The sequence below is a fragment of the Halalkalibacter wakoensis JCM 9140 genome (genome assembly GCF_000513095.1).
Classification (GTDB): domain Bacteria; phylum Bacillota; class Bacilli; order Bacillales; family Bacillaceae_D; genus Halalkalibacter; species Halalkalibacter wakoensis.
On sequence record NZ_BAUT01000021.1, the window covers coordinates 1 to 57,671 of the forward strand.

The 57,671-nt window shown below is 38.1% G+C and carries 47 protein-coding genes and 3 pseudogenes (1 of these 50 running past the window's edge); 45 read left to right on the forward strand and 5 right to left on the reverse strand.

All coding sequences use genetic code 11. The annotated features are described in order from the left end of the window. Positions 1–194: 194 nt before the first annotated feature. Positions 195–323 (reverse strand): hypothetical protein, encoded by a 129-nt coding sequence (locus JCM9140_RS24880; protein WP_268870558.1) that lies wholly within the window; start codon positions 321–323, stop codon positions 195–197. 136 nt (positions 324–459) lie between these two features. Here JCM9140_RS24880 and JCM9140_RS24885 point away from each other — a divergent pair, with 136 nt between their 5' ends. Then, on the forward strand, positions 460–594 hold the full coding sequence (locus JCM9140_RS24885) for a hypothetical protein (RefSeq protein ID WP_268870559.1): 135 nt from the start codon (positions 460–462) through the stop codon (positions 592–594). 823 nt (positions 595–1,417) lie between these two features. Next, on the forward strand, positions 1,418–2,719 hold the full coding sequence (locus JCM9140_RS10150; RefSeq protein WP_052002177.1) for a C40 family peptidase: 1,302 nt from the start codon (positions 1,418–1,420) through the stop codon (positions 2,717–2,719). A 76-nt stretch (positions 2,720–2,795) separates the two neighbouring features. On the opposite strand, the gene JCM9140_RS22475 is transcribed toward JCM9140_RS10150, so the two are convergent. Together JCM9140_RS22475 and JCM9140_RS10160 are read right to left on the reverse strand one after the other, a co-directional pair. Continuing rightward, positions 2,796–4,787, reverse strand: coding sequence for a S8 family peptidase (locus JCM9140_RS22475; protein ID WP_052002178.1), 1,992 nt, complete (start codon positions 4,785–4,787; stop codon positions 2,796–2,798). A gap of 168 nt (positions 4,788–4,955) precedes the next feature. Continuing rightward, positions 4,956–5,972, reverse strand: coding sequence for a C40 family peptidase (locus JCM9140_RS10160; RefSeq protein ID WP_156314844.1), 1,017 nt, complete (start codon positions 5,970–5,972; stop codon positions 4,956–4,958). Between the two features lie 326 nt (positions 5,973–6,298). Here JCM9140_RS10160 and JCM9140_RS10165 point away from each other — a divergent pair, with 326 nt between their 5' ends. The 31 genes and pseudogenes from JCM9140_RS10165 to JCM9140_RS10295 all read left to right on the forward strand — a co-directional run bounded on the left by JCM9140_RS10165 (position 6,299) and on the right by JCM9140_RS10295 (position 41,620). After that, entirely contained in the window at positions 6,299–6,718 is a 420-nt protein-coding gene (locus JCM9140_RS10165; RefSeq protein WP_034745638.1) for a DUF6612 family protein, read from the forward strand. Continuing rightward, entirely contained in the window at positions 6,718–7,104 is a 387-nt protein-coding gene (locus tag JCM9140_RS10170; RefSeq protein WP_034745640.1) for a DUF6612 family protein, read from the forward strand. The genes JCM9140_RS10165 and JCM9140_RS10170 overlap by 1 nt, the downstream gene beginning before the upstream one ends. A 674-nt stretch (positions 7,105–7,778) precedes the next feature. Next, on the forward strand, positions 7,779–11,231 hold the full coding sequence (locus JCM9140_RS22480; RefSeq protein ID WP_052002179.1) for an S-layer homology domain-containing protein: 3,453 nt from the start codon (positions 7,779–7,781) through the stop codon (positions 11,229–11,231). A gap of 937 nt (positions 11,232–12,168) precedes the next feature. Continuing rightward, on the forward strand, positions 12,169–12,681 hold the full coding sequence (locus JCM9140_RS10180) for a tetratricopeptide repeat protein (RefSeq protein WP_034745643.1): 513 nt from the start codon (positions 12,169–12,171) through the stop codon (positions 12,679–12,681). Further along, complete coding sequence (locus tag JCM9140_RS10185; protein ID WP_034745646.1) at positions 12,681–14,270, forward strand: O-antigen ligase family protein; 1,590 nt, start codon at positions 12,681–12,683, stop codon at positions 14,268–14,270. Before JCM9140_RS10180 ends, JCM9140_RS10185 begins: the two co-directional genes overlap by 1 nt. Before the next feature lie 23 nt (positions 14,271–14,293). Further along, complete coding sequence (locus tag JCM9140_RS10190; RefSeq protein WP_034745650.1) at positions 14,294–15,070, forward strand: ABC transporter permease; 777 nt, start codon at positions 14,294–14,296, stop codon at positions 15,068–15,070. 14 nt (positions 15,071–15,084) lie between these two features. Beyond that, entirely contained in the window at positions 15,085–16,314 is a 1,230-nt protein-coding gene (locus JCM9140_RS10195) for an ABC transporter ATP-binding protein (RefSeq protein WP_439644287.1), read from the forward strand. A gap of 13 nt (positions 16,315–16,327) precedes the next feature. After that, positions 16,328–16,576 (forward strand): P-loop NTPase family protein, encoded by a 249-nt coding sequence (locus JCM9140_RS25400; protein WP_439644288.1) that lies wholly within the window; start codon positions 16,328–16,330, stop codon positions 16,574–16,576. Positions 16,577–16,604: 28 nt separating this feature from the next. Next, positions 16,605–19,151: a glycosyltransferase gene (locus JCM9140_RS10200; RefSeq protein WP_052002180.1), complete on the forward strand. Its 2,547-nt coding sequence runs from the start codon at positions 16,605–16,607 to the stop codon at positions 19,149–19,151. A gap of 19 nt (positions 19,152–19,170) precedes the next feature. Next, the gene (locus tag JCM9140_RS10205) at positions 19,171–19,512 is read left to right on the forward strand and encodes a hypothetical protein (protein ID WP_034745653.1); all 342 of its coding nucleotides are present in this window, start codon (positions 19,171–19,173) and stop codon (positions 19,510–19,512) included. Between the two features lie 22 nt (positions 19,513–19,534). Next, the gene (locus JCM9140_RS24890; RefSeq protein ID WP_268870560.1) at positions 19,535–19,666 is read left to right on the forward strand and encodes a hypothetical protein; all 132 of its coding nucleotides are present in this window, start codon (positions 19,535–19,537) and stop codon (positions 19,664–19,666) included. Between the two features lie 242 nt (positions 19,667–19,908). Further along, positions 19,909–20,292 carry a hypothetical protein gene (locus tag JCM9140_RS22490; protein ID WP_052002182.1) on the forward strand — a complete coding sequence of 128 codons (384 nt, stop codon included), beginning with the start codon at positions 19,909–19,911 and terminating at the stop codon, positions 20,290–20,292. A gap of 28 nt (positions 20,293–20,320) precedes the next feature. Continuing rightward, a complete protein-coding gene (locus JCM9140_RS10210) occupies positions 20,321–22,231 on the forward strand; it encodes a glycosyltransferase (RefSeq protein WP_052002183.1) in 1,911 nt (636 codons plus the stop codon). Between the two features lie 142 nt (positions 22,232–22,373). Beyond that, positions 22,374–23,405, forward strand: a complete 1,032-nt coding sequence (locus tag JCM9140_RS10215) for an ATP-grasp fold amidoligase family protein (RefSeq protein ID WP_162232192.1) — start codon at positions 22,374–22,376, stop codon at positions 23,403–23,405. Positions 23,406–23,572: 167 nt separating this feature from the next. Then, a pseudogene (locus JCM9140_RS10220) lies at positions 23,573–24,931 on the forward strand (transposase). 99 nt (positions 24,932–25,030) lie between these two features. Next, positions 25,031–26,173 carry a glycosyltransferase gene (locus JCM9140_RS10225; protein WP_034745656.1) on the forward strand — a complete coding sequence of 381 codons (1,143 nt, stop codon included), beginning with the start codon at positions 25,031–25,033 and terminating at the stop codon, positions 26,171–26,173. An 11-nt stretch (positions 26,174–26,184) separates the two neighbouring features. Then, the gene (locus JCM9140_RS10230) at positions 26,185–27,096 is read left to right on the forward strand and encodes a glycosyltransferase family 2 protein (RefSeq protein ID WP_034745659.1); all 912 of its coding nucleotides are present in this window, start codon (positions 26,185–26,187) and stop codon (positions 27,094–27,096) included. 12 nt (positions 27,097–27,108) lie between these two features. Then, positions 27,109–27,972 (forward strand): glucose-1-phosphate thymidylyltransferase RfbA, encoded by an 864-nt coding sequence (gene rfbA, locus JCM9140_RS10235; protein ID WP_034745662.1) that lies wholly within the window; start codon positions 27,109–27,111, stop codon positions 27,970–27,972. Between the two features lie 34 nt (positions 27,973–28,006). After that, positions 28,007–28,573 (forward strand): dTDP-4-dehydrorhamnose 3,5-epimerase, encoded by a 567-nt coding sequence (gene rfbC, locus JCM9140_RS10240; RefSeq protein ID WP_034745666.1) that lies wholly within the window; start codon positions 28,007–28,009, stop codon positions 28,571–28,573. Next, entirely contained in the window at positions 28,570–29,577 is a 1,008-nt protein-coding gene (gene rfbB, locus JCM9140_RS10245; protein ID WP_034745669.1) for a dTDP-glucose 4,6-dehydratase, read from the forward strand. The genes rfbC and rfbB overlap by 4 nt, the downstream gene beginning before the upstream one ends. A 9-nt stretch (positions 29,578–29,586) precedes the next feature. Next, positions 29,587–30,426 (forward strand): dTDP-4-dehydrorhamnose reductase, encoded by an 840-nt coding sequence (rfbD, locus tag JCM9140_RS10250; protein WP_034745672.1) that lies wholly within the window; start codon positions 29,587–29,589, stop codon positions 30,424–30,426. Positions 30,427–30,531: 105 nt separating this feature from the next. Next, entirely contained in the window at positions 30,532–31,482 is a 951-nt protein-coding gene (locus JCM9140_RS10255) for a glycosyltransferase family 2 protein (protein ID WP_034745675.1), read from the forward strand. Positions 31,483–31,502: 20 nt separating this feature from the next. Continuing rightward, positions 31,503–32,369: a glycosyltransferase family 2 protein gene (locus JCM9140_RS10260; protein WP_034745678.1), complete on the forward strand. Its 867-nt coding sequence runs from the start codon at positions 31,503–31,505 to the stop codon at positions 32,367–32,369. 4 nt (positions 32,370–32,373) lie between these two features. Next, complete coding sequence (locus JCM9140_RS10265; protein WP_034745681.1) at positions 32,374–33,774, forward strand: undecaprenyl-phosphate glucose phosphotransferase; 1,401 nt, start codon at positions 32,374–32,376, stop codon at positions 33,772–33,774. Between the two features lie 250 nt (positions 33,775–34,024). After that, a complete protein-coding gene (locus tag JCM9140_RS10270; protein ID WP_034745684.1) occupies positions 34,025–35,686 on the forward strand; it encodes an S-layer homology domain-containing protein in 1,662 nt (553 codons plus the stop codon). Positions 35,687–35,701: 15 nt separating this feature from the next. Next, the gene (locus tag JCM9140_RS23695) at positions 35,702–35,845 is read left to right on the forward strand and encodes a hypothetical protein (RefSeq protein ID WP_156314845.1); all 144 of its coding nucleotides are present in this window, start codon (positions 35,702–35,704) and stop codon (positions 35,843–35,845) included. A 17-nt stretch (positions 35,846–35,862) separates the two neighbouring features. Continuing rightward, positions 35,863–37,905 (forward strand): hypothetical protein, encoded by a 2,043-nt coding sequence (locus JCM9140_RS10275; protein WP_034745686.1) that lies wholly within the window; start codon positions 35,863–35,865, stop codon positions 37,903–37,905. Next, a complete protein-coding gene (locus tag JCM9140_RS10280; protein WP_034745689.1) occupies positions 37,902–38,858 on the forward strand; it encodes a hypothetical protein in 957 nt (318 codons plus the stop codon). Before JCM9140_RS10275 ends, JCM9140_RS10280 begins: the two co-directional genes overlap by 4 nt. Positions 38,859–39,230: 372 nt before the next feature. After that, positions 39,231–39,842 carry an SLAP domain-containing protein gene (locus JCM9140_RS10285; RefSeq protein WP_034745692.1) on the forward strand — a complete coding sequence of 204 codons (612 nt, stop codon included), beginning with the start codon at positions 39,231–39,233 and terminating at the stop codon, positions 39,840–39,842. 27 nt (positions 39,843–39,869) lie between these two features. Further along, positions 39,870–40,241 carry a hypothetical protein gene (locus tag JCM9140_RS10290; protein WP_034745695.1) on the forward strand — a complete coding sequence of 124 codons (372 nt, stop codon included), beginning with the start codon at positions 39,870–39,872 and terminating at the stop codon, positions 40,239–40,241. Between the two features lie 245 nt (positions 40,242–40,486). Beyond that, a complete protein-coding gene (locus JCM9140_RS10295) occupies positions 40,487–41,620 on the forward strand; it encodes a TolC family protein (RefSeq protein WP_034745698.1) in 1,134 nt (377 codons plus the stop codon). A 171-nt stretch (positions 41,621–41,791) separates the two neighbouring features. Here the strand turns inward: JCM9140_RS10295 and JCM9140_RS10300 are convergent, their stop codons facing one another. Further along, the gene (locus JCM9140_RS10300; protein ID WP_034745701.1) at positions 41,792–42,700 is read right to left on the reverse strand and encodes an accessory Sec system S-layer assembly protein; all 909 of its coding nucleotides are present in this window, start codon (positions 42,698–42,700) and stop codon (positions 41,792–41,794) included. Between the two features lie 235 nt (positions 42,701–42,935). Between JCM9140_RS10300 and JCM9140_RS10305 the strand changes: the two genes are divergently transcribed. From JCM9140_RS10305 to JCM9140_RS22500, 6 genes and pseudogenes are all read left to right on the forward strand, one after another. Then, positions 42,936–43,391, forward strand: a complete 456-nt coding sequence (locus tag JCM9140_RS10305) for a hypothetical protein (RefSeq protein WP_034745703.1) — start codon at positions 42,936–42,938, stop codon at positions 43,389–43,391. Between the two features lie 14 nt (positions 43,392–43,405). Further along, positions 43,406–44,509 carry an S-layer homology domain-containing protein gene (locus JCM9140_RS22495; protein ID WP_052002185.1) on the forward strand — a complete coding sequence of 368 codons (1,104 nt, stop codon included), beginning with the start codon at positions 43,406–43,408 and terminating at the stop codon, positions 44,507–44,509. 386 nt (positions 44,510–44,895) lie between these two features. Further along, positions 44,896–45,714: an HlyD family secretion protein gene (locus JCM9140_RS10315; RefSeq protein ID WP_034745705.1), complete on the forward strand. Its 819-nt coding sequence runs from the start codon at positions 44,896–44,898 to the stop codon at positions 45,712–45,714. 8 nt (positions 45,715–45,722) lie between these two features. Further along, positions 45,723–46,283, forward strand: a complete 561-nt coding sequence (locus JCM9140_RS10320; RefSeq protein ID WP_034745708.1) for an efflux RND transporter periplasmic adaptor subunit — start codon at positions 45,723–45,725, stop codon at positions 46,281–46,283. 49 nt (positions 46,284–46,332) lie between these two features. Beyond that, positions 46,333–49,405, forward strand: a pseudogene (locus JCM9140_RS10325) (efflux RND transporter permease subunit). Continuing rightward, on the forward strand, positions 49,389–49,967 hold the full coding sequence (locus JCM9140_RS22500; protein WP_052002186.1) for a TetR/AcrR family transcriptional regulator: 579 nt from the start codon (positions 49,389–49,391) through the stop codon (positions 49,965–49,967). Before JCM9140_RS10325 ends, JCM9140_RS22500 begins: the two are co-directional and overlap by 17 nt. Before the next feature lie 258 nt (positions 49,968–50,225). Here the strand turns inward: JCM9140_RS22500 and JCM9140_RS10335 are convergent, their stop codons facing one another. Next, positions 50,226–50,420, reverse strand: coding sequence for a hypothetical protein (locus JCM9140_RS10335; RefSeq protein ID WP_034745711.1), 195 nt, complete (start codon positions 50,418–50,420; stop codon positions 50,226–50,228). A 363-nt stretch (positions 50,421–50,783) separates the two neighbouring features. Here JCM9140_RS10335 and JCM9140_RS10340 point away from each other — a divergent pair, with 363 nt between their 5' ends. From JCM9140_RS10340 to JCM9140_RS10365, 6 genes and pseudogenes are all read left to right on the forward strand, one after another. Continuing rightward, positions 50,784–51,464 carry a zinc metallopeptidase gene (locus tag JCM9140_RS10340; protein ID WP_034745746.1) on the forward strand — a complete coding sequence of 227 codons (681 nt, stop codon included), beginning with the start codon at positions 50,784–50,786 and terminating at the stop codon, positions 51,462–51,464. Positions 51,465–51,548: 84 nt separating this feature from the next. Continuing rightward, positions 51,549–52,286 (forward strand): GTP pyrophosphokinase, encoded by a 738-nt coding sequence (locus tag JCM9140_RS10345; RefSeq protein ID WP_034745714.1) that lies wholly within the window; start codon positions 51,549–51,551, stop codon positions 52,284–52,286. Between the two features lie 188 nt (positions 52,287–52,474). Further along, positions 52,475–52,861 (forward strand): hypothetical protein, encoded by a 387-nt coding sequence (locus JCM9140_RS10350; protein WP_034745716.1) that lies wholly within the window; start codon positions 52,475–52,477, stop codon positions 52,859–52,861. Positions 52,862–52,988: 127 nt separating this feature from the next. Beyond that, entirely contained in the window at positions 52,989–54,074 is a 1,086-nt protein-coding gene (locus JCM9140_RS10355; RefSeq protein ID WP_034745719.1) for an AI-2E family transporter, read from the forward strand. Positions 54,075–54,353: 279 nt separating this feature from the next. Then, positions 54,354–57,490 (forward strand): annotated as a pseudogene (locus JCM9140_RS10360) (efflux RND transporter permease subunit). 118 nt (positions 57,491–57,608) lie between these two features. Further along, on the forward strand, positions 57,609–57,671 hold part of the coding region annotated (locus tag JCM9140_RS10365; RefSeq protein ID WP_034745722.1) for a response regulator transcription factor (this coding region is incomplete at its 3' end). 141 nt of the annotated region lie beyond the right edge of the window; 63 of 204 annotated nt are visible.

The following is a 57,671-nucleotide window of genomic DNA, read 5'->3' on the forward strand; positions in this document are numbered from 1 at the left end:
TGAGCCGCCTTTATTGTCCGCACCAGGGTCAGGGGAAACCAGGTTCCTCGACCAACGTTTGGAAACAACGAAAAACAAAGAAAAGCATAGAAGACTAGCCAGAATTACCAATCTATACTTAACTAAAGTGAATGAAAAATCGATCCCATATATAAAGGGATCGATTTTTGTTTGACTTTTATATAAAAAAACAATTAATTACGAAGTTTCTTTAACTGGCTATTAAATAGTTTAAAGTAGTAGCAACCTTCATCATCTTTTAATAATTTAAATCCTACCAAGGCTAACGGCGTCCAGATCGTCCTCATTTTAATTAAGGGCATGTCACTCACTCCTAGAATAAAGGTTAATTTGATATATCGTTCGAGTCTAGCAAGATGTAAATACATAGGTATATTTCCACTTTAGTTATAGTGTTAATTTTACTAGATTCATTTGGAAATTAAAAGGTAAATGATCTTGCAATCTACGACAGTAAGCGACATAAGTGGGTTAGGGGGACAGGTTCGATCGATTCCAAATGATGCGGTGCTCTACATTATTTGCAACCGTGAAACGTATGAACAGGTAAAGCTGACGACTGCTGCAAGATAAATAAGAAGAAAGGTCCTCATCAAAAAGCATGAGGACCTTTTTGCTGTGTGAAACCATTCATTTTCTCCTCCAAAGTAATCAAATTAAACGTTCTAGTAGACATTTCTAACCAAAAAGCTTCCTCTCTTCCTGAGTTAACAGAGTTTATTGTCGAGTTTCATTGATTTATTGTCCGATGAGCCGAATTTATTGTCCGCTACCTACACTTTATTGTCCGATGACCCACATTTATTGTCCGCGCCACAATTCCATTCAAAAACCACACAAAAAAATCATCAACCAAAGCACGTAACAAACCAAATGACGTAAAAACCCTCGCCAAAAAAGCAGGACCTAACTGCAGAACCCGCTTCTCACTATGTCAGCCGAACCTACATGACAAAGGTAGCAAGTAGCTCAGCAGCTAGTTGTGCAGCACTCACTGACCGTAACTGAGATCTTACAAAAAAAGATATCAACAGCTTATCCACGGAATTCTGTGGATAACTCATTTTTCCCGCAAACCCCGTATTCTAACTCATTTCGTCCATTCCTTTATTTGGAGACTCAACTTATGAAAAGATAGAATGATAGACCTCTTTTCAAAAAACACAAGAAGAAACGAAAGAAGCTGCAAACAAACCAATAGCACTACTCCAAAAACGAAGCAAAAAACCTATAAAGCACAAGACCCCACTTCACTGCATAAAAGTAGGGTCTGACCCCTTTATTAGTAAAGTACATAGAAAAAATGCAGGGCGCGTAAAATTATTCTTTGCAATTGCATTAGTGGAAGGTAATATTAGGTAAGAGGGAAATTACTAGGCTAAGGAGGTTTGTACACATGGTGCAGGTAACGGCGGTACGAAAATTCGTTCTGTCATCAACGTTTGCGACTGGGCTTTTTTTAATGAGCCCGCAAATAGCGGATGCAGCTCTTGGAGATCAAACCCTTCGAATAGGGACAAATCATCCAGATGTAAAGGAATTGCAAGAGGCGTTAAAGAAAAAAGGCTATTTTACGCACCATCAGTCAACTGGCTTTTACGGTTCTATTACAGAAGAAGCGGTAAGGAAATTTCAAAAAGCAAACAACTTAAAAGTCGATGGGATTGCAGGCCCGAAAACATTATCAGTACTTCTAGCGGAAATGGAAGGACAAGCCCAGCAGCACAATCAACAGTCTCGTTCAACGTCGAATAACGAAAAGCAAATGACGAGCCTACAAACATATCTCCGTTTTGGATCGGACGGTCAACAAGTTGAGCAATTACAAATTGCCTTAAAAGAACAAGGGTATTATAACTACAAAATTACAGGTCAATTTGGCAGAATCACAGAATCAGCTGTAAGAAACTATCAAAAAGCGAACAATCTCGTAGTAGATGGAGTTGTTGGACCAAAAACTTTAGCATCGTTGCTAGGTGAACACCCGGTACAGCAAATCACGTACGAGACGAACCTGCCGAAGATCGAACAACCGAATCAACAAATCAAAAGTGAATGGACCGTAACGAAGACCGTACTAAAAATAGGTAGCAGTGGAAGTGCCGTGACGGAACTGCAGATAGCTCTGCGTGCATTCGGTCTATTTGATCGACAACCAACGGGTTACTTTGGAGAGGAAACCGCACAAGCTGTACGAAACTTTCAACGTTTACATAATTTGACGGCTGATGGCATAGCAGGGCCAAAAACAATGAGCAAGCTAGCAGAACTAAAATCAACGCCAAAAGCCTCACCGAATGAAGCAGAAAAGAAAACACCAGCACTTGAGAATCAAGCAGCATTTGTTACGAATTTGATCGCAGAAGCAGCGAATCACATCGGTGCACCTTATGTATGGAGTGGAACGACTCCGAATGGGTTTGATTGCAGTGGTTTTATTTATTATACGTTCGGACAGCAAGGCTTATCGATTCCGCGCTCTGTGAAAGATCAATGGAATATAGGGAAGTCCGTTTCAAAGCCAGCTGTTGGTGATATCGTATTCTTTGAAACGATCTCACCAGGTCCATCACATAATGGCATATATATTGGCAACGATCAATTTGTTCATAGCGGCACCTCCACGGGTGTAGTTGTTGCCAGTATGAACAACGCTTATTGGAGTGAACGCTACTTAGGCGCAAAACGCTTATACTAGTTTGATAAAGCAACCTAAAAAAAATCACGGAAACCAATTGGCTTTCCGTGATTTTTTCTATAGATAGATGAAGACACTATTCTCGCAAGTCCTCATTCAGGACGCGGGATAAGATGACTGAAAACTGTGCTCTTGTTAACGTTTGACTAGGTTGATAGAAGCGGCCATCATAACCAGTCACAATGCCCAGTTTGGCTAACTGATTAATTTCCCTGTAACCAGTTGTAGAAGTAGTGACATCTTCAAAGATGATCGCAGAATCGGTGCCAAGAGCGAATGCTTTTCCTAAAATAGCGGCCATTTGAGCCCTCGTAATCGGAGCATTTGGCTTAAACGTTCCATCCGGAAAACCACTAATGATACCTAACTCAACAGCATAGGCAATATCTCCAGAAGCAAAATACTCTTTATTCACATCTGAAAAATTCGTCTCCGCTTGTGTCGTATCCCATTTTAAAGCTCGGGCGATCATGGCGACCGCTTGCCCACGGCGAACGGGTGCGGAAGGTTTAAAGGAACCATCGTCATACCCACTGACAATACGTTGACTCGCTAAATACGAAATGTGTGGTCCAGCCCAAAACGATTCATCTACATCCGAAAAATGAATCCATTCTACTGGTAGGGGCTCGGGCTCGGGTTGTGGTTCAGGTTCTGGTATCGATGGTTCTGGAACAGGCTCAGGTTTAACTTCTTTTTTCGGTATATGAACAGAGAGGGGTGAACTCTTTTTTGATTCAGTTCCATCTTTGCTAACGGCCGTTACATTGTATACATAATCACCTGGTGTCAAAGTTTCTTCAAAGTGAAGATCATGAACGGTTGTAATCCATTGAGCATTTCGATAAACCTGATAAGCATCAACTCGATCTGCCTGCTGATGTGACCATTGCAACGAGTATAGAGCAGAGTCGTCGCTATTTGTTGAAACGATGCTACCTCTTAACGAACGAGGTGCCGATAATTCAACCTTTGTTGGAGGCTGGATTAACCCGTATCCATACCGTTCATCACGAGAGCTTGTTAATGGATATGCGTCACGTTGAGCTAGTTTACGAATCTCTTTCGCGTTCAGATGAGGATAAGCTTCACGATATAAAGCGAATACCCCTGCAACAAAAGGTGTCGCCATCGATGTCCCGCTTAATGACGCAAAACGATTATTTAAATGCGTACTGTTAATCGATACGCCAGGGGCGCTAAACTCAATTTCCGGGCCAGTTGCCGAAAAAGAAGTGATTCGGTTTCGGTTATCTACCGCTGATACAGCAACGACACTCCCATACTTAGCCGGATACTCTACCGGCATCGGTGTTGCTGTGTTTTGGGACTTGTTTCCTGCAGCAGCAACCACGATAATATCCTGTTCATAGGCATAATCAACAACTGATTTTAAGGCAGAAGAAGGGGTGGATGTACCAAGACTTAAATTAATAATATCCATGTTTTCTTTAATCGCCCATTCAATTCCGCGAATCGTATCGTTTAGCCTTCCATTACCTGAAGAATCAAGTGTTTTGACCGAGTAAAGATCAACGTTATGTGCAACCCCTAGATGGTTGGTACTCGCTTGATTGGCGGCGATAATGCCGGCGCTATGTGTTCCGTGACCATTGTCATCGAAGTAGGAGGTTGTATAATTAACCATTGAAACCCCACCTTGAATCGTGAGTGCAGGATGTGGAGCAATCCCGCTATCTACAACCGCTACTTTGACCCCTTTACCAGAATAACCAAGGTCCCAGCTTGAAGGAATAGATAAATGGGATATTCCCCAGTTTGCATAAGTCGAACTTTCGACAATCAGTTCTTGATTCTCCTCGATGGAGAGGACTGTAGGCCATGAACGGATTGTTTCAATCGAACGGTCATCGGTTACAATCACAACTCCAGGGAAGAATGAGAACTCTTCCAAAATTTCAATTGATTCAAGAGATTCTAGTTTCTCATAATCAATGTCGTCTTGAAAAAGAAGGATGTATTCATCAGAACTAGCGAATACATTGGATACTTGTAAAAAGAACAAAAAGACGAATACGACGAAAAAACGTTTCATAAATAGGGTCATCGAGTCACCAGCTTTCGTAAGCTATAAATAGAGTAGGTGTTTCATATAATTATAGAAGATTAGGAACCAGATTGAAATAGAAAAGACAAAGAAAAAACGGTTTAAAAAGAGAGAAAAAGGGAATAAAAAAAGCAATAAGGACATTCTCCCTATTGCTTTTACAAACGTTTAATTACTTAAAGCACGATCAAAGAATACGGAAAGTTGAGCACGTGTCGTCGTTTCACCAGGACGGAATGTACCGTCTTTGTAACCTGAAGTGATGCCACTTTCAGCTAAGCTTTGAATCGCTTGATAGGAATGACGTGAATCGGATACATCTTTGAAATCTGTCTGTGCTGTTGCATCCGGAAGCTCAAAAGCCTTCTTAAAAACTAGTGCGATATGTTCTCTTGTAAATGGATCATTTGGACGGAAGTTTCCTTTGGAATCACCCGAGAAAAATCCTGCTTGCGCGACCGCTTGGATGGCATCATAAGCATGGAATGATGAACTTACATCGTGAAAGTCAACAGATTCTCCATTTGCTTCAAGATTCAATGCTCTTGTTAAGATAATCGCTACTTGTGCACGTGTAATTTGTTCATTTGGTTTGAAAAGGCTGCCTTCATACCCTGTAATAATGGTTTGTTCGCCTAAGCGTCTTATGGAATTCACTGCCCAAAAATCAGAACTAACATCATGATATTGACCAGCAGGAAGCTCCTTTAACGATACTTGCTGCACTTCGATCTCTTCTAGTACTCGTCTTGCTCCTATGTATCGACTGCCCCAATAGTGAGGATCATTAATATTAGAGATGGAAATTCCATTTGATGAAGATGCATGGATAAACTGATTGCTTCCTATATAGATACCTGAGTGAGAAGGGTTTGCTCCGGTTGTATTAAAAAATACAAGGTCTCCCACTTCTAAATCTGACTTACTAACAGATGTGCCAGCACGGTACTGAGAAGCAGAAGTTCTAGGTAAATCTATCCCGACACCATTAAATACATACCGAATAAATCCAGAACAATCAAATCCGCTTGGGGTTGTACCGCCAAAGCGATAAGGTGTACCAAGTTGGCCCTTTGCAATTGACACAATATCATCACGAACGGATGATGCTTTCACTTGGTCGCGTGGCGCAATCGTTGCTAATAGCAAGATAGTTAACACGACACACATGGTCCTCTTCGACAAGCCTAACACTCCAATCTTTCGACAATTCTATCTAGTAAACTACTGATTTATTTTCCTAGGACTAAGTCTAGCATAAGAATCTACCAATTTTTATTACATTTGTGTAACAGAATGACAACATTTTATGACAGATAATCGAAAAATCCCCTTCATATATTGTCGATTAGGTAGAATTTGTAAAAATAGAAAGCTAACTGAAATTAAAAAATGAGGGAATTTGGAGTAGTGCTACCGTAATTGAAAAATCAAACTTGTGTTCAGGCTAGCTGATTTGTACAATAAGAATGATACAAATACAATGAGAAGAAACGCTAGGAGAAGATAGAATGAAACAAATACTCATTCCCCTGTTTATTGTTACCCTGTTTGTACTCTCAGGATGTGGGGACCAGCTTAAAGCCGAGCAAGTGTATGATGAAGCTATAATGGCAACAGAACAATTAGAAAGTGTATCGTTTCAACGGAATCAAACGCTAACGGCACAACAAGAGTCGTTTCGTTCAGCAATGGAAGGTGAAATAGCATATAATCCGTTACAAGCGTATGCGGAAATTCAAATGACCCTTTTAAACTTAACAGAATCATTGAATATGGAAGTGTATGTAACGAATGATGAGTGGAGGGTTAGACCAAATAACCCTGGTGCAACGTGGCAAGTGCGTGACAGAGAGGGATTTACGGATCAATCTTTGAGAAACCAACAACGTTGTTGGAAGCTTTCCTACCATATAATAATGAATTTTTAATGAAGGAATCAGAAATCCTCTATTATGATCCAGAGAATGAAGAAGTGTTATTAGATGAGGAAGCTGAGACGATCTCAGTTTATGAAGTATCATTTAGAGGGTCAGATGAACAGTACCGTCCATTGGTTCTTCAGCATATCGAACAAATGGGACTAGCGGATCACCCGAATCTAAACATGGATGATGTAATGGAGAGCATTGAAATTGAACGAATTGACATGACGATTTTTGTTGATGTCGAAACATTTGATGTTCACCGCTTCCAAACACGCTTCCGTTATACGGTTGAAATCCTCGATGAGTTCCGTGTCATTGATGAATCGCTTTTGCTTCGTTTTCAAAATCATAACGAACCTGTTTCTATAGAAGAGAAGATAGAAGGTTAGTTTAAAAAATACATCGTTAAGAGGTTGGGACCTAACTAAAGGGTTAAATGGATAATGGGCATGCTGAACTTTAGCGGAGGATCGTTCCGGAGCGATTGCTATGCAGCGACAATCTTCACACACCATTGCCAGTTTATAAAACCACTTTTGTCCAAGCCTCTTTTTTTTGTTCTTTTTTAGATTATTAATTGGAATAACTGCCGATGACAAACATACGATGAGAGAGTGGGCTGAGGACGTATGTACAATAGACTTTGCAAAAACATTTACATAGCAACAAAGATAACTACCATTAATTGCTAGTGTAAAAACCAGAAAAACTTTCGTGAATCTATTTGCAAATGAAGAATTATTGTGTAGAATGACGTTAGATGTTGAATCTGATGTCACTCCAACCGCACCACTTGTAGATTCTAGTAAATTTATGTTATAATAAGTAGAATCATTGACAACAAGGAATCTAGCAAGTATAATCATCTTGCAGATTACAGTTGGAATGACTGCAATTTACTAGTTCAAACAGGCGGACTAGGGTATTGGTTTTGAAATAAGATCTGCATCAAAGTTTAAGTACACCGTTGTTTGACCAGTCAGTCCTATAACGTCTTAGTAATTAGTAAAACAGTTTAACTGTACATTCAAAATGTACATAATCTAAGGAGGAAAAAGAAAACATGAGTTATCAACCTAAGTCTTACCGCAAATTCTTAGCAACAACTTTATCAGCTGCTGTAGTAACAACAGGTTTCGCTGGTGTAGGTCCAATCGCTGCTTCTGCTGCGACAAATTTTTCAGATGTATCTGAACAACGTGAAAGCTACGAAGCTATTCAAGCTTTAGTAGATCTTGGTGTAATCACTGGTTATCCAGATGGAACATTCAAGCCAAGAGCTGAGCTTACTCGTCAACAAGCGGCAGTAATGTTCGCTCGTGCGTTCGATCTTGATACAAACAACGTAACAAACCCAGGTTTCAGCGACATCCCAACAACACACCGTTATTACAACGAAATCGCTGCTGCTGTTGAAGCTGGATTCTTCAACGCTGGTGGAACGTTCAACGCTGGCGGAAACTTCACACGTGCACAAGCTGCTACAGTTATCACACGTGCTTGGGGATTAGAAGGTACTGCACAGTACACATTCTCTGACAACGCTGGTTCACACGCTAATGCTGTTGCATTAATGGCTTCTGAAGGCCTAATCAATGGTTACTCAGATGGAACATTCCGTCCAAACAACGCATTAAACCGTGAGAACTTCGCACAATTAATGCACCGTACGATTGAAAAGCATGGTCTTGATAGAACTCCTAGCGAGCCAGCTCCAGATGTACCAGCAGTTTTCAATCTTAATGCTTCTGTTAACTCAGACAAAACAGCTGTCATCTCTGGTCGTGCGAATGTTGTTGAAGAAGTACAAGTGACAGTTCTAAACTCAAGCGATGAAGCTGTAGTTGAAGAAACAGTTTCAGTTGATAATCGTTCGTTTGAACTTGTTACAGAAGTTTTAAGTAATGGTAATTACCGTGTAGTTGTTGAAGCTGAAGGAGTAGAAACTCAAGAAACTTCCTTCTCAGTTTCTGATGTAACTGCTGCACCGGGGTCAGTAACAGCAGTTAACCAACCTACAGCAGGAAATCTAGCGATTGGTTCACCTATGAACGAAGTATTTAAGTTCTCGGTAACTGCGGGAAGCGATGACATCACGTTGCGTTCAACGCAATTACGTCAATTAGGTACAGCGCATAATCGTGATCATATCGACGAAGTTCATCTATTGGATGAAAACGGAAATGTTGTTGCATCAGGAACAATCAACGCAGACAACCAAGTTCGTTTAAGTCGTTCTGTAAGAATTCCAGCTAACACAACTCGTGAGTTTACAGTAGCTGTTGACTTGAACAATGATTCAACTGCCGCAACTGCTACAGTTCAATTTGGAATTGAATCAGTTAATGCATTCTCAGCTAATGCTCAGTTGAACGGTTCATTCCCACTTGTGGGTAATAGTTTTTCTATGATTCAAAGTAACATTGGTCAACTTAATGTTCGTGGAAGTAGCATCGTAGTTAATGCCGATGTAGGTGATACTCAAGAAGAACTTGGACAATTCACTGTTCAACCATCTCAAGAAGGTGTTACACTTGAGCAGGTTCTATTAAATGCACATGGTGGAATTGATCCAACTGACTTTGAAAACTTAACACTTTACAGAAACAATGGCGCTGATGCAATTGATGTTGATGCTATTGTTAGCTCTGATGATGTTTCGTTTGATTTACGCGGAAAAGATATTCGCATTGCACGTTCAAATGCTGAAACGTTCGTATTGAAAGGTGACCCTATCGATACGCAGTCTGAAGGTTATTTTGAAATTGAAGAAACTTATGATGTTCGTGCAAAAGGTATTAATAGTGGATATAATGTACGAATCGGTTTAGAAAAAGCTAATGTTGATGGACGCAGTACGGTTGCCTTATCTGCACCTTTCGAAATTGGTTCAGGCGATTCTCGTTTAACGATTAGCACGAACTCTCCACAACAAGGTTCTACTATTGTTGCCACTTCAAGTTCTGAAGGTGTTGTGCGTGAGTACAATCTAGTAGCTCCAGGAGAAGATATTACTGTAACAGATGCTTCAGCGATCATTAATACAAGAGGTCAATCTGTTGGAGATCTAGTTTCTGCAGTAGAGCTTTATGATCCAGAAAGAAATGTTGTATTAGCTTCTGAAACAATTAGCAGATCTGAATCAGGAGACGAAGTTGAAGTTAGTTTTGACAATGTTAACTGGTTCGTTGATCGTGGAACTTCAAATAGAGTTCAACTACGTATTCGTAGTGCTGGAAATGAAACTCTTGATAATGCAGAAATCGATGTACGTTTAAATTCTGTAGAGTATGATTTAGAAGATACACGTACTCGTGGTCAATCAATGCTTAGCTCAGTACTTCCTTCATCTCCACAATATAAGAAATTAACTGCTGGTGGATCATGGAACTTTACACAATTACCGAGTGGAAACCGTATTTTTGGTTATTCAGTATCTGATACTTTACGTCAAGCACCTATCGGTGGTTTCCGTGTTGAAGCATTAGATGAGAATTTAAGAGTTGATGATATCATTGTTTCTGCTGCTCCAGATTCTGATTTACTAGATTCAGAGGCATTTGGTGGTAGATTAGATAACCTAATCGCAGCTCCAAACTTATACGTAGCTGGAGAAGATACTCCAGTAGCTACGGGTAGCTTTATTAACAACGGTACTAAAATTGAGTTTGAATTCAACAATAATTACGTTGTTGAGACTGGTTTAGAGAATCGTAAACAATTCGTGATTAAAGCTGACATTTTAAGTGCAGATGTACCAGAAGCTGATTTAAATGATACGTTTAAATTACAAGTGGAAAATATTGATTCTCGTGGTCAAAACTCTAACATTAGAGTTAATGTACCTGAGTCTCAAAGATTCACTAACACAGTTGCAGGTGACTTAGGTGGTTTCAACTATCGTCCAACTTCTGTAACAGCTAATTTAATTTCAACAGAAGATCGTGTTGCTTCTAACACTGCTAACCAACGTATGTTTACTTTTTCTCTAGAAAATATGGCTACTGTTAGAGATGCAGATAAGAGTGTATTCGTTAAACAAGTACCTATGGTCAATCAATTTGATTGGAATTCTGATGTAACTACAGATGATGTTGCACAATTTGCTATTCGTGATGATAAGAATGAAAGATTAAACCCTGTAGGTGCGTCTAGCTCTACATTTAGAGCTCACACTACAAATCTAGCAAATGATAGTTTTGTATTTAAAGCATTAAATGGTAATGCTGGTAATTACACTGACGCAGATGGTTACTTACATGTTACTTCAGGTTCTTCTGGTAGAACAGAAACGGAAGAATTTACTGTAGTAGGTAACTTTAGCTATGCTAGAGGAACTGGTGATGATCGAGTTGCTCCATTTGATGGATCAACAATTCGCTTTGATTTTGATCGTAGTAATGCTACTAATTTTGAAATTAAGTATGGTCCAAATACAGCTAACCTTTCTGATGTTACAATCACACCATATATTAGAGGATACCAAGGTCCTGAAATTAGTGTACCTATCCGTTAATAGTTATTTTTACAAAAAACCAACCACTCAGTGGTTGGTTTTTTTGACATTTATCAAATGGTTGAGGTTCAAGATATTTCTGAAGTTGTTCTAAACATAAAGTAGCTCCTAAATGATATATTAGCAAAGGTATTTAAGGAGATGTGGAACTCTGAAGAAGCTCGAGGCAAAGCTGGTGTCTACAAACCAATCATATAGAAGACAACGTAGAAGATAAAACTCTAAGTGAATTTAAAACCAATAGCTACTACAGGAATATGTATTTGTTAAATTAAAACCGGTCTTTGTCTATATAGTTGGAGTATTTAGCTCCTTTAAAGATTTTAAAAAATGTCATTAATCCCCGAGTCAGTCTAGGCTACCGTGCTACGCTTACTAACCTAGCGATTTGAATCGAAACGAAAAATGACGTTTTCGATTAACATTATTAGGTCATGAGAATAGTAAGGTTTTCTTCATGCTTTTACTCCTCATCTCACGTGGATAGAGCGCAACTTGTCACTTTTGTTGTGAAATTTTTCGCGCTTCGTACCTAACCCTTTGGATGCGTTGTCTTTGTTCCTTGTGATATCGTGTTCTATTTCCTTTAATGTCTGACAGCCTTCTTGTTTTTTACTTAATTATCTAAAATCTCCTACGACATTTATCCTAACAGAGAGGGAATTGTAGAAAGAAAAACTGACTAGTTTTTCTTTGAAAGTAGGTTTTAGTTAAAAAGCGATAAAGAGGAATGGGGTGTGAGTCTCTTTTCTTTGCCTAATTTCCCTTGACGATCAACTAAAGGAGTTTAGAAGGCCTTAATTAAAGTGGCTGCACTTACCACTTTTGAGTTCGACCAAATTCAAATACCAAATAAAAACAAAATTCTACAGCTTACTACATAACTAAATTTATAGTAAAATGTTAATAGACTTAATTATACTTAAGGAGTTAACGTATGAACATTCATTCAAGCAAGTTTAGAACTGTCACTTTTACGGTTCTTTTTATTTTGGCTGTTATCATCTGTGTTATTACTTATTATATAGCAAATAATCAGAATCAACTTTTTGAAGAAGATTTTCATGAGTTTCATTACGCAATGCAGTTGTCCAACCAAGGAGGCTTTGAGGAAGCAGAAGAAATCTTTTTAGATTTAATTGGTCGAAAACCTGCTAGTCCAACTCTAGAATGGAATACAGGACTAAATTACGCCATGAAAGGTGATTTGGATACAGCACTGCTTCATTATGAAGAAGCTATGAAAATAAGGCCATTCCTCAGGAAGGAACCTTTCTTTATGATTCAATTTGGGGAACTTTTATTACGTAATGACCAACTAGAGCAAGCACAAGTTTATTTAGAAGAAACATTAACGCTAGATTTGCCAGAAGATTATCGGCTGGTGACGATGTCTCTCCTAGAGGAAATAGAGTCTGACAATAATAATGCAAATGAGGATGAAAGTTGATGAATTATAACATTCATACAGTCAGTAACGAAAAGGAAGGTTTAAATGAGATAGCTAGGATAAATAAAGTAATTATTGTTTTATTCGGTTTTTTATTTGTATTCCTGCCTCTAATTACAAGAGTACAAGTTGCCGAATTTATCAGTCCGTTAATCTCATTCCATTCATCATTAAATAGTGGTTCATATGGGGAGTTGTTTACGTATTATAAGTTTCTTTTTTTTCTTATAGTTACGTTTGTTATTTTATTACTTTTCTTGTACTCGTTGTTCATTACAAAGGCTGTAATAAAACCTAGTAATTTAAATATTTTTATATCTATTTTTGTTTTCTCGCTTCTTATTTCACTAATATTTGCACCATATAAAGAGGTTGCCTTATTTGGTATGTATAATCGTCACGATGGAACGATTACTTACTTAGGTTATATGGCACTTCTATTTGTTGCAGCTAATCTTTCATACAAGGCAAAACATATTCATTTGATAGTTTTATGTCTAATTCCGCCTATTTTTGTTAATGCAATAATGGGGTTAGTTACCTTTTACGGGATTGATCTTGGTTCTTATAGCTGGGTACAAAATTTGATTGTCCCCACTAGTCTAAGAGAAGTAGGCGATATTGAAGGTAGCGGATTAAGTACAACATTAAATCACGGCAACTATGCGAGTGGATTTGCAGGAATGGTCGTTGTATTAGCAACTATTTTTGCAATGATGACGAAAAATAAGTGGATGAAAGTCGTCTATAGTCTATTAGCTATATTTGCATTTTCGATGATTTTTACGTCTTTATCAAGGAGTGGCTTCGTTGCTGTTACCGTCTCTCTTCCGATTATTGCCTTTGTCATTTGGAAGTCAAAGCAGAAATTGGAGGCTGTTATTCCTTTTGTTTCAATTGTCATTTTAAGTACGGCTTTATTTATTCCATTAGTCAATCATAATGCAGAAGTTTGGGATCGGACAGTTGGCTTTTTTGTTGGTACCAATCCTTTTGTTAGTGAAGAGGCGTCAGAAAGCTCTATGAATCCAACTGATTTACTGACCAATATAGGTGGGTCTCTTGTTCCAAGTGTTCAAGCTGATGAGCCTAACGAAAACAATCCTTTTGAACTTGAGCCGCTACCTGAAAGAGGAGTAGGTGCTGGAGCGGGACGTTTGTTTATTTGGGATCGAACGTTTGATTTAATAAAAGAGCGACCATTATTCGGTTATGGAATGGATACGTTAGCTCTATTCTTCCCACAAAATGATCCAGAAATCTACGCAAACATCGAGAATTATCATTTGGTCGTTGATAAGCCTCATAATATGTATATTGGGATTGGTTATGGTGCTGGAATCATTGCACTTATTAGCTTTTTAGCTCTGGTAGGGATACACGTATATCGAAACATTGTTTATTTTATGAAAGGCAAACTCGTGACTGAAGAGGAATTTTTATTAGTTGCCTTGTTTGGAGGTTTGTTCGCTTATTTGGTGCAAGCTGTGTTTAATGATACGATTATAGGGTCTGCTCCAATCTTCTTTGTGTTGTTTGGGGTGAGTGTTGCGTTGTTAAGAGAAGTAAAAAATCATCAGAGTGCGTAACATAGGATGGTGGAGATGAATAGATGCAATCATATTTAAAAGAAATTTTGAAAAGGAAGGATCTTTTAATTTATCTTGTTAAATCAGGACTTAAATCAGAGCATAGAAATAGCTATCTTGGCTATTTCTGGTGGCTTTTAGATCCACTTCTCGGTGTTCTCATCTATTACTTTTTAGTAGCTGTTTTATTAGATCGTGGTGGAGAAAATTATGGTGTTTTCTTGGTCATTGGTTTAGTAGCTTGGCGTTGGTCAAGTACGACAATCAGTAAGTCGGCTAGAGCTATCACCAGCAGGTCTTCCATTATTAATCAAGTTTATTTACCTAAGGCAATCTTTCCGATGACAAAGTCTTTAACGGAATTAATTAATTTCTCGTTTGGCTTGGTTGTTATTGCAATATTTTTAGTTGCCTTTGGTGTTATGCCTGGATGGCAAGTGATTTATCTTCCTTTAATTATGCTTGTCCAATTGTTGTTTTTACAAGCAATTAGTTTATTCGTAGCTTATGTTTGTGTGTTCATTCGAGATATCGATAATATTCTTACACACGTTATTCGAATTTTGTTTTACGCATCTCCTGTTATATGGGAGGGAGGACGTTTGCCTGAACAATATCAGTGGATTGTTGATATAAATCCGTTTGCTCATCTTTTAAATGCATATCGGGATATATTAATGTATCAAACAAGTCCTCAATTATCGGGATTACTTATTCTTGGGTTTATATCGTTACTAGCAATTTTGGGGTTACTTATCTTTTACAATAGAAATGAACACAAAATTATAAAAGCATTATAAAAGAGGTTTTCTTTATGCATATAGAAGATAAAAATTCAATTGTTGTAGCAAAAAATGTTGGTGTTTCCTTCACTCCCGATAATCGTTCTGACGACTTTAAATCACATGTATTCAATAAGTTTAAAAGGAAAAATGAGAATGAGGTAAAAGGACAATTCTGGCCTTTAAAAAGTATTGATTTTACTGGTTATGAAGGTGAAGTGTTGGGAATCATCGGATCAAACGGATCTGGAAAAACTACATTGTGCAAACTCATCTCGGGGATATTGCATCCTGATGAGGGTGAGATACAGGTGGATGGGACAGTATCTGCTCTCTTTTCATTAGGGATTGGATTCAATAAAGAGTTAACTGGTCGTGAAAATGTATATATGAGTGGAATGATGCTAGGGATTGATAAAGTTAAAATTAGTCAGTTCATTGACGAGATACACGAATTTTCGGGGATTGGTTCTTTCATGGAACAACCTATTAAATATTACTCAAGTGGTATGAAAGCTAGGCTTGGTTTTAGTGTCGCAGCTTTCTTGGAGCCTGAAGTGTTAGTTCTTGACGAAGCTTTAAATACGGGAGATATCGAGTTTAATGAGAAAGCTGCAAGTAAAATGAAGGAATTAGTTAAGAAAGCCAAAATGGTGATTTTAGTTACTCATAGTATTAAATATGCTGTAGCCAATTGTGACAGACTTATTTGGTTAGAAAAAGGGGTTATTAAAGCGAATGGCAATCCAGAAGAGGTTGCCCAACAGTATTTAGCTTCTGTGCCTAAGAAGAAACAAAAGCCAAAAAAGAAATTAGATATCAAAAAAACAGAGTTAAAATCAACTGATAAAGTTGCTATTAAGGCTGAAAATCTGAGTGTCACTTATAATTTGAATGGAAAGACCTTTTCGGCTTTGAAGAATGTTAATTTTGAAATAAAAGAAGGAGAAGTCGTTGGGATTATAGGTCATAATGGTGCTGGAAAAAGTACACTTTGTAAATTGATGACTAATATTTTAACTCCTGATAAAGGAGTGCTAACTATAAATGGTGAAACCACTGCATTACTGGGGTTTGGGACTGGTTTTGATGGGCAGTTATCTGGGAGAGATAATATTTATTTGAACGGAATGTTGCTTGGAATTCCTAAGAAAGAAATTGAGGAACATTATGATAGTATTGTTGAATTCTCTGGATTAAGAAAGTCTATTAATAAACCTGTGAAGAACTATTCGAGTGGTATGAAATCCCGTTTAGTTTAGTACAGCAGCTACATTGCAACCTGATATATTTATTATTGATGAGGCTCTTTCGGCTGGAGATATTGATTTTAGGCAAAAAGCCAGTGAGAGAATTCAGGAAATGATTGAAAGTGCGAAAGTGGTTATTATTGTTTCGCATAGTATGGGGTTTGTGGAGAAGGTTTGCTCAAGGGTATTGTGGCTCGATAATGGTGAATTATATATGGATTGTTTGCCAAAAGAAACTGTTAAAAAGTACAAACAGAAAATTAGTGCTCAGTAAAAGTGGAAATTAAAGGTGGTAACGATGTATGGCTAAAAAGTATAGGTTTGGTATTATTGGAAATTTTCGAGTTCTGAAATTGATAAATAGAAGTTTGAAGTTCCTAAAAAAAAAATGTCCACCTAGTATAAAACAATTTATTAAAGGAGCTCTTAGTCAAAAGCAAATAGATTTTGTTCAACGATTACTAAATTCGAAGAAAGGTTCCTATTATTACATTGAGGGAATCCGGAAAAAATTGTTGAATTTAGGTTTCAGTAAACGTGCTAAAGAGGATTTAGAATTGATTGTAAAAGAAGAATCTAATATAAAAATGAAGTCTATTGCCTCTTGGGAATTACTGCTTTGGCACGCTAATCAATATAATAAGGACTCTGCAAGAGAAAGTTTAAAGTTATTAGCAGAAGTCGTAAAAGACGAAAAAGATTCAATAAAACTAAGACAAGCAGTAATAATGGAAGCAGAAAATTTAGAAATAACAGGGGATATAGGTAATGCTAAAAAGGCGATTATTAATGCTTTGGATGTAGATAGTGATTCAGATTTGTTTTTAGCTTTGAGCAATCTTGAATCAACAGTAGATAAAAAAATTAGTTTAATTAATAAAGCCCTTCCAAATATTAAAAATAAGGTGAGTTTTTCTGAAAAAAAAAATTCGACTTTATATGATTGTCTTTTTTCAGATTATGAAAAGCAACTCGTACAGACTGAGACTAATATAAATACAAAAGTAACTGTTATTATCCCAGTATTTAACGCGGAAAAGGTAATTAAAACTGCACTTGACTCCGTATTGACTCAGACATGGACTAACTTAGAAGTGTTGGTTGTTGATGACTGTAGTAGTGATAAAACTGTCGATATTGTTGAAATGTATGAAGAGAATGACGATAGAGTAAAGTTAATTAAAGCCGGAGTAAACCAAGGCCCATATGTTGCAAGAAATATGGCATTAAAAGAAGCTACCGGAGAATTTGTAACTTGTCATGATGCAGATGATTGGTCTCATTCAGAGAAGATTGAACGGCAAGTTGTACACTTGCAGAAGAATAGAAGTGTAATAGGGAATTTATCTGAACAAGCCCGGGCAACGGAAGATTTGAAGTTTTACCGTAGGGGCAAGCTAGGTTCATATATTTTTAGTAATATGTCTTCCTTTATGTTTAGGCGTAAAAAGGTTATGGAGGCTGTAGGTTTCTGGGATTCTGTTCGGTTTGGTGCTGACTCTGAATTTATTAGGAGGACAAAAGTAATCTTTGGTGAAGACTCTGTAGCCTATCTTTCAACTGGACCACTTTCTTTTCAAAGACAGACAACTTCCTCTCTAACAGGAAGCTCTGCTTTTGGTTATCACGGTTTTTTCATGGGAGCTAGAAAGGAATACTTTGAAGCTTTTAGTGAGTACCACTCGTTAGGGAAAGAACTCCGCTATGATTTCCCAATGGTTAAGAGGCCTTTTGCAGTACCAGAACCTATGTGGCCTAAAAGAGATCCAAAACAGTTAGGAACACGATATTTCGATATAATTATTGTTTCAGATTTTCGATTGGATGGAGGCTCTAATATATCTAACTTAGAGGAAATCAAAGCACACAGAAACATGGGTTTAAAGACTGGCTTAATACAAATGTCGAGGTATGATTATAATCCACGAAAGAAAACCAACCCTAAAATACGCCAATTAATAGATGGAAATATGGTACAGATGATTGTTTTTGGCGAAAACGTTACATGTGATTTATTAATTGTTAGGTATCCGCCAATTCTGCAAGAATGGCAAGATTATATTCCAAAAGTTGATGCGAAGAATATACGTGTGATTATTAACCAAACACCAAGAAGTGATTATGGACCAGATGGTGTTCAACGTTTTGACATCAGACAGAGTCATGAGAATTTAAGAAAGTATTTTTTGAAAGAGGCAATTTGGCATCCAATTGGTCCATTAGTTCGGGAAGCCTTATATAATTACCATAGTAAGGATTTGTCGGTTATTAAGCTAGCAACTGAAGACTGGACCAATATTATAGATGTGAATGAGTGGAGAGTGGAAAAAAAATTTTCACAAGGTGGGAAACCTAAAATTGGGAGAGTATCTAGAGATAACAGTATGAAGTGGCCAGATAATGTTGAGCAATTACTATCTATTTACCCTGATTCAAAAGAGTTTGATGTATATATACTTGGTGGAGCTAACACGCCAAGAAGTATACTAGGGAGGTTGCCTAGTAATTGGAAGGTTTATGAATTTGGAGAGATAGAACCTAAAGAATTTTTGTCTCGAATAGATGTATTTGTTTATTATACACATCAGGATTGGGTTGAGTCTTTTGGTCGTGTAATTATTGAAGCAATGGCGGTGGGTGTCCCTGTAATTTTACCATATGAATATCAGAGTTTATTTAAAGGTGCTGCAATCTATGCAGAGCCACACGAAGTGAAAGAAAAGATTCAACAGTTATTAGTAGATAAGACCTTTTATGATAACCAAGTTAATTTTGCGTGGAAATTTGTTGAAGAGAATTTCGGGTATACGAACCATGAGTTTAGGATAAGCAAATTTTTAAGCAAATAAAAAGGATGAGTTTGAAAATATGGATATTTCTTTAATAAAACAAAAGGATGCAGATGAGGTTGCAGATTTGTCAGAATCTATTCGAGAAAGGTATTTAAAAGACCAAATCATTTTAACTGAAGAAAAATTAATATACTTTAAAAATGAACTGAATATTAAAATGAAAAGAAATTATGACTATAGAATGGAATTGGAAGAGTTAAAGCGAGAAAGTCAGAAGTTAGGTATTGAGGTGAAAAAAGTTGAGAAAGAAAGAGCCTATGCTAAAAAAAAATTCAAGGAAATTAGTGAGAGTCGTTCTTGGCGATTTACCTTCTTTGTTCGGAAAATGTTAGACTTTTCAAAAAAACCTAACATGTAATAAATTGAAGGAGCTTTGTAATATGAAAAATGTCTTAGAAAAGAAAGATTTACTATTATCTGAAAAAGTCAAGTTAACAAATCAAGTTTATAGAGTGCAGGAACAGTTGAATATTGAAGAAGAAAATCGAAAGATTCTTAAAAAAACAAATTAGTGATTTAGAAGTAGAATTACTAAATATGCGCGGGCAGATAAAAGTTCTACAAGCTGAAAAAAATAAGTATAGAAATAGCTTTCGAACTATTGAACACAGTAGAATTTGGCAATACAGTAAAAGCATTCGGGATATTAGCTTAGTGATAAAACGAGTACTAGGTATAAAAAATCATTCACCTCGTAGAAATGAGTATAAAAAATCATCAGTTTCTTTAAAACAGTCAAATATTGAAATATCGGATGAAAAAAAAAGTAAAAAATGCTAAGGGAAAAGTAAAACAAATTAAACGTAAATTGCTTAATTTAGGTTTTGAAGAACGGGCTTATAAAGATTTGATAGAGATGTTAAGTGATACCAAAGATGTTCACTTAAAGAAATTTGCTGCTTGGGAATTAGCGTTATGGCATGGGAATAAATATACAAAGGAAGATGCAAAAAAATGTTTAGAGTTCTTGTCGGTAGTTATAAAAGAAGAGACTGATAGTAGCACCATCCGAAAAGCGAAAATTTTAGTAGCAGAATGCCAAGAGATATTAGGGCAGAATATTATAGCTAAAAAAGAACTAGAAAGATTATTAACTGAAGAAACTCATCCTGATCTATTGATTGGGAAAGGCAAATAATGAGTCAAATTATATAGATAAAATTAGGATGATAAATGAGGTTTATAAATTTTACAAGCTATTAGAACTTGATATTGCCAATATGAATAAAGAACTTTCTTTAGAAAACATTAAAATTATTAAAGATGAAGGAAAAGTCGAAACTGAACATTACGCTAAAGTAACAGTCATTATGCCGATTTATAATTCAGAAAACTATATTGAAACAGCCATAAGGTCTGTCTTATCCCAGAGTTGGCATAACTTAGAGGTTATTATTGTGGATGATTGTAGTACTGATAATACATTTAAGGTAGTAGAAAGCTTTTTGATTAAAGACTCAAGAGTAAAACTCTTACAAACTAAAGTTAATAGCGGTCCATATGTTGCTCGAAACCTAGCTCTTGACGTTGCAACTGGAGATTTCATAACGTGCCATGATGCTGATGATTGGTCCCATCCTCAAAAAATTGAAAAGCAAGTTTTACATTTAGTCAACAACCCTAATATAATGGGTAATACTTCACAGCAAGTTCGAGCGAGTACAGAGTTGAAGTTCCATCGTAGAGGGAAACCTGGTGTATATATATTTGATAATATGTCATCTTTAATGTTTCGTAGAAAAGATGTCCTTGAACAATTGGGTTATTGGGACAGTGTTCGTTTTATGGCTGACGGGGAATTTATACGCCGCTTCAAAAAAAAATTTGGGGAACTATCGATTAAGAATTTAAAAACTGGTCCTCTATCTTTTCAAAGACAAACTAGTACTTCTTTGACGGGTAATAAGGTCTTTGGATTTCATGGAAACCTAATTGGTGCGAGATTGGAATATTTCGAGAGTTCTAATTACTTTCATTCCAAAACTGATTCATTACGCTATGAGTTCCCGCAAAAGCTTAGGCCCTTTGCGGTACCAGAACCTTTAATTAAGAATAAGAAACATGATTCAATAGAACGTAGACATTTTGATATCATTTTAGTTTCTGATTTTAGACTTCATGGTGGATCTAATATGTCAAATGTTGAAGAGATTATTGCTCAAAAACAATTAGGTATTAAGGTTGGGCTAATTCAAATGAATCGATATGACCTTGATCCAAAAAGAAGCTTCGATTCCAAAGTTCGGAATCTTGTTGATGGTGACCAAGTTCAAGTTATTGTGTTCGGAGAATACGTCTCTTGTGACTTATTAATTGTAAGATATCCTCCTATTTTGCAAGAAAGGCAACGGTTTATCCCAGATGTAAAAGCTAATAATATTAGAGTTATCATAAATCAACCACCACAAAGTGATTATGGTCCTAACGCTGTGATTAGATATGATATCAAAAGAGCGAACCACTATTTGCAAGAATGTTTTGGAAAAGGAGCAATTTGGTGTCCTATTGGACCATTAGTTAGAGATGTTCTTTACGAATATCATAGAGAAGAATTAAAAGAAATTAATTTATCTAAAGAAAACTGGTCTAACATAATAGACGTAGATAAATGGGAAAGAAAATCACGACCTATTAATAGTTCAAAAAAGATAATTGGTAGGCACTCTAGGGATAATGAGGTTAAATGGCCTGAGAATCCAGCCGAATTACTAGGCACATATCCTGATTCAGAGGATTATGAAGTCCACATTTTAGGTGGGGGTGAAACACCTAAAAAAGTATTAGGCTATTTGCCTGATAATTGGAATGTTTCCGATTTTGGTGCAATACATCCAAAAAAGTTCCTCGAAAAATTAGATGTTTTCGTTTATTATACTCATTCGGATTGGGTAGAATCTTTTGGTAGAGTGATTATAGAAGCGATGGCTGTTGGAGTACCAGTTATTCTCCCCCATAGTTATCGTAAACTATTTGAAGAAGCAGCAATTTACGCTGAACCATTTGAAGTGAAATATTATTTAGAAAAGCTGTTGAATAATGAAAATTTCTATAATGAAAAAGTTTTAGAAGACTCGTAAGTACGTAGAAAAGCACTTTGGTTATACAATGCACGCTAGAAGAATTCAAAAATTCATTGATAGGAAGCTCCAGCTCCCAAATAAAGAAAAAAATAGGGAAGGTCTTATAAGTAACTTAAAAAGAGCTGAAAAGTCGGGGAACATGATTGGTTATGTAGAAAAAATTATTGAAGAGAAGAAATGTTTTGAGAGAAGCTATTCTGAAGCTCTTATACTTGCCGCAAAGAAAATTAAAAAGAGTGAAATAAGAAATGAAATACATCAGAAAATAATAAGCTCTTTAAAAGTAGGAGAGTTGCCAGAATTTCTAGTAAAGTCTTCTGGTAAAGGAGATAAATTATCTTTAAGATCAATATCATCTTTTAGAGCTAGTTTGAGTATGCGTTCTAGGAAAAGACAGTTAAGTACAATTTTACCAGAATGGATTCTTGATGATAAAGTGAGGTCTTATGCATTTGTGGATAAACTTGGTATCGATAGACCTTTGATATTTAATAGTCATATCAAATTTAGTGAAATTGATAAGGGTGAAAAAATTGTTATAAAGCCTGTAAGTGGAGCAGGTTCTCGTGGTGTTTATCTTGTTGAGAATTCCGATAATATATTGGATGTTAGAAATTCAAAATTATTAGGTGGTTGGAAATCACTGGAATTTTCTATACGGAATGATTTAAAAAATGGATTGGTAAAAAATGATGATTGGATTGTTGAGGAGTTAATCTATAACGAAAATAGCTTAGAGAAACCATCTAGAGATATTAAATTTTATTGTTTTTATGGTAAAGTTGCACTAATTCTCGAAGTAAGAAGGTATCCTAGTAAAGGGTATTGTTGGTGGTCTGCTTCAGGAGAATTAGTAAATACAGGTAAGTATGACGATAAGGTCATTCAAGGAGATGGAGTATCTAAAAAAGAAATTGATTTAGCTGCTGCTATGAGTTCTGAAATACCAGCGCCATTTGTTAGATTAGATTTTCATAAGTCTTCGGAAAGGCTGGTCTTTGGCGAATTTACTCCTAGACCTGGAAATTACGAGAAATTTGATGAAAAAACTGATCAATTACTAGGTGATTACTTTTTGGAAGCTGAAGGGAGGTTAATGGACGACTTGATCGGTGGGAAAAAATTTGAGTATTTTAATCAGTTTTTAAATGAGATTGATATTAATAGTTAAAGTTAGGTTAATAAAAAAAGAATTATTAATTTAAGAAATGAATGAATTTCTTAATGTAAACCCTTAGTCTCGTAAGGCTTTCAATACAAGAAAAAGGGAGTACCTCCCCAAAAGTCGAATTAGTAAGTTACTACACAAAAAACTAACGACTGGAGGAAGACTCCCTTATGACTATTATACGACAAGGAAGCCTATTTGACCTGCAAGATTTATACGATTTAGAACCTACCCACCGTTTTGAAACGGTGTTTCAACGATTAGATTGACCCAATTCTATTTATTATTTCAAAAAAGCCCTTTATGGTGCGCCTGTTCAACTTAATTATGCAGCCATGATCTACGCTTTTGCGGCTAGAATTCTTGAAGGAATTCCTACGATTAAAGATCTTATTAGTAGTTTTAAGAACGACTATATGTTTCGTTTAGATTATGAATTCCTTCTTTCTGATGCGATTCCATCTGAAGCCTCTTATTCGAGAATACTTACTAATTAGCTAAATTCGATGTTCTTGAACGTATTAAAGAAACTCAAATCCATTAAGCAATTCTAGAAGGGTTTATCATAGATGGATGATACGGCTGCCCTTGATACGACTCACATCGAAGCACGGGACCAAGACCTGTAAAAGAAGAAAAGCCTAAATCAGAGCTAAAGAAACGTGGACGTAAGCCTAAAGAAGAACAAGAGAAATAGCTTCAAGAAAAAGTTGAACGTGAAGCTGCTCTACCACTATTCGAGAAAAAGATAGAAGCTTAATTTGATGCATCTTTAGATGAATTACGGTCAGCTGTCCCTCTTGATCGTAATTGGTGAGCCAAGAAAAACAGTGAAGGAAAGAACGTATTTTGGTTTGGTCATAAATGGCATTTTGCAGTTGAACCAAAAGTCAGTATATTCTTCAAACGCTCTTTTTATCGGGAAACCCAAATGGTGGAAAAACTGCAATCCCTTTATTGAAAGGCGTTCATGAGCGACTCTCTGCGCTTCTGGTTTCATTCAGTACTCTTGATGCAGGGTATGATTATCCAGCTATTTACGAACAAATTCATCGAATGGGTGCCCAGTTTATCATTGCTTACAATAAGAAAAATGAGTCAGCCTTAGAAGGGTTTGCTCAACATTTTGCGCTAAGTTGTGCGCGAGAATATTCGTGTCGATATGACAGTTACGACTCTAAGTATAAGACGTTAAAATACACGAGTCCAAAAGAGTGTAAAGATTGACCGTTAGCTTCGGCAACGTTGTGTCAAAAAGTCTATAAAGTTAAAATAACAACTGATTTACGTCGATATACAGCGCCAGCCAGTGGCTCGAAAAGCGTGGAAAACCATCTATAAATAACGTGCTGTTGAACGCGTCGTGCTTATCTTAAAGAGTTCTTCCAGTTAAATAATGTTCGTTATCGAACTGGGAAGCGAGCAAAAGTTCATTTTGATTTAACACAATTGGTTATAACAGAGCAAAACTCGCGTGTGACCGTATAGCTAAGCCCTTATCTAAAAAAGAGGTTATTCAAGCTGTTTAATTTTCATTTTTAAAAATGAGACTATGAAAATTAAGGTCTTTGTATTGTTCTTTAGACAGGCTTTATGAAATTAACTCAAATAGGAGTGTTTTGGGAAAAATGTTCAAAACTATTCATGTGATTGTAGCTCCTTCTAGTTATCTAGAAGATCCTTTAAAATATCGTCGACATCGTTTGGCTGAGTATTTATTATCTCAAGATACTGCACAGGAAATTATTTGGATCTCCCCTGAAACACATTCTTTCTTTAATTCTAATTTAAACATACTAAAAGAAATAAAATTAAATTGCGATATTTTACAAATAAAAATCGGAGACTATAAAAGTTTAGTAAGAAACATTGAGTGGTTTCAAAATTCTTTAATCCATTTTATTCATGAAAAACATGAAGAGCAAGTAAATTATTATTTGTGGTATACTTATCCTGCTTTTTCCGCACTTTCACAACTTAAGATATGGAAATCAGTTATTTATGATTGTAGTGATATGTGGGTAGAAGCTGAAAAAACGAATCATTTTCTTCAAAATTTTATAAAACGTCAATTAATAAGGAGAACAGAGAGAAGAATTGTTAGTTCGGCTAACTATTGCTTTGCGTCTTCCTTAACTTTACAGAACCGACTCCTATATAAACGTATTAGTACTACACTTATTGAGAATGGAGTGGATTATTCAAAATTCCAAGTAGTCGATAAGATAGATATAAATTTCAATAAGAAACCGACCCTAGGTTTTGTCGGAGGTCTTAAACCTTGGAAAATTGATTTTGATTTGCTAGTAAAGGTATTTAAAGTGAAACATGATTGGCAATTGGTACTCGTTGGTTCGACTTACGGACAGATGGGACAAGCTTATCAAAAATTGCAAAAGTTGGATAACGTAAAAATAATTCCTACTGTCCCCTATGATGAAATTCCGAGTATGGTAGCAACATTCGACATCGGTATTCTTCCTTATATAGAAAATAATTACAATGAAGGGGTTTTCCCTCTCAAGTTTTTCGAATATTTGGCAGGGGGGCTACCAATTGTCGGATGTGGTCTTCCTTCAACCAATAACTATATAGAAGATGGCGTTTACGAACATGTTAAAAGTGAAACTGAGTTATTTATAGCGGCTTGCGAAAGAGCTTTGAATAGTAAAAGTGAAGAAAATAAGTCAAGACGATTAGCATTAGCAAAACAAGCTGATTGGGTAAAGAAATTCGAAAAAATGTGGGGAATAGTTAATGGTTCGAAGTAGGTGCGCTGAAAATGAAACAAACTGAATCATTATTTATTAGCATTATTATGCCTGTCTATAACCGACAAGATACCGTGGAAGATGCAGTTCAAAGTATACTAAAACAAACCTACTCAAACTTTGAACTGATTATTATTGATGATTGTTCCATAGATCATACGCTTCAAGTAGTTCAGGAAATAGAGGATCAAAGAATCCGTTGTCTTACTCATAAACAGAATTTAGGAGCTGCCGCAGCCCGAAATACAGGGATTAAAGAAGCGAAAGCGGAGTGGATTGCTTTTCAAGATAGTGATGATAATTGGGCACCTGATAAATTAGAAAAGCAAGTTAAAGCAGCTATGAATAGCCAAAGTTCTTCTTTAATCTATACTAGTTTTATTCGTCATAAGGATGGAATAGAAGAATATATACCAGGGGAAGATGGCCGACAGAAGCAAGGCTATATTCATAAAGAGTTACTCCTCGGGAATTTTATATCAACACAGACCGTTCTTGTTCACAGAAACTGTTTAGAAAGTGAAGGTTTCTTTGCAGAAGATATGCCACGTTTTCAAGACTGGGAACTTTGGTTACGGTTATCAACAAAATACCCTTTTATTTGGATTGATGAACCCCTTGTGGACGTTTTTTATACAGAGGGGAGCATCTCTTCAAATCAAGGGAAAATCGTTATTGCTTACGAGAAAATTTGGGAGAAGCATAAACAATTATTTATGGATGCGGGCCTTGAATATGTTTCTTCCTTTCTTTTTTCGTATGGTCATAACCTATGTTTAGCTGGCAAAGTTAAAAAAGGTAGAACCATTTTTAAACAAGCAATAAAAAAATATAAAAAGTCATCTAAACTATTGTTTGCCTATATGTGTACGTTTCTAGGGAACAATTTTTATAAAATGGTCTATTCATATTATAAACGTTGATAGGAGTAAGTTATGAAAGGAATCGTACTTGCAGGAGGAAGCGGGAGCCGTTTATATCCGTTAACCCGCGTTGTATCAAAGCAGTTATTACCTGTTTATGATAAACCGATGATTTATTATCCGTTGTCCGTCTTAATGCTAGCAGGTATTCGGGAAATCATGATTATTTCAACACCAAATGATCTACCAAGATTTGAGCAACTATTAGGAACGGGTGAAGAGTTAGGAGTATCGTTTACCTATGCTGCTCAATCAGAGCCAAGAGGGATTGCGGAGGCTTTTCTAATAGCAGAAGAATTTATAGGAACGGATTCGGTTTCATTAATTCTAGGTGACAACATTTTTTACGGATATGGCTTTTCTGGTTTGTTAAAAAACGTTGCTTCACGCAAAAGTGGTGCTACCGTTTTTGGCTATCAGGTAAAAGATCCAGAGCGTTATGGTGTAATTGCCTTTGATCAAAATAATAAGGTCACATCGATTGTTGAAAAGCCGAATGAACCACAGTCTAACTATGCTGTGACGGGGCTTTATTTCTATGATCATCATGTAGTCGATATTGCAAAACAATTGATACCTTCTGAAAGAGGAGAACTAGAGATTACGGACATTAACCAGGTTTATCTAGAAGAAAGAAAGTTACAGGTAGAACTACTTGGTAGAGGCTTTGCCTGGCTTGATACAGGAACGCATGAATCTTTATTAGAAGCATCACTCTTTATTGAAACAGTGGAAAAGCGCCAAGGGTTAAAAATTGCCTGTCTAGAAGAAGTCGCTTATCGATTAGGATATATAAATGATATCCAGTTACAACGTTTAGCTAGTCAGCTTAAGAATAATGAGTTTGGAAAGTATCTGTTCAATTTGATGACCTAAATGGTAGTGAGATGAAGAAAATGGTGGTGTTGGTGTGAAAATCTATCCGACAAAATTTCAAGATATTATTTTATTAGAAACTAGAAGATTTGGCGATGAGCGTGGTTTCTTCACAGAAAGTTACAATCATAAACTGTTTGCAGAAAAAGGTGTAACAAATCACTTCGTCCAAGACAATCACTCGCTTTCATCTGAATCAGGAACTCTTCGTGGACTTCATTATCAACTCAATCCAGCCGCTCAAGCCAAATTAGTTCGGGTTCTAGCTGGGGCGATTTACGATGTGATTGTTGATCTTCGGCAAGGGTCACCGACCTTTGGTGAATGGGAAAGTTATATTCTTAGTGAAGATAACAAAAGACAATTATTAGTCCCAAAAGGGTTTGCTCATGGTTTTTGTACGTTAGTGAAAGATACACAAGTTTTTTATAAAGTAGATGAATATTACTCTCCAGAAAATGATCGGGGGATTGCTTGGGATGATTCGACGTTAAACATTCCTTGGCCGACTTCGAACCCTATTTTATCTGAAAAAGATCAGAAGCATCCGAGTTTTGAAGATGCGGAGCATAATTTTATTTATAGAGGGTGTTTAAAATGAGATTACTTGTTACAGGTGGAGCGGGTTTCATTGGAAGTAATTTTATTCGTTATATGATTGGAAAATATCCTCAGTATGACTTCATCAATCTTGATGCACTAACCTACGCAGGGAACTTAGAAAACTTACAAGTTATTGAAAAGCACCAAAATTATCAATTTATAAAAGGTGACATAGCTGATGTAGAATTTGTCGAGGAGATTTTTCAGAAAGGCATAGACACAGTAGTTAACTTTGCTGCAGAATCTCATGTCGATCGAAGTATTCATGATCCAGCCATTTTTACTCGTACAAATATTTTAGGATCACAAGTGTTATTAGACGCATCTAAAAAGTATGGTGTAGAAAAGTTTGTACAAGTTTCAACAGATGAGGTGTATGGTTCACTAGGAGAAGAAGGATTATTTCATGAAACAACTCCACTATCTCCGAATAGTCCTTATAGTGCAAGTAAAGCGGGGGCTGATTTACTTGTACGAGCCTATTATGAGACGTATCGCTTACCAGTTATGATTACTCGTTGTTCCAATAATTATGGACCTCATCAATTTCCAGAGAAGTTAATTCCTTTAATGATTAGTCGCGCGTTAGCTAATCAACCTTTACCTATTTATGGTGACGGTTTAAATATTCGTGATTGGCTTCATGTTGAGGATCACTGCCAAGCAATTGATTTAGTACTTCACAAAGGGAAAAGTGGAGAAGTGTATAATGTCGGTGGAAATAATGAACTGACGAATATTGAAATCGTCAAAGGAATATTAAAACATTTAGGGAAATCTGAAACGTTGATCGATTATGTTCAAGATCGTTTAGGACACGATCGTCGCTATGCGATTGATGCAACTAAGATAAAACAGGAATTAGGTTGGCAGCCGAAGTATACATTTGAAGACGGTTTGAAAGAAACGATTGACTGGTATGTCGAGAATGAAGATTGGTGGAAACGAATCATTAGTGGTGAATATCAAGAGTATTATGAAAAGCAGTACGGAAAAATCTAGGTGGATGCCATGAAAATTCTCATAACAGGTGCCAGTGGTCAGCTAGGGCAGGATGTCACCTTACTAGCGAAAGCACAAGGCCACAATGTATACGCTTTTGGTAAAAATGAGCTTGATGTTACATCATTCGAACAAGTAAATAAGGAAATTAGCACCATTTCCCCAGATGTCATTATCCACTGCGCTGCCTACACGAAAGTTGATTTAGCAGAAACTGAGGTTGAAAAAGCTTATCAAGTCAATGCCAACGGTTCACGAAATATTGCTGTGTGTGCGGAGAAAGTCGGGGCTAAAGTTTGCTATATTAGCACAGATTATGTCTTTGATGGGACAAGCAGTACACCATACCAAGAGTACGATCAAACAAATCCAGTAAGTATTTATGGGAAGTCAAAGCTTGCTGGGGAAGAATTGACAAGAACGCTTTCGTCAAAGTATTTCATTGTACGAACTTCTTGGGTTTTTGGATCGAACGGGCCGAACTTCGTGAAGACGATGCTTCGGTTAAGGAAGGAACGAGAGGAAGTCTCTGTTGTCAATGATCAGTTTGGTGCGCCCACCTATACAAAAGATTTAGCTAGTTTTCTGTTGGAATTAGTCAGTAGTGAGAAGTATGGGGTTTATCATGCTTCTAATTCAGGCCATTGTACGTGGCATGAGTTTGCTGAAGCCATCTTTAAAGAGGCAGAACTCCCAGTTACTGTTAAGCCAATTTCAACAGAACAATTCCCAACTGCTGCGATAAGGCCTAAGGTTTCGCTGCTTGATGATGTTATGATTCGTTCGAATGGGTTTCAACCACTTCGGAATTGGAGAGAGGCATTGAGGGAGTTTTTAATAGAACGATAATATACCAGATGCCGGTAATGCATTTGGTATTTTTTTTACCTTTACCGACTATACATAGTTAGTTAAACTAATAATAGGTTAAATCTTATTAAGGTAGGAATAAAAATGCATAATAAAATAGCTTTACTCTTATCTACGTATAATGGTCAGTCGTATATAAGAGAGCTTTTGAATTCATTACTTATGCAAAGTCATACCCATTTTGTTCTTTTTATTCGGGATGATGGTTCATCTGACGAGACGTGTACAATGATAAATGAATATGCAACGAAACATATAAATGTTGTTTTTGTTAATGAAGATGCAAAGGAAAACGTAGGTGTCTCACATAGCTTCTCAACATTGCTTGAGTACGCTTTAGCAAGAGATGAACAGTTTGGGTACTTTATGTTTGTGGACCAAGATGATGTTTGGTTAGAAGATAAAATCAAACGAACGCTTCTTAAAATGAAAACGTTAGAATCAAAAGCGACATCATCTACTCCAATATTAGTCCACACTGATTTATTTGTTGTGGATGACAAGTTAGAGCCTATTGCTGACTCTTTTTGGAAGTTTCAAAACATTGATCCACAGCGGTCGCAGTTGCATGAGATCATACTGCAAAATGTTGTAACAGGCTGTACGGTTATGGTCAATCGGTCGTTAGTAGAAAAAGCACTTCCGATTCCGAAAGAAGCCATTATGCATGATTGGTGGCTAGCAATGGTTGCCGCTTGTTTTGGAGAAGTTGGTGTCGTGGAGGAGCCGACGATTCATTACCGGCAACATCAGGAAAATGTAGTTGGCGCAAAGAAATTTAAATTAAAACCATTGTTAGATAAAATTAATCAGCAAGTGGTTGGGAAAAAAGTAAAACAAACAAGGGCTTTTCTAGAAAAGTACTCTTTAGATATTTCAAAGAATACGAGGCAAATGCTCGGAGCTTTTATTCGCTTAGAAAGTGCCTCAAGAAGCAAACGTTTGCTTACAATGGTTACGTATCAATTCTATATGAAAGGTCTATCTAGAAACATAGGCCTTATCTATCTATTCCTTATGCGACGAAATTTATAATAGAAATACTGGTGAATTTAATGGATCTTAGCATCATTATCGTCAACTATAATACAAAAAAACTAACGATAGAAGCGATTCAATCCATCTATTCCTCACAAACAAAGTATACATTTGAAATCATATTAGTTGATAATGCTTCGAGTGATGGAACAATAGAAGCCGTGCAAGAACGTTTTCCACAAGTACGATGTATTCAAAATAAGGAGAACGAAGGCTTCTCGAAAGCCAATAATATTGGCTTAAAGGTAGCAAAAGGAAGATATTTGCTTCTTCTGAATTCGGATACGGTTGTTCAAGAGGACACATTTGATGTGATGCTTGAATTTATGGATAACCATCCATCTGTTGGTGCGAGCGGCTGCAAAGTGGTCTTACCTGATGGTTCGTTAGATAAAGCATGCCGCCGTGGTTTTCCGACACCGGCTGCTTCATTCTATTACTTTACGAGACTGGCAAAGCTTTTCCCCAATAGCTCTCGTTTTAACCAGTATCATATGGGGCATTTAGACGAGAATGATGATTATCCAGTTGATTGTCTTGTTGGAGCATTCATGCTTGTAAGGCGAGAAATAATTAACGATGTAGGACTTCTTGATGAAGAGTACTTTATGTATGGTGAGGATATTGATTGGTGCTACCGGATTAAAGAGGCTGGCTGGGACAATTATTATTACCCGAAAACGTCAATTATTCATTATAAGGGTGCAAGTAGCCGCAGAAAGCCACGTAAAATTGTTTATGAATTTCACCGGGCGATGTACTTATTTCATAGGAAGCATTTTCATAAGAAATATAATTTACTAGTAAATGCTACTGTTTATGCAGGGATTGCTGCAAAAGGCGCTCTTGCTTTAGCGATGAACCGATTAAGAAAACAAAGGTGATTATATGATTCGTAAAAACCAGAAATTTTTAACACAACTATACGTCTTATTTGACGTTGCGGTCCTCTTTGTTTCGTTCTTACTTGCTTGGTGGCTGAAGTTTGTCTCGCCATTAGCCGATCAAGTAGGTCATTTATCTATTCAATACTATGGGTTACGAGTTTTGTTTTATGGTGTGATCGCGATTATATTAGGCTATGCATTTGCTCTGTATTCTCCGAAACGAAAGAAAAACTTTTTAACCGAGTTCATGAAGATTGTTCAAGTACATTTGTTTTCGGTAATGCTTTTGTTAAGTATGCTTTTTACATTTAGAGAAATGGATTTATCGAGGGAATTTCTTGTCTATTTCCTTGTCGGAAATGTTATTTTTCTTTCCGTCTATCGTTTTGCGGTGAAAAGTGTTTTAAGAACGTTACGAAAGAAAGGGTACAATAAACAGTTTGTTCTTATTCTTGGAGCAGGTTCGCTTGGAAAGCAATTTTCTGAGAGTCTTAAGAAACAGTCTGATATGGGATTAGAGGTAATTGGTTTTTTAGATGATTATCGTTTGGAAAGTAAGGACGATAATCACAAAATTCTTGGGAAGCTCGATGATTTAGAAAAAGTACTAAATCAACATAGTATGATTGATGAAGTAGTCATTGCACTACCTTTAGATGCGCATAAAAAGTATACGAAGATTATTGATATATGTGAAAAGGTAGGAGTACGAACGTTGATTATTCCAGACTTTTATCATGTTTTGCCTGCACGTCCACAGTTTGACGTACTTGGTGATATTCCGTTAATCAATGTTCGGGATGTTCCGTTAGATGAGCTGAGGAATCGTTTGTTTAAAAGAGGATTTGATGTTGCCTTTTCGTTAACAGTTCTCATCTTCTTCAGTCCACTTTTACTCTTGATCGCGTGTTTAGTGAAATTGACATCGTCAGGACCTGTAATCTTTAAACAGGAAAGAGTAGGATTAAATAGACGAACGTTTTATATGTACAAGTTCCGTTCGATGAAGCATCAACCTGTAACTGAATCAAATACGCAATGGACGACAAATGATGATCCAAGGAAAACGAAATTAGGAACATTTTTAAGGAAAACTAGTCTTGATGAATTGCCTCAGTTCATTAATGTCTTAAAAGGAGACATGAGTGTTGTCGGGCCGAGACCAGAGCGTCCACACTTTGTAAATCAGTTTAAAGAGGAAATTCCTAAATACATGATTAAACATCATGTAAGACCAGGGATTACAGGTTGGGCTCAAGTAAATGGGTTAAGAGGAGATACGTCTATTCTCGACCGAATTAATTGTGATATATTTTATATTGAGAATTGGACGTTTGTCTTAGATATCAAGATTATCTTTAAGACTATTATTAATGGGTTTATTAATAAGAATGCGTATTAGTTTCTATTCAAAGTGGTTCCACTTCACTAAAATTGGTAAAAGGCTTAAATTAGATACCTTTATAAGGCCATTGAGGGGTAAATCTTAATGGCCTTTTCATCGTATTTCAGTAAAAATAAGTAAATAACCAATAACATTTTCCCCACTCTCTTGATACAATAAAGATACATAAGAACAGAAGATTACGTATTAGTGATTTGAAAGCTTCATATATTTATAACAACATACTTTCCAGCAAAGGAGAATCATAATGAACAAGCCCCCGAGAAAAAAATACAAACAATTCCTAGCAACGATGACGTCGGCTTCAGTCGTTGCTTCAACGGTTTTCGTTGCTGTTCCATCTGATACAGCCCTCGCCCAGACACAATTCTCCGACATCAGTGAAGCGCGGGAAAGCTATCAAGCCATTCATGAACTTGTTAGTTTAGGAGTGATTACGGGGTATCCTGATGGAACGTTTCGTCCACGTGTTGAAATTACTCGTCAGCAAGCAGCTGTTATGTTTACAAGAGCCTTTAACTTAGATACGAGGAATGTAAAGGATCCAGGCTTCCAAGATATTGCTCTTTCCCATCAATACTATAATGAAATTGCCGCAGCGGTAGAGGCTGGTTTCTTTAATCGTGGTGGTCAGTTTAATCCTGGTGGGAGTTTCACTCGTGCGCAGGCAGCAACCGTTATCGCTCGGGCCTTTAATTTGACGGGCAACGCGCCTTATCCGTTCTCTGACAATGCAGGCTCACATACGAGCAATGTTTCGTTAATGGCTAATTTAGGGCTTATTAATGGTTATTCAGATGGAACATTTCGTCCGAATCAACCATTATATCGTGAGCATTTTGCGATGTTGATGCACCGAACGATTGAGGAAGTTGGTTTGCCTGAGCCTAGTAAGCAAGCTTCCATCTTTTCGATTGAGTTAGATCAAAATGCCAATCACTCGCTTTATCTTTCTGGGCAGACAGAAGGACTAAGGGAAGTGGTTATTCGTGTGTATCGACAGGATCATCGTGCTGGTCAGCCTCTTGTTGAAGAGGTTGTCTCAGTAGATCGTGCTGGTCGGTTTGAACTCGTAACGGATCCACTTGAATTAGGTACGTACGTCATTGTCGTTGACGGAGAGGGTGTTCAGGCGGAGGAACGGACGTATGAACTGTCTAATGAGTTGTTAGGGAGACCTGGGGAAGTGACGAATCATAACCAACCTTCCTCACGCTCGCTCGGATTGGGAACCCCTTTAAATGAAGTGTTTCGTTTTCAAGTGACAGCTGGTGAGGAAGAGATTCAACTCCGTTCCACTCAGCTTCGTCAACTCGGTACCGCTCATGCACGTGATCATATTGAAGAAGTGTATTTATTAGATGAAAACGGAATGGTGATTACGGTCGGAACGGTGAATCAAGATAATGTTGTTCGCTTAAGCCGCTCTGTGCGTATTCCAGAACATACAACGAAAGAATTTACGGTCGCCGTTAGTTTAGAAGCCCATTCGTCAGCCATTACGGCTACCGTTCAATTTGCGATTGAAAGTGTTGATGCGTTTACAGCGAATACGAAATTAAATGGAAGTTTTCCGATTGTCGGTAACTCGTTCTCGATTGTTCATAGTAACGTTGGTACATTAGAAGTTCGTGGCAGTAATAGACGGGTGGATGTCGAAGTCGGTGATACACAGGAAGAGCTGGGTGAGTTTACGTTACAGCCTTCAGGAGAAGGAGTTCGCCTTGAGAAAGTGATCATTTATGGGGGCAACTTTGACGTTGATTCATTTGCAAATCTATACTTATATCGCAGCAATGGTGGAACGCGCATTCCTGTTCAAGGGTTCGCTGACCGTGAAAAAGTTGTCTTTGATCTGAAAGAGGAAGAGATTGAGATTGATCGGTCACGGCTGAAACGTTTGCGTTAAGGGGAGATCCGACAGATGCGCAAAGTTTTAGTCGCTTTGAAATTGAAGAGGCGTATGACATTGTCGCGAAAGGAAAAAATAGCGGTCATAATGTTCGTGCGAGCTTACGAACAAATGAGAATGAACGAAGTGTTTTTCTATCAAATTCGTTTGATGTAACGTCTGGAAATAGCCGTTTGACGATTAGCTCGAGTACACCGCGGCAAGGTCAATCAGTTGTCGCAACATCAAGTGCACCAGGGGTTGTTCGTGAATATGATTTAGTTGCACCTGGCGAGGACATGACGATTACAAATATGAAGGTTGATCTTAATGTAAAAGGTGGCTATGACATAAGTGATCTCATTACGGCGGTTGAGATTTATAATCCTAAAAACAACATGATTATTGGTTCTGAAACGATAAGCAACGTCTCAGGGGATACATTCACACTCGATTTTGATCGGGTTAACTGGTATGTAGAACGTGGAGCGAAAGAAACCATCCAGCTCCGCGTTCGTTCTACAAGAAACGAGACGTTCGCTGATGCAGAAATAGATGCCAGGCTTTCGTTTGTCGAATTTGATTTAGAAGAAACACGTGAACGAAACCGCACCATGTTGGACTCTGCTTTACCGAGTTCTCCTCAATACAAACGTCTTATTGCGGGTGGATTGTGGAAAGTCGATCGTGTTCCTGCTTCCGAACGAATTTATGCGTATTCCATCAGTGATACGCTTCGCCAAGCTCCTCTTGGTGCTTTCCGATTAGAGGCAGAACATGAGGAAATGCGTGTCGATGAAATAGTCGTGTCAGCGGCTGATATTAATAATAGTTTGTTATCAGCAGAAGGAATGAACGGTCGGTTAGATAATTTGTTAGCTGCACCGAATTTGTATGAAGTTGGCAGTAATACCCCTGTTGCGGCAGGAACATTTAGTCGAGATGGTTCAGAAATTGAGTTTGATTTTGATCGTAACTATACGATTAAACCAGGACTTCAAAACCGGAAATCATACTATATTCGTGCCGATATTTTGTCAACAGGAATGAGTAGCGCAACTGATTTATCGAAAACGTTAAACTTACATGTAAGTGATATCGATGCGCGTGGAAACGATTCAAATGTTCGTCTCTCTCTTGATCGGCCGTTTACTGATACGGTTGAACCGACTGGGACTGGTGGAAATCGCTTAGCTGGTTTGAATTATCGTGATACTTCAGCGTTTGTTAGTCTTCAACATTCTAGTAACCGGACGGCACCGAATACATCAAACCAACGTATTTTTACGTTTACGATTGAAAATATGAGCACGATTGGGCTTCGTGGCCATGATCTTTTTGTGGAACAAATTCCAGTTTATAATCAGTTTGATTGGGGAAGCGATGTCCGTGATTTTGATTTAGCTGAGTTTACTGTTCGTGATGACCGGAACCAACGCTATCAGCCAGTGACTCTTGATGTAAGCAACAATCGAGTTGTGGAGCATGGAGACCGTCATTTCCGAGGATACGCTCCAAATAGTCTATCGTCTCCGTTTGTCTTTACTAGTCTAGGTTCTCAAAATGTTAGGAGTAGTAGTGTGAGAAGTTTGGCTGAAAGTGCCGAAATTGAAAAGATTGTTGAGCCAAGTGTGACGGTTTTAACCGAAGTGGATGGCCAACATGTCACGATTAGCGGTGAAGTTTCAGGAGAGATAGAGAAGGTACGAATACAAGTAAGCGAGGCTAATATTAATAGAGAAGTAGATGTTATTGATGGCAAGTACTCCGCTTACTTTGATGGATTATCGGAAGGTAGCTATGAGGTTAGAGTCTCAGCACTAGATGTAGTTGAGATTGATGGAGAAGGGCAATTTGACATCGGTGAACCGTTAGTCAAAGATCTTCAAGTGAGCAAAGATGGCCAAAATCTGACGGTAAATGGTAGAACAGAAGGCTTAAACCGTGTGATGGCTCAGATTGAGTTTGATCCAAATCTAGATGATACGATTCGTGAGGCGTTTCATGACGTATGGAAAAAAGAGGTGGATGTGAGGAGAGACAGATTTTCTGTTGACTTTACCGATCTGCCGCCAGGTGACCATGAAGTGTCTGTAACGGGGATCGATTTTTCTTCAGGAGATCAATATGGTGAGAGAGAAGTATCAACCTTTACAATCGCTCAGCCAACCATCTCTCATCTAACACCGAGGTTCAAGACGGAACAGTCACTGTTTCAGGTGAAGCGAGTGATGTGAATCGCGTTCGTGTGAAGGTGGAAGAAGATGATGTTGAAAGCTCAGAAGTAGCGGCTTCTTCTACTGGCTATTCAGAAGTGGTCAATGTGTCAAACGGCAACTTTACAGCGACGTTCAATGATTTGGCTGAAGGAAGTTTTGTCGCAACCGTGATCCCACTTGCTGGACCAGTAGGGCATGAGGTGGATCTAGTATCTTTTGGTTCATCCAATTGGTCTAATTCATTTGACGTACCTGATCAATCATCAGAGCCTGAAGAACCAACGGACGGTGGTTCTGTAAATGATGGAGAAGATGAGAATGAAGAAGGGTCAAATCCGATCACCATTGACGATGCTTTTGTTGATTGGTCGATTACAGCGATCACTGGTGGAGTTGTAATGGAGGCAGAACTAGACGCTGAAGCGATTGATGTTGTTAAGGAAATCCAGATCAATTTTGACTTAGAAGGTGGATCTCAGGAGGAAGTGACGTTGACTAAACCTTTAGAGGAAAGTGATGGGAATGCTTATCGTCGTGCGATTGACTTACCAGCTGGCATTCATGAGTATACCATTTCAGCCCTAAATGGTAGTGGTGACGTTGTCGGTGAGGTAAAGGCCGGAAGCGTCACCGTTTCAGTCCTACCACGTTGGCAGCAGCAGCCAGGTTATCTTTATGTGCAATCTGGTTCATCAGGAAGAACGGAAACCGAATTATTTACGGTAGTCGGAAACTTTAGTTATAGTCGTCTTCCAGTTGATAGCCTCGGTCGCACTCAATCAGGAGATAGAGTGAATGTATTTGATGGATCCATGATTCGTTTTGACCTTGATCGTCATCGGATGAGTGATTTCCGTATCGTTTCAAGACAATCCCTACTTGAAACAAATGGAAACCCAGCCTCACACCATTATATCACTCCTTTTGTTGAAAATTACCAAGGAGCAGAAATAACCGTACCAATTCGATAAATAAATAGAGAAGAGCTGCTTGACAAAAAGGTTCTAATCAAATGGAAATCCGAATGATTCAACATCGTTCGGATTTTTCTGGAACCAGCTTACACAACTTAGTATATTTTCATCTTTATGGGGTGAAGCGCTGATTTTTGCGCTTCATGGATGACTGCGGGAGGAAGGCAGGGGTGAGACCCCACTGTGCGTCAGCACGTGGAGGCTCAACCAGCCGCCCTTAGAAAGGGAAGTGTATGTCCGAAGTGACGACTTGGATCAACATCCAGCCTCTCTGTGCTTATAATTTCCAATAAAATAAGACTGCTTCTCTCTTTTCTATCAGTTATACGTTTGGTATAGTAGATAAAGAAATGGAAGGGGGAGCAATTCATGACTATGTACGAAACGGGAAAATACAAAACGATTTTTACTGATGAACATATGAAACTAGTACCATTACAAGAAGTTCGGAAAATAAATGAAATGATAACAGGTGTTAGCTTACCAGAAGGTGAAGCGGGCATCATTGGGTTAGACTTGCAAGTACAAGAAGGTGGCTTGCTCGTATTTGCCTTGTTGTTTAATACAACACAAGAGAGTGTAGAGGACAAGCATTTAGAGTTTCAACTATACGATGTGAACGACGAAATGGTTGCAGGCGGGTATATGGCTAAAGCCAATCTACCAGAACTAAAACCAAACGAAGTTCATTTTTGGTATTTCTTCTTCCCAAATGAATCATTTATGGCACAGAAGGTGGATCTTGCAGCATGGCGCTTGAGTATCCAAGGGAAATCGGTGCCTTATGAAGAAGGGAAAGAGATTGAAACGACAAGACAATACAGTTTCTATCAAATTATGCAGAATCAAGTTACACCAAAAATGGAAGATCATTTAAACCGAGTGTCGATTTCACTTGGAAAAACAGAGACGGTTTACAAGAGTGCATTTGACTTGCAAGAAGAGGAAGAAGACGAGATTCGATTATCGGATAAGGACTGATAACTACACCAAGGAGGAACACATACGATGAAAGTAGCAAAGCGTGGATTGGTTTTTGTATTGATTCTTATGTTTGTTGCCGTTATAGCCGCTTGTTCAGATGAAGAAACAGTTGAACAAGAGGTTATTGAGGAGTATCCTTACGTGGATCAAGAATTAACAACACAAATTTTAGAAGACGGAAATGTCGATGATGCAATCGTTCATTTAATGAATGAAGAGTATTTGCTTGTAACTTTTGTAGGGAATGGTGAGCTTGTTGAAGAAGATGCAGAGGGTCTTTTCGATGAGTATACACCAATTTTAAAGGAAAAATATCCTTACCACTATGTTGATTTAGAAGTATTACAAGATAATGATGTAATTTTAGAAATACAATTGTTTCCAAATGAAGAGTAATCAGATACGATAAGAGTTAGTTGGGAATAGTAGTTTTTTTCTCGCTAATTCTTTTTTGGTTCTCTCAATGTAACGAAAAAAGTTATTTTATTGGTTTCAATTTCAATTCTATAATTTGGTCGAATTCACAATTCTATCATTGACGCCAAATTTATCTAAGTTTATAATAAATACAAGAACCGACCAGTCAGTCAGTTTTGATCGTACATAAAATTAGGAGAATATAAGCTAGAAAGGAAGTAACTATGAGCAAAACAAAGAAGTACTCAACCATTGGTACAGTCATGCTTGCGGGTGTTCTTATTGCGGCTCCACTAAGTTCATTCGCTGAACAGTTGTATAACCGATTAACCGTTCAAGATGCGGTTGATATTATGAAAGAAAATGACCTTCAAACGGAGATTACGTTAGAAGATGATGATTTAGACAGATGGAGAACAGCGTTTACGCCAGCACCTGGTTATACACCGCCAGCAGGAAATCAAAATGCGAGCTCATGGCCAGCCGCTTATCGTACTCATGTTGAACCGTTAAAGAGACAAGCAAACGATCAGCAAGACGATTATCAAATTTTAAGTGGCGAATTGCAACGTGAATCAGCTTCTTATGCGCAGCTATTTAATTATTGGCTGTTAGAGCGACAAATGGAAGTAAACGAAACGAATTTAGAGTTAGCTAAGCGTGACTTGAGAAATACACGTACGCAGCATCAACAAGGTCAAGTCTCACAAAATGATGTCGTTCAAGCAGAAATCGGTGTCAACTCGGCTCAAGTTTCTTTTGATGAATCGAAACAAAACTTTGATCAATTGAAATACCAAATCAACCAAAAACTTGATCAAAGCATTCCAGCTGATATTGAAATCATGGTACCAGAACTAACGTTCATTCCACAAGGTGAGCTAAATGCTGATGCTGTTAAACAAAAAATATTTAATAACCATGGATCACTAGGATTCACGAAGAAAATGTTAGAAGCATATACAAAAGGACATGAAGTCGTAACTGGTGACAACTTTGTCGTAGGAAACGATACATTGCCAGTCTACCTTGAAAGAGAAGTAGGTTATTGGAATTTACAACTACGCCAACAACGTCAAAACTTAGAAATTCTAGCTTATAGCTTTACCGATAATCTAAAACGTTTAGAAAATACGATTCGCTTGCATGAAGAAAATGTTAAGCAAGGGGAAAAGCTGTATGCAGCGGCAAATCGTTCATTCGAACAGGGCATGTCAACATTCTCAGACGTAGAAGATGCGCGTTTAAACTTATTAAACACAAACATGCAACTAGCATCAGCCCAAAAAGACTATATGGAAGCTAAAGAAGAATTTAGATTATTCCAAGAAGGCCACGTTCCAAGCCAAGGATTTTAAGATATAGAAAAAAAGGTCGTAGTCTGACCTTTTTTTACTATATTGGTGCAATGAGCGAAGCCATCGCAAAGTAGAAAAGTAGAATCATTAAAGGTCGGTCTTTGACCTTTTGCTTTTTATCGAAAAAGTCCAACCTCAAACTCGAGGTTGGACTTTTGTACGCTATCCTTTTTAATTCGCTTCTGGTTTTGGCATTTTAAGTGTCCAAGAAGAAAGATCATATTCTTTTTGGCGTAGTTCGTGGAAAATAAAGCGGCATAGCTTACTTGTATTCGGTTTGACCGTGAAATCGCCAAGGTCAAACTGTCCAACGGAAATGACGTCGCCGTTTGCATCTTCTAATTGTAAGGTTAGCTTGTCTACTTTAATATTTTCTTCACTTCCGTTACGCATTAAGGCAACAGCTTGAATGGCACCGTATTTGTCTTCATCTGCTTGGAAGCCAAATAGGTTAATTTCATTCTTTTGAAGTGGGCGAAGCTGCTTCACAAATTGTTGAAGCTGATCGACCATTTCTTCTCCAAGAAATGCTGCCCATTCTTCTGTTACATCAAGTTGGTGTTCTTTTGGAATGTTACGTTCTTCAAATGTTAAACGCCAACCATTTTCAGGTGCACCGTTCTTTTGATAAAGGTCCTCCCCTTCAAAAAGGAAGTGCCAAGGACGACTGCTTTCAGGAGGAAGCTCGCCTATTTCGGCTAAATCGAAACGAGAACGTGCGACTTGTTCTCCGTTACGGCCAAGAAGGACGAGTGTTTTTTCACCGAACGTAATTGTTTTCTTTGAACTATTACGAATGAAAGCTGATACATGCAATCCACCGCGTTCTTCAACAACCTCAATTCCTGATATAGCGAGTTGATTTCGTTTCATTGGCGGACAGTCAAAATGTAAGAAACGATAAACATATGCTTCTTCCTTTGTGACATTCCAACTTGGGTGAAGCGATAACTCTGGCTCCACCATTTCATTTGTTGGTTCCGCAATGTTTTCGTCTATGTTACTAGCAGCAACATTACTTTCCCCACCTGTACGCTGCAGCTCTTCATCCGTATGTTTTCGTTTGAAAAATGAAAGCATATTGTAAGAAATCCTCCTTTGAACAAAGGTTCATTTATTCTTAAATAACGTATTTTGTATATTTTAACACTATTGTCGAATGTCGTCATCTATGAGGGGAGAAAATAAATCAATTCCCTTTCTTGGGAAATGTTGACTGTAGAAACTTGTCGGTTACTGCTTGACTGATACAATACTAAGAAACTATATTGATTACAAGAAAGATAGATAAAGAGTACAAAAGGAGAGAACATGGATGAAGAAATTTAAAAAGTTGCATACAGCATTATTAGTAGGAGCTTCTCTTGTTTTAGTATCTGCATGTTCAAATGGGGAAGAAGCAGAAGAGCAAGAAGTTGCAGAAGTGGTTGAAGTCGAGTTAGATGAGGCTGAAGAAGTAGAGGGGACAGAAGAAGAATCAGAAGAAGCAGTTGAACTAGAGCTTGAGTCAAGCAGCGCTCCTGATGAAACGGACGCAGAAATGATTGAACAAATGGAAGCAGAAGAAAATGTTGATGAAGCAATGGTTTATGTTACAGATGATGGCTACGTGCTTGTTTCCATGTTTGTAAATGAAGGTGTAGATGTGGACGCAGCGGAAGTACTAGCTCAACAATACGGGGAAGAGCTTCTTGCAAAATATGCAGATCATGTCGTTGATATTGAAGTTTTACAAGGCAATGACTTCTTAACACATCTAGTTGTTGAATAAGGAAAGGGCACTGTATGATGAGAAAACGGACGGCGTGGTTGATTGCCATCTGTATCGCAGCCATTTCATTTGCACAAGTACCTCTTGCTTCAGCTGATGAGAGAACAACCGATCATTATTATGCCATTGATGTATTTGATCATTGGGCAGAGAGAGAATTGACAGATTTTCTTTTAGCTGATGTGTTTAAAGGGTACCAAAATGAGAATGGGCAAACGTATTTAAATCCAGATGCAGATATTACGCGCGCTCAATTTACAGCTATTCTAGTACGAGCGTTAGGATTAGAAGAACGAGAAGGTAGTGCGAAGCGTTTTCCAGATGTTTCTGACAATCATGCAATGAAGAAAGAGATTGCGATTGCAAGTTCGCATGGCATTATCCAAGGGACGAAAGATGGTTCCTTTCAACCGAACGAAAAGATAAGGCGAGATCAACTCGTAACGATGATTGTCCGCGCTTTTGAGAATACGATTGATTTCTCAGGTGAAGCAAGGACATTCCATGATGTCACTGATCAGAACTGGGCTAAAGCAGAAATTGATGCAGCTAGTTCAGTTGGCCTCGTTCAAGGTGACAGAAATGATCAATTCCGACCAAGTGAATCAGCAACGAGAGCACATGCAGCAGTAATGCTGTTCCGTGCACTTGAGCAAGAGCAATGGGATGTACCTGATGCAGAGTTTTTTAAAAATGTTATTCTCTCAAGCGAAGAACGAGAGAATGAATTAGTAGGATCGGGAAACATTGATGAATTGCATGCCCATAATGAACAACGTTTTCTAGGTTATTTCAAAACACTATCGGATCAATCGGTAGACAATGCGTGGGATCTGTATCACTCGTATGATCGCTTAGATTTTACATTGATAGAAGAACCTGACATACATGTCTTGAAAGCAACCGACCGATTTGCTGTCGTTGAATTAACAGGCGGGATGCTAGAGGTGTATACTGAGCTTTATGGCTCTGGTTCACATAGTTTTGGATCTTATGAAAATACGTATTATTTAAGAAAAGACAAGAATGAATGGAAGATCTACTTCGTTGATTTCGGTTATGTAAGTGGATCTGATATGGAAATGAATGAAAGACCATCAATATTTTTCTGGAAATAGAAGTGATTAAGTGGGGATGTTTCTTAGTTTGAGAGGCAGCTCCATTTTTTCGTTGGTGGAGGTTTGGACGGATGGAAGGAGAGGATTGGATCTAAATCCAGTTTTATACTTCAAAATTAAACGATGAAATTGATTCATGTGTTCTCATGATTTTTGTTAAAATAGTCAAGGTTACATAAGTTGCACGAAGATGAATAAGATAAAAAAGAAGCTGATACGAAGGGGTGAGTCCAATTTATAAAGAATAGACGAAAACTTTCAAATCGCGTACCTTTTCCCTTGCACCTACACTACTAATCAATTAGAATAAAAAAGGTAAACTTAGAACCGACCAGTCAGTCAGAAAATGTTATTTAAAAGATTCAAAGAGAGGAAGTATTGAAATTATGGAAAAAATCTTTTCGCTAAAAGGTTTGGTTTCTTCTGTCGTTGTTGCAGGTATTTTAGTAGGTTGTAGCAATACGGAAGAAGTATTTCAAGAGGTGCGTGAAACACCTGTTGAAGTGGGGGAAGTAAGGTTTGGAAATTTAGATGGAACAAACCAAATTACAGGGACGATTGTTTCTGAAAATGAAGTCAACGTCGTTCCGAAAGCTGGCGGAGAGTTGGTAGAGTTGAATGTACAACGTGGTGATGTTGTTAAACGTGGCGACGTCATTGCACGCATTGATGATTCGGATGAGCGCAATGCCGTGGAGCAGGAGCAAGCTCGTCTACGTCAAGCTCAAACAGCGTTGCAACGCGCCGAAACGGGTCGTTCCTCTGCTCAAGGAAGCGTGACTCAAGCAGAAGCTTCCTTACGTCAGGCTGAGGCACAGCTTCAAGAGGCTAGAGAGCAACGTAATAATAACATAAGCAATATGGATTTAGACATTCGAAATGCAGAGTTAGCTTTCGAAGAATCAAAAAAGAATTTGGAAAGAATGAAAGTTCTTTATGATGATGGATTAATTTCTACACAGCAGTACGAAGATGCAGTGAATGCCGAAAGTCGTGCGAAGATTGCTTTAGATCAAGTAAAACTTGCTGAATCACAAGCACGTAGTGAAGTGAGCTTAGCTTCAATCCAAGCATCAGTTGATTCTGCACGAGTAGGTGTGCAAACGTCACAATCTGCTGTACGTGAAGCTGAAATTGGCATTCGTGAAGCAGAGTCTGGTGTCGAACAAGCAGAGCTTGCGTTAGAGCAAGCACAAAAGCGTTAGATGATAAAGTGATCAAATCTCCTTCATCAGGTGAGATCATTGCTCTGGATGCGGAATTAGGCGAACTCGTTAGCAACCAACCAATCGCTCAGATTTTATCGTTAGACAATGTCAAAGTAAGTGTCAATGTAACAGCTGAGCAGCTTATGTTGTTCGAACGTGGAGATGTTGTTGACATTCGAGTAGCTGGACAAGATGAATTACTATCAGGTGAAATTACTTATATTTCATCAACAAGTGCGGGTTCTGGTCTCTTTACAGTAGAGGCAGAAATTAATAATAGTGAACGTTCATTACGTCCTGGGATGGTAGCGTCGATTTTATTAGATGAAATATTAGCACAAGATAGTGTCATTGTACCAACAAGAGCGATTCTTGATCGTTCTGGAGAAACGTTTGTTTATATTGTTGAAGACGGCATTGCTGTACGTAAAGATGTAGAAGTGATTCGCTATGATACGGATTATACTGCGGTAAGCGGAGATGTAAATGAAGGTAATCGTGTAATCATTAGAGGACAAAACCTCCTTGATGATGGGGACTTAGTTCAAGTAGTAGAGGAGGAGTAATGCTGTGAAGTTAGTTGAAACGTCGATAAAACGACCTGTTGGGGTTATCATGGTTGTAATTACTGTTCTTCTTTTAGGGATGGTAACACTCCGAGATTTAGCTGTAGACTTATTTCCAGAGATGGACCTACCTATTGCAGTTGTTACGACTTCTTATCAAGGAGCCGCACCGCAAGAAGTAGAGGAGCTCGTCACAAGGCCGATTGAGGATGCACTCAGTGGACTAGATGGAATTGATTCGATTCAGTCCATCTCTCAACCGAACTCGTCTTTGGTGTTATTACTGTTTGATTTTGGGACAGATATTGATAGTGCAATCAATGAAATACGTGAAGGGATCGATCGTGTCGCAGGTTCGTTGCCAGATGATGCTGGTTCCCCACGAGCGATGCGAATTGATCCAACGGCTACACCTGTGATGTGGGTTAGCTTAACAGCTGAGGATACGACTCTTGATCGACTTCAGTTGCTTGCAGAAAATGATATCCAACCAAGGTTTGAACGTGTGGATGGTGTCGCTTCTGTAGGCCTTGAAGGTGGAATTGAGCGTGAGATCCGTGTCAACCTTGACCAAGGAAGTCTAGCGTCCTTTGGATTAACGGGAAGTCAAGTTGTTCAGGCATTAGGTGCTGAAAATCAAGCGATTTCCGCAGGGACTGTTATTCGTGGAACGCAAGAAATGCAGCTACGTATTGACGGTGAATATACGTCGATTTCTGACATTGAAAACACACAAATTGCGTTAAATGAAGGTGGAACCGTTCGAGTTAGAGACGTAGCGAATGTGGAAGATACCTTTAAAGATCAAGAACTTTATTCTCGTGTTAATGGGAAAGATGCGCTTGTCTTTTCAGTAATGAAGCAGTCTGATGCCAATACGGTAAGTGTGTCTAATGGCATGCTTGATCGAGTTGAGAGCATGCAAGCAGAAATGGCTGAACGTGGCTTAGAACTGAACGTAGCCATTGATACAGCAGACTTCATTCGTGATACGATTGATTCTGTTATGTTGAACTTAATTATTGGGGGAATTCTTGCTGTCACGATCTTGTTAGTGTTCTTCCGTAATATTCGTACGACATTAGTAATCGGAATTTCGATGCCAATTGCGGTTATCTCAACATTTATTCTGATGTACTTCATGGGAGAAACACTTAATATTCTCTCGATGGGGGGACTGGCGTTAGGGATCGGATGATGGTTGATAGTTCGATTGTTATCCTCGAAAATATCTTTAAAAAGCGTGAACAAGGCTTATCGATTAAAGAAGCAGCGAAAGAAGGGGGATCAGAGCTTGCCTCGGCCGTTGTTGCTTCAACCTTAACAACAGCTGTTGTGTTCTTACCTATCGTCTTCGTTGATGGAATTGCAGCTGAGATGTTCCGTCCGTTAGCATTAACGGTTGTGTTCTCGCTATCGATGGCATTGCTCGTCGCTTTAACGATTGTTCCGATGCTCTCATCGAAACTATTAGGAAATGTGAAGGTTTCCTTTGATGGTAATGAGAATCCTGGACTCGTTGATCGACTATTGAACAAAATACGTGATGTATATGGTTCATTTTTACAGAAGTGCTTACACATCCGTAAAACGGTAATAGCAGCAATTATAGCAGCGTTCATCGGTGTTTTAGCATTAATACCGTTCGTCGGCTTTGAATTCATGCCAGAAGCAGATGATGGTCAAGTTTCGATATCTGTTGAGCTTCAAACAGGAACCGATATTGCAGAAACTGAGGCCGTGGCTGAAGTGATTTCTGAGCGCGTTACTAGTCAGTATGGTGATGTTGTCAATATGATGTTTGCGACAATCGGTGGTTCAAGTGGGTTTGAGCAAGTTGCTAACTCTCATCTGGCTGAGTTCTTTATTGATATGATTCCCTCAACAGAGAGAGAGATCACGACATCAGAGTTTGTTGCAGAAGTGGATGAGTTAATCTCGAATATCCCAGGGGCAGAAATTGTCGTTACAGCTGCTGGAGGTATGGGGGGCGGTTCGCCAATTGAAGTCCAAATTTCTGGTGATGACTTAGATGTTTTAAGTGATTTAGGTCAGCAAGTAGAGTGGATCCTTGAAGGGATTCCTGGCACAGCGAATGTTGAAAGTTCAGCTGGAGAAGGTCGACCAGAAGTTCAAGTTGTCGTAGATCGTGAAACAGCGAATCAATTTGGTCTTTCATACCGTCAAGTAATGGATGAAGTTAGACTTGGTTTTGCTGGTCAGACAGCTACGTATTACCGTGAAGCTGGTGACGAATTCGATGTAACGGTATCTCTGCCAGCAGAAGAACGCACAACGATTCGTGATTTAGAAACACTTGTCATTCGTAACAACCAAGGCGTTGATGTGCCTCTTTCCGCTGTTGCTGAATTAAAACAAATTCAAGGTCCAGTTGAAATTAACCGTAGTGATCAAGTTCGCCAAGTAAACGTCACTAGTGACATTCGCGGACGGGATTTAGGAAGTATTTCTCAAGACATACAAGCTGAAATCAACCGAATAAATGTACCTGATGGCTACTCAGTTTCAATGGGTGGAGAAACGGAACAGATGATGGAGCTTTTGGACAGTTAGCCTTAGCCTTAGTATTAGGAATTTTCCTAGTATATGTCGTAATGGCTATTCAATTTGAATCCTTTACGTATCCGTTTATCATTATGTTCTCACTACCAACGATGATTATTGGGGTTATTTTAGGATTGTTTATCACGAATACGTCGCTTAGTATGCCAGCCTTTATCGGGCTAATCATGCTCGCCGGTATCGTTGTTAATAACGGGATTATTCTCGTGGATTACATTAATATTTTGCGTGAACGTGGAATGGACAGAATCGAAGCTATTATCGAAGCTGGAAAAAGCCGTCTACGTCCGATTTTAATGACCACATTAACAACGGCTCTAGCGATGGTTCCGATTGCTCTAGGTATTGGCGAAGGAGCAGAAACTCAGCAACCAATGGCGATTGTTATTGTATTTGGTTTACTTTCTTCTACTTTCTTCACTCTTGTTCTTGTACCGGTGATGTATGTTATCATTGATAACTTAACAAACGGTGTTAAGAGGCTATTTACTCGTAAAAATAAGCATGCAGGAGAGGATGAGATTGCGGAAGAGATCTAATAAACCCGAGCAAATCCTTGTAGGAGCAGCTGACGTCTTTTTAGACGTCGGCTTTGAAAAAGCAACGATTCAGGAAATTGCGATTCGCTCAGGAGTCGGCAAAGGTACAATTTATGAATACTTCTCAAGTAAAGAAGAATTGTTCTCTCATTCTATAAAAAGCAGCATTTCATTCGTATTGGAAAAAGTATTACACGTGTTTGAGTGTGCAGATACATTTGATCAACTTTTAGGTGAAATAAAAGTAACGGTTCAGGAGTTACTAACAAGTCATGAGAAAAAGATTGAGTGGCTTTATTACAACTTTCAGTTTGTTTCAAAGGATCTTCATCAGTGGATTCACACGGAAGGCTATGAGCTTATTCATAAGGCATCGGCTGTAATAGAACGGTTAATGAGCAGAGATGAGGTACGTCGTGTACATTCATTCGTTGCAGCATCCATGATTGTTGACATTATTCAAATGAGCTTCTTTTTTCGCTTTACGAATCAACCTGATAAAATGGATGAGATCATTGATTCGAAAATTGATATTTTAAAGTATGGATTGTCGGTTTCGTAATGTGTAAGATGTGACGATTTAAAAAGTGCTTATCATAATATAAATCAAGAAGGCCTGTTATGCCTTCTTGATTTATAATCTTGTCTGTTTTATTTTTGCCAATCGTAATCACATAAATCATCTATAAAACGTTAGACTGTATCAATGGTGAACAGACGCTTTTTGTATACATAGACGTTCATGATCAAAAAAAGAAATTGTCTAATCCTAAATTAGTATAGACTTGAATAGACCATTTCCCATCCTACATATCGTTCGTCAATTTAAACCTAAATAAAGGGCAAAGAGTCCTATCATAATAGCAAAGAAAGCTATGCCTTTGTCTTTTGAAAATAAGCCAATTATTCCGATCGTGACCGCGATGGTCCCTAATAAAATGTGCAGGAAAAACAAACCGAGGATACTAAGCCAAATAGCTGTCCAGACAATATATGAACTCATTTGGTGACTCATCAAATTTCCTCCTCTCATGCGTGTATGCGCTTACAAATTGAGCGAAGTAAATAGCTAAGATCTCAACTTAGAATAGAGTTGTAATGATGGAATATTCTTACTATTATTATAAATGACTAATATTCTATTGTAAATAGGCCATTGCGTAATTAGCTGCTCGTTAGTTGATAATCATAATGTTTAGATCATGAATGGATCAGTTCATAATCAGTTCATATACAACCATTATAATAACCTCAAGAAAAGAAAGTGTCGCTTCTTTTTACGTAGCAATAAAGTCATGCTAGTAAATAGTAATTGAGAAGAGTTTTAAGGAGATTAACATTCCTAAATAGAAAATAACAAATGGAAGGGAGAAATACATTGATATTTCATCCAATGGATTTTTTAATTTTTATCGCATTAGGTTTGGCTATGTGGGCCCAAACGAAAGTGAAAGGTAATTTTGAGAAATGGTCTAAAGTACAAGCCACAACGGGATTAACAGGAGCACAAGTAGCTCGCCAGCTTCTTGATCGAGAAGGTTTATCTCATGTGAAGATTGAGTATTCAAAGAGCGGAGCCCTCTCCGATCACTATGATCCAACAGCGAAAACAGTTCGTCTATCTGAACCTGTCTATCAAGGTAATTCGATTGCATCGTTAGCTGTCGCAGCGCATGAAGTAGGTCATGCGATTCAAGATGATTCAAAGTATGGGATGCTAGTCTTACGGCATAAGCTCTTTCCGTTAGCCAATATTGGTTCTCAAATGGCACCAATGTTATTTATAGGGGGATTTTTACTTAATTTAACGAATTTAATTGGAATCGGTATTGCTTTGTTTTCAGCTGCAGTCCTGTTTCAAGTTGTTACCCTTCCAGTTGAATTTGATGCGAGCAAGCGAGCAAAAGACAAGATGCTTGAACTAGGTGTGATTACAAACCAAGAAGAAAAAGGGGTAGGAAATGTTCTAAATGCAGCTGCACTAACATATGTCGCAAGTACATTAATGGCGATTTTACAACTTGTTAAATTTATTATGATCTTTAGAAGCAGAAGATAAAGGTTTCAAAAAGGCTATTTGGACTTTGGGATATACTGTCATATAATGATGGGATAGAGCTAATACATGACTGGAGTGTGAAGGATGGATAGGAAGCAATTAAGCAAATTAAGAGCATTGAAAATCGAATTAACGAGATTTATGATGTTGTATCAGTTTGCTTTAGATGAATTGAATACGAAATTTAATATTTTAAAACAAGAGTTCGAATATATTCATGATTATAACCCGATTGAAAATGTGACGTCTCGAGTGAAATCACCAGAAAGCATTTTGAAAAAGGTGCATAAAAAAGGGTTTGAATTATCTCTACCATCAATCAGGGAAAACATCCAAGATATTGCCGGGGTACGTATTACATGTTCGTTTATCTCGGATATTTATGAATTGAAAAAGCAAATTGAGGGCCAACAGGACTTAGAAGTCGTTGAAATAAAAGACTATATTGCAAATCCAAAGCCAAATGGCTATCAAAGCTTACATTTGATTTTACGTGTGCCCGTTTCTATGTCAGACCGAATTGAACGTGTGTTCGTTGAAGTGCAAATTCGAACGATTGCGATGGATTTCTGGGCAAGCTTGGAACATAAGATTTATTACAAATATAATCAAGAAGTTCCTAAGCACCTCGTCGCAGAACTGAAAGAGGCTGCTCATTCTGCTGCTCAGCTAGATAAGAAAATGGAAAGCATCCATATGGAAATGAATGAACATAAAGAAGCGTTGGAACGAAAAGAGGAAGTGCAAGAGCTCGTCATCAATAACGAAAAGTTTCGATTACCACTTGATTTTCTTACGACCACATTGCAAATGAAAGAATAGACGAACTAAACGAAAGGACTTTGCTGAACACCCTAATTTTTAGTATATCTTTCCAGTTATTTAGGGTAAGATAAGAAGCAAGTAAGGGAATTTTAGTATCAAAAATGAAAGAGAGATCAGCCTATTTAGTTGGTGGAAAATAGAGCAATCGAATCTAGAAATATTAGGAAGTGGATGTGAGGTTTTACATGTATCAAAACTTACCAACAGGATTGAAAATTAGTATTACTCGTTCAATTAAAACAGCGTTTTTGTCTTATATGAGTCAAATTGAATGGGATGAGTCGGTTTATAGTAGCGATCAGTTTGTTCAATATTGGTTTAACCATTCTGGCAAACATGCAGCATGGGCACAAGATATTGATCAAGATTTGTTCAATGATGCTCGTTTTCAAGAGGACTTACTAAAAAAAATAAATGAAGTCATTCAAAATATATTTGAAACCGAGCCAACACCTACGCAAATAAGTGAGATTGAATCACTTGTTGCGCAGGTAGGTTCAAACGACGTTGATTATTCGTGCAAAGCGGAAGCTGCGTATTATATAGAGAAGTTACAAAAGCAGGTTAGATAATACTAAGTAAAAGAGCTAGGGCTTCTCTAGTTCTTTTATCTGTCTTTTTTGGGGGAAGGATGTTTATCTAGCTTGTTAAGAAGGAGGATAGAATTTAAAACAATAAGCTTCCTAAGGAGAATGTAAAATGTACATAAAAGTTGTAAAAGCAGGTTCGATCGTTATTATGCTTTTTTTAATTATTTACTTAGGGACGTTGATTGGTTGGGTATTCAACCCGCTCATTGTCTTTGTCAGAACATTATTTGTCCCGATGCTTATTGCAGGGATTCTTTTCTACTTATTGAGACCAATCGTACTTCTGTTACATAAAAAAATGTCGAAAGGACTTTCTATCGTTCTGTTATTTGTTGGTCTTTTCGGATTGGGGTTTAGCTTTTTATCTTTAATTGGTCCAGAGATTGAAAGGCAATTTCGTACCCTTATTGCGAGTACACCGACGATTGTTTCAGAACTGCAGTTGTTAATGCTTGAGATTCAGCAAAGTGAATTGGGAAAGCGATTTGGCGTAGAAGAACTGTTTAATTGGGAGGGGCTGCTTGAACAAATTGGTATGGTTTTAGGTGGGTTTATCGGAGAACTAGTAGCTACTGGGTTTGGATTTATTGGGACGCTATTTAATGTGTTGGTATTGGTATTCATTGTTCCATTTATTCTCTTTTATATGTTAAAAGAAGGGGATAGACTCCCACAGTTCTTTTTGAATTTTATGGATAAAGAAAAACAAACCATGATTAGACCGATCTTAAAGAACATGGATCAGACTTTAAGTAGTTATATTCAAGGAGTTCTGCTTGTGTGTATGTTTATTGGAGTTCTTTACTATATTTGTTTTTCAGTTATTGGATTAGAATATGCATTGATTTTGGCGATCGTTGGAATGGTCACAAACCTCATTCCCTATGTCGGACCTTGGATCGGCGCGATTCCTTCGTTCATCGTAGCGTTAATACAGTCACCAGTGATGGCAATATCTGTCTTGATTATCGTTGTGGTCATTCAACAAATAGAAAGTATCTTTGTACAACCTCAAGTAATTGGTAGGAAATTGTCCATTCATCCAGTGACGGTTATGGCATTAGTGCTAGTGGCGGGACGTTTCGTAGGAGTTGCAGGAATGGTGTTAGTAATCCCAACCTATGCTATTGTTAAAGTCGTTGTTACGCACTTCTATCGAATATGGAAAGTGAAGGAGAATGCAAAAATAGTTTGAAGGTTGTCGTTATCCCTCTTTGAGAGAAAATGTCATTTTTTGCTTTATTACGATCGAGCAATAGACGATTGAATCTATTCATTAGTAGTCTAAATCGCATGGTTTAGGCTTTTTCTAGTTGTATCATTGGTAAATACAGTCATATACTATTGGTTCATATTCAGTTCACATAGCGCTGATATACTCTCTCTAGCAAGACAAAACACCACGAGAAAGGAAGAAGCAACTATGAAAATACCAAAGTTTGCTGTAAAAAATCCAGTTACAACGATTATGATGATGTGTCTGGTGCTGATCCTTGGCTTTGTTTCTTTTACGGGCTTAAGACTAGATTTAATGCCAAATATTAATCCGCCCGTTGTGGCTGTTATGACAACATATCCAGGGGCAGGTCCTGAAGAAGTGGCAGATGTAGTCACGAAGCCATTAGAAGAAGTGGTAGGGACAAGCTCTGGTTTAGAAACGATACAATCAAGAAGTAGTTCCAATTCTTCATTGATTATTGCTCAATATGAATGGGGAACAAATATATCGGAGATAAGGGAAGATCTTAGCTCCATGTTAGGGATGGTTCAATTACCAGATGGTGTTGAAACTCCGATGCTCGTTAAATTTGATCCAACGATGATGCCGATTGTCCAAGTCGCTGTTTCAAATGGTGAAGACATCGCTCATCTTCAAGAGTTGGTTGATGATACGATTGTCCCGCAGTTACAAAATATTAGCGGGGTCGCTAGTGTTAGTGTAACGGGAGGATTTGAAGAAGAAATTGTCGTTTCACTCAATGAAGAGGCGTTAGCAGAATATAACTTAACGCAATCACAAGTCGTTCAACTAATCCAAGGGAATAACATAACTTTCCCTGGTGGAGTTGTGGAAGAAGAGAATGAAAAGTTAAACTTACGTATTTTGGCAAGTGTAGAGTCGATTGAAGAACTAGAAAATGTACCTGTTAGTGTGACGCAAAATGGTGAAGAGTTAGATGTTGTCACATTAAATGAGATCGCGGATGTTAGTCTGGCTAAGAAAGACATCACGTCAATGGCTCGAACGAATGGCCGTGATAGCTTACTCATTAGTATTCAAAAAGAAGCATCGGCTAATACGGTAGCTGTCTCAAGCGACGTGCAAGATCGATTGGAAACGATCAAACAGGATCATAGCGAAGTGCGTTTTTCAGTCGCAAGTGATCAAGGGGAAGTCATTCAGGAATCAATCAATAATGTGCTATTAGCGCTTGTATTTGGAGCCGTTTTTGCGATAGCTGTTATTTATGCTTTTCTAAGGTCAGTGAAATCGACCGTCATTGTCGGGCTTGCTATCCCTATTTCTGTCATTGCGACATTCGTATTAATGTACTTTACTGGAATGTCTCTTAACATTATGTCTCTGGGTGGTTTGGCTTTAGGAGTGGGGATGCTTGTTGACAATGCGATTGTGGTCATTGAGAACATCTATCGCCACCTGACTTTAGGGAAATCGAGAAAGAAAGCAGCGATTTCAGGAGCTCAAGAAGTAAGTGGTGCTGTTACAGCTTCGATGCTCACAACTCTTTCGGTCTTTTTGCCAATCGTCTTTATCGGTGGAATGGTCGGTGAATTGTTTGAAGAGTTAGCCTTGACGGTTGTATTCTCATTAGTAGCATCTTGGATTGTTGCCTTAACCGTTGTACCTGCATTAGCTAGCTTCATGCTGAAAGTGGTCAAGGGGAAAGAAAGAAACGGAGAAAGAAAAGAAAGTCGATTGTATAAGAAAGTGATTACTTGGGCACTAGATAATCGTATCAAAACGTTACTCATTACGGCGGTTGCGTTTATCTCTTCATTGATGCTGATTCCTCAAGTTGGAACAGAGCTCATGCCGTCGCAAGATGAAGGCATATTTATAATCGATGTGGAAATGCCTGAGGGGACGACACTTTCAAGTACATTAGAGGTTGTTGAACAAATTGAAAATGAACTAGAGACCGTCTCAGATGTTGACCTTGTGACAGCCTCAATTGGAAATGGCGATGCCATGATGGCTGCTGCGACAGGAAGTAGTGAAAATACGGGGACGATTACAGTTAAATTAGTTCCTGCAAGTGATCGATCTCATTCAACAGAGAGAATGATGAACGATTTTGAAGATCAACTAGAAGGCATTGACCGTAAGGCGACCGTTCGTTTCAGTCTAAGTAGTTCCATGGAAGCGATGATGGGCGCTTCGAACCAAATTGAGGTTATGCTGTTAGGAGATGATAGCGAACAACTGGAAGAATACTCTGCTGAATTAACCGAACGTTTATCTGACGAAAGTGATTTTAGAAGCGTGACTAATAGTGTGCAAGACGGTAAACCAGAGTATCAATATATGGTTGATAAAGATTTGGCGATGCAACATGGGCTAACGGCTTACCAAGTAGCGACGTTTATCAATGAATCTCTACAAGGGATTGTTGCGACAACGATGTTTGATACAGAAGTTCGTGTGCAAATGGACGGTGTCTCCAATTCCAAGGAAGCAATAGAAGAGTTAATGATGCCAACACAAAGTGGGCAAGACGTAGCGTTAAGTGAGATAGGAGAAATCGTGAAAGGTACAGGTCCTGTTACGGTTGTTAGAGATAACCAACAAGATTCGATTGTTGTGACAGCTGTTTTTGAGGATGTAGATATGGGTTCAGCTGCTTCAAGCATTCAAGCAACGGTTGATGAAATGATTGATGACCTATCTATTGATACAGATGAAGTAGAGATCAAAGTCGCTGGTGGGGCTGAAATGATGGAAGAAGCCTTTTCTAGCTTAACACTAGCTGTTGTACTGGCGATAGTCTTTGTATATATGGTCATGGCGAGCAATTTGGTTCATTCGTACAACCGCTTATTATTATGTTTACATTGCCACTGGCGGTGATTGGAGTAATCGTAGGCTTACTCGTATCAGGATATTCTTTTGGGATAACAGCGTTTTTAGGTGTTATCATTTTAGTAGGAATTGTGTTAAATAATGCGATTGTGTTCATTGACTATGCGAATCAGTTGCGTCATCAAAAAGCATCCGTGCGCGATGCACTGATCCAGACAGGATTAACTAGGTTGCGTCCAATTATTATGACGGCATTAACAACGATTTTAGGATTGTTGCCATTAGCAATTGGGGTAGGAGCAGGCGCTGAGATGCAGGCACCGATGGCTGTAGCGGTTATCGGAGGTTTAGTATCGTCGACAGTGTTAACTTTGGTTGTCATCCCAGTGCTCTATAGTTTGGTTGCAAGCATGAGTGGAATGAAGACCAAATGGAAACGTGCTAAACAAAAATATAGCGAAATCACAAAGGAATTAGAAGAAGAAGATCTGAAAGAGGAAGAGCGTGAAGCCAAAAAGGAAATCGCATCCACTCAAGATGAACAGAAAAACGTTAAAAAAGAAGAATAACAATGAATTAAGGATGAAAATAGGATCTTCTTTCGATCGATAAAGATGATTCTAGCAGAAAAGAAGGATTAGGGGGCTCCCCCTAATCCTTTCAAACTAAAAGGAAGTGGGAGGTCACATGAGTAAAATTTTGGTCGTCGATGATGATAGAAACATTCGAAAATTAATAAGAGTGTATCTT

What these genes read in the sequence shown, in the direction of transcription:
- JCM9140_RS10300 (WP_034745701.1), bottom strand. Translation starts at nt 42,700, where the DNA reads ATGCTTTCATTTTTCAAACGAAAACATACGGATGAAGAGCTGCAGCGT.
- JCM9140_RS10150 (WP_052002177.1), top strand. Translation starts at nt 1,418, where the DNA reads ATGGTGCAGGTAACGGCGGTACGAAAATTCGTTCTGTCATCAACGTTT.
- JCM9140_RS10270 (WP_034745684.1), top strand. Translation starts at nt 34,025, where the DNA reads ATGAACAAGCCCCCGAGAAAAAAATACAAACAATTCCTAGCAACGATG.
- JCM9140_RS23695 (WP_156314845.1), top strand. Translation starts at nt 35,702, where the DNA reads ATGCGCAAAGTTTTAGTCGCTTTGAAATTGAAGAGGCGTATGACATTG.
- JCM9140_RS10285 (WP_034745692.1), top strand. Translation starts at nt 39,231, where the DNA reads ATGACTATGTACGAAACGGGAAAATACAAAACGATTTTTACTGATGAA.
- JCM9140_RS10195 (WP_439644287.1), top strand. Translation starts at nt 15,085, where the DNA reads ATGCATATAGAAGATAAAAATTCAATTGTTGTAGCAAAAAATGTTGGT.
- JCM9140_RS10255 (WP_034745675.1), top strand. Translation starts at nt 30,532, where the DNA reads ATGCATAATAAAATAGCTTTACTCTTATCTACGTATAATGGTCAGTCG.
- JCM9140_RS22495 (WP_052002185.1), top strand. Translation starts at nt 43,406, where the DNA reads ATGATGAGAAAACGGACGGCGTGGTTGATTGCCATCTGTATCGCAGCC.
- JCM9140_RS22480 (WP_052002179.1), top strand. Translation starts at nt 7,779, where the DNA reads ATGAGTTATCAACCTAAGTCTTACCGCAAATTCTTAGCAACAACTTTA.
- JCM9140_RS22475 (WP_052002178.1), bottom strand. Translation starts at nt 4,787, where the DNA reads ATGACCCTATTTATGAAACGTTTTTTCGTCGTATTCGTCTTTTTGTTC.
- JCM9140_RS22490 (WP_052002182.1), top strand. Translation starts at nt 19,909, where the DNA reads ATGAAAAAAAAAGTAAAAAATGCTAAGGGAAAAGTAAAACAAATTAAA.
- rfbD (WP_034745672.1), top strand. Translation starts at nt 29,587, where the DNA reads ATGAAAATTCTCATAACAGGTGCCAGTGGTCAGCTAGGGCAGGATGTC.
- JCM9140_RS10165 (WP_034745638.1), top strand. Translation starts at nt 6,299, where the DNA reads ATGAAACAAATACTCATTCCCCTGTTTATTGTTACCCTGTTTGTACTC.
- JCM9140_RS10190 (WP_034745650.1), top strand. Translation starts at nt 14,294, where the DNA reads ATGCAATCATATTTAAAAGAAATTTTGAAAAGGAAGGATCTTTTAATT.
- rfbB (WP_034745669.1), top strand. Translation starts at nt 28,570, where the DNA reads ATGAGATTACTTGTTACAGGTGGAGCGGGTTTCATTGGAAGTAATTTT.
- JCM9140_RS10210 (WP_052002183.1), top strand. Translation starts at nt 20,321, where the DNA reads ATGATAAATGAGGTTTATAAATTTTACAAGCTATTAGAACTTGATATT.
- JCM9140_RS10205 (WP_034745653.1), top strand. Translation starts at nt 19,171, where the DNA reads ATGGATATTTCTTTAATAAAACAAAAGGATGCAGATGAGGTTGCAGAT.
- JCM9140_RS10265 (WP_034745681.1), top strand. Translation starts at nt 32,374, where the DNA reads ATGATTCGTAAAAACCAGAAATTTTTAACACAACTATACGTCTTATTT.
- JCM9140_RS24880 (WP_268870558.1), bottom strand. Translation starts at nt 323, where the DNA reads ATGCCCTTAATTAAAATGAGGACGATCTGGACGCCGTTAGCCTTGGTA.
- JCM9140_RS10350 (WP_034745716.1), top strand. Translation starts at nt 52,475, where the DNA reads ATGTATCAAAACTTACCAACAGGATTGAAAATTAGTATTACTCGTTCA.
- JCM9140_RS10345 (WP_034745714.1), top strand. Translation starts at nt 51,549, where the DNA reads ATGGATAGGAAGCAATTAAGCAAATTAAGAGCATTGAAAATCGAATTA.
- rfbA (WP_034745662.1), top strand. Translation starts at nt 27,109, where the DNA reads ATGAAAGGAATCGTACTTGCAGGAGGAAGCGGGAGCCGTTTATATCCG.
- JCM9140_RS10180 (WP_034745643.1), top strand. Translation starts at nt 12,169, where the DNA reads ATGAACATTCATTCAAGCAAGTTTAGAACTGTCACTTTTACGGTTCTT.
- JCM9140_RS10170 (WP_034745640.1), top strand. Translation starts at nt 6,718, where the DNA reads ATGAAGGAATCAGAAATCCTCTATTATGATCCAGAGAATGAAGAAGTG.
- JCM9140_RS10290 (WP_034745695.1), top strand. Translation starts at nt 39,870, where the DNA reads ATGAAAGTAGCAAAGCGTGGATTGGTTTTTGTATTGATTCTTATGTTT.
- JCM9140_RS10335 (WP_034745711.1), bottom strand. Translation starts at nt 50,420, where the DNA reads ATGAGTCACCAAATGAGTTCATATATTGTCTGGACAGCTATTTGGCTT.
- JCM9140_RS10355 (WP_034745719.1), top strand. Translation starts at nt 52,989, where the DNA reads ATGTACATAAAAGTTGTAAAAGCAGGTTCGATCGTTATTATGCTTTTT.
- JCM9140_RS24890 (WP_268870560.1), top strand. Translation starts at nt 19,535, where the DNA reads ATGAAAAATGTCTTAGAAAAGAAAGATTTACTATTATCTGAAAAAGTC.
- JCM9140_RS10260 (WP_034745678.1), top strand. Translation starts at nt 31,503, where the DNA reads ATGGATCTTAGCATCATTATCGTCAACTATAATACAAAAAAACTAACG.
- JCM9140_RS10225 (WP_034745656.1), top strand. Translation starts at nt 25,031, where the DNA reads ATGTTCAAAACTATTCATGTGATTGTAGCTCCTTCTAGTTATCTAGAA.
- JCM9140_RS10315 (WP_034745705.1), top strand. Translation starts at nt 44,896, where the DNA reads ATGGAAAAAATCTTTTCGCTAAAAGGTTTGGTTTCTTCTGTCGTTGTT.
- JCM9140_RS10295 (WP_034745698.1), top strand. Translation starts at nt 40,487, where the DNA reads ATGAGCAAAACAAAGAAGTACTCAACCATTGGTACAGTCATGCTTGCG.
- JCM9140_RS10230 (WP_034745659.1), top strand. Translation starts at nt 26,185, where the DNA reads ATGAAACAAACTGAATCATTATTTATTAGCATTATTATGCCTGTCTAT.
- JCM9140_RS10200 (WP_052002180.1), top strand. Translation starts at nt 16,605, where the DNA reads ATGGCTAAAAAGTATAGGTTTGGTATTATTGGAAATTTTCGAGTTCTG.
- JCM9140_RS10215 (WP_162232192.1), top strand. Translation starts at nt 22,374, where the DNA reads ATGATTGGTTATGTAGAAAAAATTATTGAAGAGAAGAAATGTTTTGAG.
- JCM9140_RS10185 (WP_034745646.1), top strand. Translation starts at nt 12,681, where the DNA reads ATGAATTATAACATTCATACAGTCAGTAACGAAAAGGAAGGTTTAAAT.
- JCM9140_RS10305 (WP_034745703.1), top strand. Translation starts at nt 42,936, where the DNA reads ATGAAGAAATTTAAAAAGTTGCATACAGCATTATTAGTAGGAGCTTCT.